The organism is Flavobacterium hercynium (genome assembly GCF_002217285.1).
Classification (GTDB): domain Bacteria; phylum Bacteroidota; class Bacteroidia; order Flavobacteriales; family Flavobacteriaceae; genus Flavobacterium; species Flavobacterium hercynium.
Genome location: NZ_MUGW01000008.1, coordinates 216,378 through 274,048, shown reverse-complemented (window position 1 = coordinate 274,048; position 57,671 = coordinate 216,378). Strand labels below are relative to the sequence as shown.

General features: G+C 34.4%; 41 protein-coding genes (2 of these 41 cut by a window edge). 6 read left to right on the top strand and 35 right to left on the bottom strand.

The genetic code is table 11. The features are described from left to right. The 17 genes from B0A66_RS04070 to B0A66_RS03985 all read right to left on the bottom strand — a co-directional run. On the bottom strand, window positions 1-807 hold the 5' portion of the coding sequence (locus B0A66_RS04070) for a VPS10 domain-containing protein (protein WP_244283384.1). Its footprint begins 276 nt before the window's first position; 807 of the gene's 1,083 nt are visible here — the first part of the coding sequence; the start codon lies at window positions 805-807; the stop codon falls past the left edge of the window. A 98-nt stretch (window positions 808-905) separates the two neighbouring features. Further along, the gene (locus tag B0A66_RS04065) at window positions 906-2,042 is read right to left on the bottom strand and encodes a WD40/YVTN/BNR-like repeat-containing protein (RefSeq protein ID WP_089048570.1); all 1,137 of its coding nucleotides are present in this window, start codon (window positions 2,040-2,042) and stop codon (window positions 906-908) included. An 11-nt stretch (window positions 2,043-2,053) separates the two neighbouring features. After that, window positions 2,054-2,755 carry a hypothetical protein gene (locus tag B0A66_RS04060; RefSeq protein ID WP_089048569.1) on the bottom strand — a complete coding sequence of 234 codons (702 nt, stop codon included), beginning with the start codon at window positions 2,753-2,755 and terminating at the stop codon, window positions 2,054-2,056. A 30-nt stretch (window positions 2,756-2,785) separates the two neighbouring features. After that, window positions 2,786-3,061 carry a hypothetical protein gene (locus B0A66_RS04055; protein WP_089048568.1) on the bottom strand — a complete coding sequence of 92 codons (276 nt, stop codon included), beginning with the start codon at window positions 3,059-3,061 and terminating at the stop codon, window positions 2,786-2,788. After that, window positions 3,042-3,512: a hypothetical protein gene (locus tag B0A66_RS04050; RefSeq protein ID WP_089048567.1), complete on the bottom strand. Its 471-nt coding sequence runs from the start codon at window positions 3,510-3,512 to the stop codon at window positions 3,042-3,044. The genes B0A66_RS04055 and B0A66_RS04050 overlap by 20 nt, the downstream gene beginning before the upstream one ends. A gap of 172 nt (window positions 3,513-3,684) precedes the next feature. Next, complete coding sequence (locus B0A66_RS04045) at window positions 3,685-4,158, bottom strand: hypothetical protein (protein WP_089048566.1); 474 nt, start codon at window positions 4,156-4,158, stop codon at window positions 3,685-3,687. A 466-nt stretch (window positions 4,159-4,624) separates the two neighbouring features. Next, window positions 4,625-5,035, bottom strand: coding sequence for a hypothetical protein (locus tag B0A66_RS04035; RefSeq protein WP_089048564.1), 411 nt, complete (start codon window positions 5,033-5,035; stop codon window positions 4,625-4,627). A 5-nt stretch (window positions 5,036-5,040) separates the two neighbouring features. Further along, window positions 5,041-6,327 carry a hypothetical protein gene (locus B0A66_RS04030; protein ID WP_089048563.1) on the bottom strand — a complete coding sequence of 429 codons (1,287 nt, stop codon included), beginning with the start codon at window positions 6,325-6,327 and terminating at the stop codon, window positions 5,041-5,043. A 34-nt stretch (window positions 6,328-6,361) separates the two neighbouring features. Further along, on the bottom strand, window positions 6,362-8,176 hold the full coding sequence (locus B0A66_RS04025) for a type VI secretion system Vgr family protein (protein WP_089048562.1): 1,815 nt from the start codon (window positions 8,174-8,176) through the stop codon (window positions 6,362-6,364). Window positions 8,177-8,219: 43 nt separating this feature from the next. After that, window positions 8,220-8,609, bottom strand: a complete 390-nt coding sequence (gene tssD, locus B0A66_RS04020; RefSeq protein ID WP_089048561.1) for a type VI secretion system tube protein TssD — start codon at window positions 8,607-8,609, stop codon at window positions 8,220-8,222. Between the two features lie 21 nt (window positions 8,610-8,630). Beyond that, complete coding sequence (locus B0A66_RS04015) at window positions 8,631-9,107, bottom strand: hypothetical protein (protein ID WP_089048560.1); 477 nt, start codon at window positions 9,105-9,107, stop codon at window positions 8,631-8,633. 266 nt (window positions 9,108-9,373) lie between these two features. Continuing rightward, window positions 9,374-9,850: a hypothetical protein gene (locus B0A66_RS04010; RefSeq protein ID WP_089048559.1), complete on the bottom strand. Its 477-nt coding sequence runs from the start codon at window positions 9,848-9,850 to the stop codon at window positions 9,374-9,376. A gap of 233 nt (window positions 9,851-10,083) precedes the next feature. Then, window positions 10,084-10,782, bottom strand: coding sequence for a response regulator (locus tag B0A66_RS04005; protein WP_089048558.1), 699 nt, complete (start codon window positions 10,780-10,782; stop codon window positions 10,084-10,086). Further along, entirely contained in the window at window positions 10,772-12,829 is a 2,058-nt protein-coding gene (locus B0A66_RS04000) for a tetratricopeptide repeat-containing sensor histidine kinase (protein ID WP_244283383.1), read from the bottom strand. The genes B0A66_RS04005 and B0A66_RS04000 overlap by 11 nt, the downstream gene beginning before the upstream one ends. Before the next feature lie 113 nt (window positions 12,830-12,942). Next, window positions 12,943-13,206, bottom strand: a complete 264-nt coding sequence (locus B0A66_RS23070; protein WP_089048557.1) for a hypothetical protein — start codon at window positions 13,204-13,206, stop codon at window positions 12,943-12,945. A 174-nt stretch (window positions 13,207-13,380) separates the two neighbouring features. Next, the gene (locus B0A66_RS03990) at window positions 13,381-14,178 is read right to left on the bottom strand and encodes a LytR/AlgR family response regulator transcription factor (protein ID WP_089048556.1); all 798 of its coding nucleotides are present in this window, start codon (window positions 14,176-14,178) and stop codon (window positions 13,381-13,383) included. 260 nt (window positions 14,179-14,438) lie between these two features. Beyond that, the gene (locus tag B0A66_RS03985) at window positions 14,439-15,980 is read right to left on the bottom strand and encodes a glycine--tRNA ligase (RefSeq protein ID WP_089048555.1); all 1,542 of its coding nucleotides are present in this window, start codon (window positions 15,978-15,980) and stop codon (window positions 14,439-14,441) included. A gap of 98 nt (window positions 15,981-16,078) precedes the next feature. Here B0A66_RS03985 and B0A66_RS03980 point away from each other — a divergent pair, with 98 nt between their 5' ends. Further along, window positions 16,079-16,762: a ComF family protein gene (locus B0A66_RS03980; protein WP_089048554.1), complete on the top strand. Its 684-nt coding sequence runs from the start codon at window positions 16,079-16,081 to the stop codon at window positions 16,760-16,762. A gap of 17 nt (window positions 16,763-16,779) precedes the next feature. Here the strand turns inward: B0A66_RS03980 and B0A66_RS03975 are convergent, their stop codons facing one another. The 5 genes from B0A66_RS03975 to B0A66_RS03950 all read right to left on the bottom strand — a co-directional run bounded on the left by B0A66_RS03975 (window position 16,780) and on the right by B0A66_RS03950 (window position 29,065). Continuing rightward, complete coding sequence (locus B0A66_RS03975) at window positions 16,780-19,452, bottom strand: zinc-dependent metalloprotease (RefSeq protein ID WP_089048553.1); 2,673 nt, start codon at window positions 19,450-19,452, stop codon at window positions 16,780-16,782. Between the two features lie 256 nt (window positions 19,453-19,708). Further along, entirely contained in the window at window positions 19,709-20,833 is a 1,125-nt protein-coding gene (locus tag B0A66_RS03970) for a phosphatidylinositol-specific phospholipase C (RefSeq protein WP_089048552.1), read from the bottom strand. 888 nt (window positions 20,834-21,721) lie between these two features. Further along, window positions 21,722-22,999, bottom strand: a complete 1,278-nt coding sequence (locus B0A66_RS03965) for a hypothetical protein (protein WP_089048551.1) — start codon at window positions 22,997-22,999, stop codon at window positions 21,722-21,724. 475 nt (window positions 23,000-23,474) lie between these two features. Beyond that, entirely contained in the window at window positions 23,475-26,150 is a 2,676-nt protein-coding gene (locus B0A66_RS03955) for a zinc-dependent metalloprotease (RefSeq protein ID WP_089048549.1), read from the bottom strand. A 245-nt stretch (window positions 26,151-26,395) separates the two neighbouring features. Then, entirely contained in the window at window positions 26,396-29,065 is a 2,670-nt protein-coding gene (locus B0A66_RS03950; RefSeq protein ID WP_089048548.1) for a zinc-dependent metalloprotease, read from the bottom strand. Window positions 29,066-29,266: 201 nt separating this feature from the next. On the opposite strand from B0A66_RS03950, the gene B0A66_RS03945 reads away from it, so the two are divergent. The 4 genes from B0A66_RS03945 to B0A66_RS03930 all read left to right on the top strand — a co-directional run bounded on the left by B0A66_RS03945 (window position 29,267) and on the right by B0A66_RS03930 (window position 32,949). Beyond that, the gene (locus tag B0A66_RS03945) at window positions 29,267-30,196 is read left to right on the top strand and encodes a bifunctional riboflavin kinase/FAD synthetase (protein ID WP_089048547.1); all 930 of its coding nucleotides are present in this window, start codon (window positions 29,267-29,269) and stop codon (window positions 30,194-30,196) included. A gap of 118 nt (window positions 30,197-30,314) precedes the next feature. Further along, window positions 30,315-30,752, top strand: coding sequence for a hypothetical protein (locus B0A66_RS03940; protein ID WP_089048546.1), 438 nt, complete (start codon window positions 30,315-30,317; stop codon window positions 30,750-30,752). A gap of 162 nt (window positions 30,753-30,914) precedes the next feature. Then, window positions 30,915-32,003, top strand: a complete 1,089-nt coding sequence (gene bioB / locus B0A66_RS03935; RefSeq protein ID WP_089048669.1) for a biotin synthase BioB — start codon at window positions 30,915-30,917, stop codon at window positions 32,001-32,003. A 79-nt stretch (window positions 32,004-32,082) separates the two neighbouring features. After that, window positions 32,083-32,949 carry a cupin-like domain-containing protein gene (locus B0A66_RS03930; RefSeq protein ID WP_208862566.1) on the top strand — a complete coding sequence of 289 codons (867 nt, stop codon included), beginning with the start codon at window positions 32,083-32,085 and terminating at the stop codon, window positions 32,947-32,949. Window positions 32,950-33,149: 200 nt separating this feature from the next. On the opposite strand, the gene B0A66_RS23065 is transcribed toward B0A66_RS03930, so the two are convergent. From B0A66_RS23065 to B0A66_RS03910, 4 genes are all read right to left on the bottom strand, one after another. Further along, window positions 33,150-36,611, bottom strand: coding sequence for a T9SS sorting signal type C domain-containing protein (locus B0A66_RS23065; RefSeq protein WP_123868201.1), 3,462 nt, complete (start codon window positions 36,609-36,611; stop codon window positions 33,150-33,152). Between the two features lie 550 nt (window positions 36,612-37,161). After that, the gene (locus tag B0A66_RS03920; protein WP_165766579.1) at window positions 37,162-40,218 is read right to left on the bottom strand and encodes a DUF7507 domain-containing protein; all 3,057 of its coding nucleotides are present in this window, start codon (window positions 40,216-40,218) and stop codon (window positions 37,162-37,164) included. A 210-nt stretch (window positions 40,219-40,428) separates the two neighbouring features. Then, a complete protein-coding gene (locus tag B0A66_RS03915) occupies window positions 40,429-44,670 on the bottom strand; it encodes an Ig-like domain-containing protein (protein ID WP_089048543.1) in 4,242 nt (1,413 codons plus the stop codon). 371 nt (window positions 44,671-45,041) lie between these two features. Further along, window positions 45,042-45,512, bottom strand: coding sequence for a regulatory protein RecX (locus tag B0A66_RS03910; RefSeq protein WP_089048542.1), 471 nt, complete (start codon window positions 45,510-45,512; stop codon window positions 45,042-45,044). 297 nt (window positions 45,513-45,809) lie between these two features. Between B0A66_RS03910 and B0A66_RS03905 the strand changes: the two genes are divergently transcribed. Beyond that, the gene (locus B0A66_RS03905) at window positions 45,810-50,315 is read left to right on the top strand and encodes a T9SS sorting signal type C domain-containing protein (RefSeq protein WP_089048541.1); all 4,506 of its coding nucleotides are present in this window, start codon (window positions 45,810-45,812) and stop codon (window positions 50,313-50,315) included. Window positions 50,316-50,396: 81 nt separating this feature from the next. Here the strand turns inward: B0A66_RS03905 and B0A66_RS03900 are convergent, their stop codons facing one another. The 9 genes from B0A66_RS03900 to atpD all read right to left on the bottom strand — a co-directional run. After that, complete coding sequence (locus B0A66_RS03900) at window positions 50,397-51,560, bottom strand: beta-ketoacyl synthase N-terminal-like domain-containing protein (protein WP_165766578.1); 1,164 nt, start codon at window positions 51,558-51,560, stop codon at window positions 50,397-50,399. A gap of 32 nt (window positions 51,561-51,592) precedes the next feature. After that, window positions 51,593-52,864 carry an adenosylmethionine--8-amino-7-oxononanoate transaminase gene (gene bioA, locus B0A66_RS03895; protein WP_089048539.1) on the bottom strand — a complete coding sequence of 424 codons (1,272 nt, stop codon included), beginning with the start codon at window positions 52,862-52,864 and terminating at the stop codon, window positions 51,593-51,595. A gap of 41 nt (window positions 52,865-52,905) precedes the next feature. Beyond that, on the bottom strand, window positions 52,906-53,523 hold the full coding sequence (gene bioD, locus B0A66_RS03890) for a dethiobiotin synthase (RefSeq protein ID WP_089048538.1): 618 nt from the start codon (window positions 53,521-53,523) through the stop codon (window positions 52,906-52,908). 88 nt (window positions 53,524-53,611) lie between these two features. Beyond that, entirely contained in the window at window positions 53,612-54,226 is a 615-nt protein-coding gene (locus tag B0A66_RS03885; RefSeq protein ID WP_089048537.1) for a hypothetical protein, read from the bottom strand. Further along, complete coding sequence (locus tag B0A66_RS03880) at window positions 54,216-54,719, bottom strand: RNA polymerase sigma factor (RefSeq protein WP_089048536.1); 504 nt, start codon at window positions 54,717-54,719, stop codon at window positions 54,216-54,218. The genes B0A66_RS03885 and B0A66_RS03880 overlap by 11 nt, the downstream gene beginning before the upstream one ends. Before the next feature lie 7 nt (window positions 54,720-54,726). Beyond that, window positions 54,727-55,590: a TraB/GumN family protein gene (locus tag B0A66_RS03875; RefSeq protein ID WP_089048535.1), complete on the bottom strand. Its 864-nt coding sequence runs from the start codon at window positions 55,588-55,590 to the stop codon at window positions 54,727-54,729. Window positions 55,591-55,724: 134 nt separating this feature from the next. Further along, complete coding sequence (locus B0A66_RS03870) at window positions 55,725-56,861, bottom strand: aminotransferase class I/II-fold pyridoxal phosphate-dependent enzyme (protein ID WP_089048534.1); 1,137 nt, start codon at window positions 56,859-56,861, stop codon at window positions 55,725-55,727. A gap of 153 nt (window positions 56,862-57,014) precedes the next feature. Beyond that, window positions 57,015-57,296: a F0F1 ATP synthase subunit epsilon gene (locus B0A66_RS03865; RefSeq protein WP_089048533.1), complete on the bottom strand. Its 282-nt coding sequence runs from the start codon at window positions 57,294-57,296 to the stop codon at window positions 57,015-57,017. Window positions 57,297-57,379: 83 nt separating this feature from the next. Continuing rightward, on the bottom strand, window positions 57,380-57,671 hold the end of the coding sequence (gene atpD / locus B0A66_RS03860; RefSeq protein ID WP_089048532.1) for a F0F1 ATP synthase subunit beta. It continues 1,220 nt past the right edge of the window; the window shows 292 of its 1,512 coding nt (coding positions 1,221-1,512); its start codon lies off the right edge, out of view; it ends in the stop codon at window positions 57,380-57,382.

The window sequence follows — 57,671 nt, the reverse complement described above, 5'->3', positions numbered from 1 at the left end:
TTTGTCTCTATCTTCAACCACAAAATATAACCTGTCATTATTATCCAACACTACTGAAAAAGGAGTTTTATCCATATTAGTAAATTTAATTTCTTCTGATTTCATAGTTGCAAAATCGATCTTTACATAACTGGTGCGCTCTTTTGTGAGATAGTATAAAATACCGTTTGTGGTGACGGCAAAATCCATTCTTTCATGCATTTTTGGAACATAAATTTCACGCCAATTTTTTCCCTTATCTTCTGTGTATAATATTGTAAATTTAAATTTTCGCCCCTTTAAGCCACAGACACCAATACCTTTTTGTGGTGTCCAAAAATGAATTTCATCTATTTGGTTTTCTTTATTTTGACTTACTTCCTCCCAAGTTGCGCCCTGATCTTTTGAAATGTGCAGGTGCGATATTATATCTTCTGCATCTCTACCATGATAACTTTTACGTAAAGCCAACAATGCATTACTCACTTTATTAAAATCAATGATCTCACCTTTCCCTAAAATACTTTCCTGCCAATTATAACCTCCATCTGAAGTGCGCAAAATAATGGCATCTTGATTTCGATTTATATTTACATAATTAGGTGCTCCAATCTTATCTCTACCTTGATAGGATCCCGAAAAAAACCCTATTCTAGTATTTATGAATTTGAATTTATTGAATTGATAATCAGTGCCAATAGTACCACTACTCTTATCTGCTCCAATTGTTTTAATGTCTCTCCAATGTTCATCTTGCGCGTAAAAGCAACTAATCAAATAAAGTATCAGACAAAAATTTACTATTCTTTTTATTATTTTTAAAAACATGATATTACTTCTTTTAATAGTTTGTCTTTTTCATTTCAATATACTCTTGTCAATCCTATCATAAACTATTACTTTAAATAAGTTTCTTAAGCCTTCTATCATAAAGGCGTACGCAAAATCATTTGCTCTGGAAATGTACGCATCCACACATGCTCTTTTCCGTAAAAGGCAACCATACTAATATAGGATGCACCAATTTGCTCTTTTGACCATGTTGCTCCCTGATCATCACTGCGATAATAACATTTATCGTCTGCTAAAATCGCTATAGTGTTATCATAAATCTGAACATCATAAATCATTTGATTCTTAAATGGAAAATCTATTTTTTTCAAACTATTACCTTCCATTTTTTTATACAGAATATTGCGTTTGTCTTTATCCTTTACCACAAAATACACCTTATCATTATTATCTAGCACTACTGAAAAAGGTGTAAAATCCATATTAGTAAATTTAATTTCTTCTGATTCCATAGCTGAAAAATCAGCCTTTACATAACTATTACGCTCTTTTGTCAGATAATATAAAACACCTTTTGAGGTAACAGCAAAATCCATCCCTTCATACATTTTAGAAAGTTCTATTTCACGCCAATTTTTCCCTGTATCTTCTGTATATAATATTTTAAACTTAGAACCCTTTTCAATTAATCCACAAATACCAATACCTTTTTGTGATGTCCAAAAATGAATTTCATCTATTGGCTTTTCTTTATTTTGACTTACTTCCTCCCAGGTTGCGCCCTGATCTTTTGAAATGTGCAGGTGCGATATTATATCTTTTGCATCTCTACCATTATAACTTTTACGTAAAGCCAACAATGCATTACTCACTTTATTAAAATCAATGATCTCACCTTTCCCTAAAATGTTTTCCTGCCAATTATACCCACCATCTAAAGTGCGCAGAATAATGGCATCTTGATTTTTGTTTATATTAACTCGAGTGTAGTCTCCTATTTTATTTTCGTCTTTATACAATCCTAAAAAAAATCCTGTTTTTGTATTTATAAACTTAAATTTATTGAATAGGTAATCAGTGCCAATAGTACCACTACTCTTATCTGCTCCAATTGTTTTAATGTCTCTCCAATGTTCATCTTGCGCGTAAAAGCAACTAATCAAATAAATTGTCAGAGCTACTGTTGCTATTATTTTTATTGTTTTTAAAACCACGATTCCACTTCTTTTAATAGTTTTTCTGTTTCTTGATCGGGTAAGATTTGCTTTCAAATAATTATTCTTTATTCCTCTATAACACGCTCATTTTTGAATTCCCCTTCTATACGGAAAGTTTTACCCCAAAAATTATGTTTAATAGGAGTTGCTGTCATATTAGGCTGATACACTAACTTAAAATTTGTTTTATAGGTTTTCGCTAACCACTTTTTCTTGTAACCAAATTTTTTAGTATTGTAATAAGCGGTAAGTGTTATGGTATCGTTTTGCATAATACCAACATCACATTGATTAAGTTCTCCATATCGTTGTACTTCATTACGGCTAATTTTAACAGTTCTATCATCTAATTCATAAAAACCGTAGAGCAACAAAGGAAAAGGCTTTTTTACTTTTATTTTTCCTTCAACAGGTACATTCACAAATGCACTCCCATCTCTATCAGTTTCAGCCGCATATACATAACCTATATCTGTAAAAACAAAATATCTTATAACATTATTTGTTTGATGCACATATACCTGATTAAACTTCAAAAATGGATTTTTCAACAAAAGTTCTTTTCTTTCGTAACGCATAAAATCAATATAATATTTGGAATAAAGGCTATTGTTAAGCTCTGTAAATTCTATTTTCCGCATAGTTAAATAGTTCATGAAAGCACGATCATAATCGCCTTCTTTATAACCTTTAGGAGGTCTGTGACAACTACTAAATAAAAACATCAGAACCAGTACTGAAACTATTTTATTTATTTGGTTTTTCATTTTTTGGTTCTTTTACATTCTGCTTCTCTTCTAATTTTTAGTGAAAAATTTTTTTTCCTCTATAACACGCTCATCTTTGAATTCTCCTTCTATACGAAATATTTCACCCCAAAAATTATGATTAATAAAAGTTGCTATCAAATCTGGCTGATACACTAACTTAAAATTTGTTTTATGTGTTTTGGCTAGCCACTTTTTTTTATATTTAAATTCTATTGATTTATAATAACCTGTTAGTCTAACAGTATCTTTACTTACTACACCTATATCATTAATAAACAACTCTTTATGACGTTTTTTTTTCACGAATTTTAATTTTAATGATTGTATCTTCTAATTTATAAAATCCATAAAACAACAAAGGAAAAGGTTTTTTAACTTTTATTATTCCTTCAACCGGTTCACTCACAAATTCACTCCCATGTCTATCTGTATCAACTGTATACACATAACCTATATCGGTAAAAACAAAATATCTTATAGTATTGTTTGTTCCCTGATATACATATACCTGATTAAACTTTAAAAATGGTGTTTTTGACAAAAGTTCTTTTGTCTCATAATCTAAAAAATCTGAATAATACTTGGAGTAAAGACTATTACTAAGCTCTGTAAATTCTATTTTACGCATAATTAAATAGTTTTTAAAAGCACGATCCCGTTCACCTTCTACAAAAGATTTTGGTACTTTATGACAACTACTCAATAAAAAAAACAAAATGACTACTGAAACTATTTTATTTATTTGGTTTTTCATAATTTGGTGTTGTTTAAATCCAACTCATAAAACTGTTTCAATACTTTACCTTTCTCCAATTGTCCGGCATATAAATATTGTTTTAACCTTTCTAAATCTTATACTACATACAAATGATGAAAAATAGGTTTGAACTGGAATATCAAATTAATTTTAGCAAGATCTGCTGAATTTACTTTAATATGATTGTATCATTTCTTTCTAATTTTATATCGTAAATATTATCTGGGTTATCATTGTTATAAATGACGCGGGTATATTTATAACGATTATGACTAATTTTAGAAAAAATAAATTGTGCAATCAAATTATCTCGATATTCACCAATACCTCCAAATTCATTTTCTTCAACTGCTTCTAAAGCATATTTTTTATAATTTGTAAAAAAAGATTTTTTATAAAAGAATAATTGAAATCTATCATACTCTTCATTTTCTTTTTTTAAACTTACTCCTTCTCTAAAAACTTCCAATTGATTCATCAAATGCTGATCAGATAAATCTTCAAAGTTAGATATTTGATAATATTGAATTCCTCTTTCAAATCTGTCGTTCAATTGCTTATCAATAGGTTCTACATCAACACTATTTCTATTGCATGAGATTAAAAAAAACAGTGTAGTGTAAATTATAATGTGATATTTCATTTTTAAAAATTTATTTTATCTTCCTAAGTAAAATTAACTTATGTTCTTTATAAACAATTCTTTAAACTACATTTCTTCTGATGATTTATACATTTTACTAACTAGATAAAAAGTTAAGAATAGCTCAACAATAAAATAAATTAAGATTATTATGATAGCTGATAAACTAAATGATTTTGTATCGTGAAATAAGTCATATTCAAAAAAAGAATCCAAAACAAAATGAAATAAACAATGAAATAATAATATACATAAAAGTGTATTTTTCAAATTTACTTCCATTACTTTTTCTATTAAAAGCAGCATGCAAACTATTACCAAAAACAAAATCGTTACAGCAATAGCTAAAAATACTGCAAAAGGATTTCCAGAAGTATTATTAGGCGTGTAAGAATCTAAAGAACTAAATAAACCCCTAAAAAAAAAGAAGTTAATAAATAATATCAAGAATCCGAAAACGAAAAATTTATTCATCAGATTTATACATTTTATTATTAACTATATAATAAGTTAAAAACAATTCAAAAATAAAATATAGCAAAATAAAAAAAATTGCTAAATGGTCAAATCGATCAGGTCTTTCAAATAACTGAAACTGAAGAGTTGAATTGAAATAAAACTCAAGTAAGCAATTTCCATATGCTAAAAATAAAACTATTGATTTATATTTAATATCCATTTGCTTTTCAATCCAAATAATTCCTAAAACAATAGAATATATTATTGTCGTAAATGCCATAGCTATTATAAAATATATACCTCTACCAGGAGTTCTATCATCTTCAGATATCAATGCATTCATTTTTGATAAAATCAAAAATAAAGATATTGAATGCACGAAAAACATTAAAAATGCTAAATGAATTATCTTTTTCATGAAAACTAAAAATTTAATTTATAAGCTTTTGTATAATGAAACAAATTACCAAAACGACTTACTTTTATATTTAATAAACTAGTAATTTCTTCTACTTCTGGTGATCCGGAATTATTAGCTTCTTCAATCATATATTTAATTGCAAAACTTCTTGCTTCTTTAGCATTTTTAAGATAGTTTGTAGAAAAAGATTCATCTGCGGATGCAGCAATTCTTATTGAGTTGCTATAAAAAACAGGAATGTAAAATTCTCTTTTACCTCTTTTTTTTGCAATTTCATAATCAATAATTCCCTTAAGAGAGCACTTATTTTCAGTCGCAAATCTTGTCATTTTTTCGAAGATACTTATATTAAATTTACCCAAATCTAAATTAAATTTTAATGATAATAGCCATGCTAAATTTTTCACATAATTTAGATACCAATCTGGGCGAATATATATACGATCTGGATATGAATCATCTGCTGTTAAGTGATCTGTAGTAAAAAAACCTCCTCCATACATTTTGAATTTATCTGTAGGTTGTAATAAATAAACATCTCGCAGTTTTTCTAATAATGTTTGACCTTTAAAAGCTTGTCTCTGATAATCTTGATTTGTCAAAAAATTATAACCATATTTTTTAGTATAAAAATTTATATATTGTATCCAAGGCTCTACATCTTCTGCTAAAGTTTTACCTCCTTGACCTCTCCAGCTATCAATCACAAGATTAAGATTTTTATCACTATGATATAAATCGAAAGCAACTAAATTATCAGGTTTAATATTGTCTAATTTAGAATGCGCATAAGTATCACCAAATCGATGTAGTAATTCCCCTAATTCGCTTATCGATTTCTCTCGGTTTCTATCATCAATTTTTAGCCATAAAAATTTAACCGCTGTTATAAACTCTTCGATGCCATGAAATCCCCCCGTCAAAGAATGTACGGGACCTTGATAATTTACATTTGACCAAGTATCATTTAATTCAAAATCTAGTTCACTATGAATTGTGGTATCTGGTGCTTCAGTTGCTATTGCTAATTCTTCAGCATCATCTTCATTCATTCCCAACATTAAACATACTAAATATACTGTACTATAATGTCCATCTGTTTCATATACTACAGCAGTGCTTTCTTCAAATTCTTTTACCGGTGGTTCTTCTGGTTCTCCATAAGTATACCTTTTAGCATAATAATTAATACGTCCTCCAGCATTAATGATTATTCTATTACCATACATACGCGATGTCCCACCCGTTATTTCGGTAATTTTTCCTTTTACAATTCGTGTTCTTGACATTTCTTTTTGTAATAAATTAAACTATTAGATTATCTTAATTTTGTGTAGTTCCCTCGTTACTATTATTCTGAATATCATTTTTTGAATGTAATTCGTTATTTTTTTTACTCTGTAAAGTAATATCAGAACCTCCTATTATATTCCTATCTTTCTTTACCTCAGAATGTACATCACCATCAATACTTTCAAATAGTTCTCCTTTAACCTTCATCAAAAGATCGCCTCCAACTTCTGTTCTGTTTTCTGCCCCTACAATACTGGATTTATTTACAGCTGCAATTTCCACAATATTCTGTCCTGCACTCGAACTAATATTCTCAGAAGCATTTATGACAAAGTTTTTACAATTAAACGTAATTGTCTCTGAACTTGTAAACGTCATACTCTTCGTTTCTTCATTCAAATGCACTTCGTTTCCACTTGGGTCAGAAAGCCAGATACCAACCTTTTCTATAAACTTGAATACTTGTCCAAATCTGAGTTTCCAACCTTTGGTGCTGTTGTTCGAATCAAAAAATTCAGGTTTTGCTTTGCCATTGTAATGCGAGCCTGAAACGTAAGGAGAATTGACATTCCTGTTTTCAAAACTCACTAGAACTTCATCGCCTATTTCGGGTCTGTTGTATTGTCCCCAACTTTTTCCTGAGTATTGTTGCATCACGCGCATCCAATCGCTGTTGGCATCGTAATTGGCCCAGTAGAATTTTACTTTTACGCGTCCCAATCCTTCGGGGTCGTTATTGTCAATTACTATTGCGGGTTGGGTATCGGCTTTTGCAGAAACTTCTATGTTCGTATAATGCGGCACTTCTACATCAGCCGGAATAGCTTTAAACTTGCATCGGTATTGTCCGTCGTATTCTCCAAAATGGGTGACTTTTATGGCTACGAGTTCGTGGTATACTTCTTTGTTTTGAACCGTAAAGATTTGTCCAACACCAATGGGTACATACGCCTTTCCGGTATAAATTGTACTGTTGGCATCGTGTGCTGCTACCTGGCGTTGGGCTAATTCTTCGATCTCGGTTGTATTTTTTGCCTGATTGGTATACGATGGAATCGATGTATTGGGCAAAGCTACCACTAACTGATCGCGGCGGGTCATAGCCGAAAAACCGTCTGCGCTTCCTGCTGCGGTAATGGCTTTTGCGCTTTTTATGCTCAATGCATTATTGGGATCGTAACCCGCAAGCGATGTTTTGTGTGATTTGAGTTTACTCTTGATAGTGAAATCATAAAGACTTACATAGTTTTTCAACTTTACTTTTGATGATTTCAGATTACCAAATTGCATGCGCATGCCATCAAAATAGAACCATTCGCCATGAAAAGCGGCAAGGCGTTTTAAGAAATCAAAACTGGTTTCGTTGTATTGGGTTATCGCGGGAAACATTTTTTTGTAGCGGGGCTGAATGGCTTCGGACTGATAAAATTCACCAGCTGTTTCGTCTTCAAAAATTTTCAGGGCAACTTCTTTGATATTCTTCTCTAAAAACACTCTCGACTTGGATTGTTCGCTTAAAAGAACAGTGTGACTAATTCCCTTTACATACAACCCACGCGGACTTCCTTTTTCATAAATCGAAATAAGCTCGTTGATGATACCCTTGCTCATGACTTTTATTTCGCCATTTCTGCTTTTGAAGGTAAAAATAACTTCGTTGGCGGTATACTTTCGAATTGCTTCTGCCTGCTCTTCGGGTGAAATGATCGTACTTCCGCTATACATCCAGGTGAAAGAAAAATCATGATGCTCCATCATGCGTTGAGCTAGCTTTAAATCGGAGAAAAGTACTCTTTTGGTGTAACCGCTTATGGTTACCTGAATCTGATCTTTAAATGATGACATAGTTTACTGGCTTTTAAATTAGTATCGTAGTTAAATTGTGGAATTAATCTGTCCAATCGTTTGAAAATTTAGCATCGCTAAACAGGATTTCTTTTGCGATAATCTCCATTTTAATCGTCATAGGCGAATCGCTTGTGCTCGAAAACTCCTCTTCATAATCAATACAGTGCGCCCTTTCGAATTTTAAATCTTTCATTTTCCCTAAAGCATCACGGCGGTAAAAAACAATCTTACCATCTTTGCCCAGATTATGGTTTAAAATCCAAGCCAAAAAATCAGTATGCTGATCTGCTTCGATAACTATTTTTATTGTCCCTCCTTTGACACCACCAAAAGGCTTACCTGAAGTGTCTTTTTTACTTTGAAATTGAATTTTGAAATCGAGAACATTAAATTCTCCTCCGTCGATCATTAATTTTGCTAGAAAACTCATATTTTATTTTTGTTTAATTATTTAATTAGACGAGATGTATCTGTCTATTCTTTCATACAAAGCAGATTTAAATCCCTTTTCCATTAATTTATAGGTAAAGGTTTTTCCATTAATTTTTTCCTGAAAAGTGTGCATATTGCGGCATAAATCGAAACCATAAAAAATGTCTATATGTTTCTCGAAATAATGAGTAGCCATACCCAAAATGGTTTCTTCGGTACTAAAAATGCATATTTCTCCATCCGGTCCTGTTATAGAATGTCCGACTTGAGGATGGTGTTTCTCATCATTAATAATTAAGCAATCCGGTACAGTCGACCACATATTGTCGTCTTCATCTTTAAAAGAAAACATGGCGTTTTCTACAGCCCAAAACATAGTACCGGAATTGGCATCAGCTATGATAATAACTTTTGGGCGTCCTTCATTTTCTTCAATAACTATATTAGCATTATAATTATGAGATAATAATTTCTTTAGTTTTTGAGTAGTTGGCATATAAATAACAGTTAATTATTATTACTGTAAATATAAGCGCACAAAAAGAACCCATAAAGTCTTATTAATATTAGATTAAGACATTTTTTTGAGTGGTGAGTGGTGAATTGTGAATTGTGAGTTGTGAGTTGTTGGATCGAGGAATATTGGATTTTGGAATATTGAATTGTGACTTTTTTAATTAAATGGTAATGTCAAACAAATTAAAACTCATAATTCATAACTAAAAGAAACAACTCATAATTTATAACTCATAACTAAAACAATTAATTAAAAGAGATATATCTCTTAATTCCTTTATAAACAGAGCATTTAAACTTTTTATAATTTAACTGATAGGTAAAATTTTCTCCGGCTTCTGAATCTTCAAAATAGCAGGTTGACATTTTAAACTGAAGCCCATACGTGATATCGATATGTTTTTCGAAATAGCTTACTGCTAAATCAACAACTGCTTCTTTGCTGGAAAAAAAACAGCTTTCCCCATCCGGGCCTTTGAGGTGATCTCCAATTTTTGGCTGATATTTTTCATCACCAACATTTACAGAATGCGGAGGAGTTACCCAAACATTGTCATTCTCATCTTTGAAACTATACATAGAAGCTTCGATAGTCCAAAACATCGTACCGGATTCGACATCTGTAATAACAACGACTTTTGGATTTTGATCATTTGTTGTAACTACAATATTTGTACGATATTTATGGGATAATAATTGCTCTATTTTTTGGCTAACTGGCATATAAAAAGTGGTGTATCGTTAATTATGTAAAGATAAGCCTACTTAAATAAATCGTTTAAATATTCAAAGCCTAATTTATACCAAAATAGGACATAATTTAAAATAAGAAATATCAGCACAAATGGCATTTTAAATACTGAAAATCAATTAAATAAATTTCACTTTTTCATTTCAAAAAAAGTATAAAAAAAAACCGACAAATTTTATGTGCCGATTTTTGTATGATTTTTTCGCTAGAATAGGCCTTTGCTTTTGGCTTCTTTTACTAAATCTTCGTCGTTATCTGACTTTATTTTGAGCAGCTCTTTCAAGTTCATTTTTCTCTTTTGAATTGCATTTAAAGAAATGGGAATATAATGTGGCATTTCATGCATTGGAGTTTGTTTTGACAAATGAAATAAAATTTGTTTATCAAATTCATCAATTTCTATTGAATTATGATGAGACTGGTTGAGCATTTTTTGAACCGACTGACTGTAATATTTATCATTTTTCATTACTTTATCGAATGCAAAAAGTAATTCATCAAAAGTGAGATCATTTTTTATTATCAATCCATTTGGATTTATAGTTCTTATAATGGTTTTTATTTTAAGTAATTCTGTATACATCGTAAGTAAAATAATGCTGCAATTGGGCATTTTACTTAGTACTAATTTTGCTAAATCTTCTCCGCTAAAAAGATCTTTTTCTTCATAAGCCGGCATGCTGATATCTAAAAAGGCAACATCAAAATCCGGCGTTTGTTTATCCGTAATTAAATCATAAGCTGATCTGCAATCATGTGCCTGAAAAATAGCAAATTCATACTTTTTAGGGCTATAACGTGTTATGGCATTTTTGTATCCTTCTATTATAAAAGGATGATCATCTACTATTAAGATATTATGCTTAATAAGAGGCGAAACTGGGGCGTTTAGTTCAGCTGTCATTATTTTGTAGGTTAATTTTTTGATCTATGGGTACTTTTATAACGAGCAAAGTTCCTTTTCCTTTTCCCGATTTTATGTTTACAGATCCTTTACACTCTTTTGCACGATATTCTATGTTGTGTAAACCTATTCCGTTCTTAGTTCTTTTGGTATCAAATCCTTTTCCGTTATCAAAAATGGATAAAATTAAATGATTGATCTCGCTCTTAAATTCAACCGTAATAAAATCTGCTTCTGAGTATTTATTACAATTTTGAAGTGCTTCCTGCACAATTCTGTACAAATTTATTTTGACTGCATTTTCTACCAATTCCCATTTAATCTGAGGGTCAAAAAAAGTAATTACTTTTGCATTGTATATATTTTGCTGATTCTCAAATAATTTATTTAATATCACCACAAAATTATTAATCAATTCTGATTTCTCCCTGCTTAAATCATGTGAAATTTCGCGAATATCTTCTTCAATGTTTTTTAGCTCCGTCAGGTACTTTTTTCTTTTTTCTGCCGCTTCTGCTTCATCAATCTTATCTAAACTGTCCAGACTGATTCTAACGCCAAACATTCTGCCCAACACACCATCATGAAGGTCCTGTGCTACTTTTTTCTTTTCTCTGATTCGCGTTAATTCTATATCGTTTTGTTGTGAAAGCATCAGATTATAAATATCTTCATTGGCTATTTGCTGCTGCTGTTTAAAAAGCAATTCTCTGTTTTTTGCCTGTTGGGTTTTATAAACATAAAAAAACAATCCAATTAAAGTACAAATACTAAAAACATAAACCAGTGTTTTATTCTTTTCCTGTAAACTAAAATTTTGATCTTTTATTTCATTGGTTTCATATTCAATACGAGAAAATTTCTCTCCCATACTTCTTTCTGCTTTTAGCATTCGTCCGTTAAGATGAATGTATTCTTTAGAATAAATTGCTGCATTTTGAGGATCAATAATGGCTATTTGACGTAATGCTGACAATGTATTGATTGTCTTGCCGGAAGATCTCGCCAATGTCAAGGCCTGTTTACAAAACTGAATGGCTTTAAAAGTATCTTTTTTGAAGGCAAAATATTCTGATAAATGAATTTTACTGGAAATGACAGCAGCTTTTAATCCCAAACTATCTCTGACCTTAAGCGATTGTTTAAACAATTCCGGTAACTGGTCTGATTCTTTTAGTTTAAACTTCGAATACGCTAAATTATCAAGCAAAGTAGCATACAGAGGTGCTTTGTCTTCAAAAAGATTTTTTTCTTTCAACGCTTTTACAAAATAATCTTTAGCCTGCTTATAATCGTTCATATTCATATAAACATATCCAACATTGTTCAGAGATGTTGCTCTGTATTGAAATTCAGCTGGAATAGTCTGATCTTCTAATACCTGTAATGCTTTTGTCTGAAACTCTAAGGCCTTAGCATATTCTTCTCTTTCATTGTATAATATTCCTAAAAGATTATAACTTTCATAAAAAAGCTCATTGACTTTTTTTTGCTTTTTCAGACTGCTTAACGCTTTAAAAACGGTTATCTCACTTTCAAAAAAATCACCTTCGTTATACTGCAGACTTGCTTTGTTTAGGAACGTTCTGGCAATATTATATTCGTCTTTAAGGCGCAGATACAATTTTTCTGCTTTGTAATAACTCAAAAAAGCACTATCAGGAATAGATTGCACAATGTAATAATCTCCTAAATAAGAATAGGCTTTGGCTGTAGTAGCTGAATCTTTATTTTTTTCAGAACGTTCAAGAATTAATTTTGTGGTTTTAAAATACGATTTCCAATCGCCCATATTGTAGTAACGATTGGCTACTTTAAAAAAATTGGCTTTGTTTACAGAATCATCCTGTTGTTCTAAAATAATGGCCAGGGCTTTCTGATTGTATTTTTGTTTGAATTTAAGTGGCAAATTATCCTCATTAGCCAATGAAAGATACGCAGGAAGACTATCTTTTACAGGACTTTTTTCATTATCTGTCTTTGCTTTTCTGGAACAAGCCCAGAAAGCACAACATAAAAGCACGATTATTACACCTGTTTTCTTCAATGGTATTTTTTGGTATTTTTTTTGGAAGTTGCTCAAAAATACTAAAACTATGAACATAAAAAAAGGTTGTCAATAATTTGACAACCTTTATGGTATTTAAATCTATTTAAAATTTAATCTTGTTTTTTGTTCAATCCTAAAGACTGATTGACATTTGCTTCTATATTTAAAGCACTGCTACGCACAAAAGTCTGTGCATTTGTATCATATAAATCAACCTTTTTAGTCTGACCTCCTGTTACGCTGCCAGTTCCATTACCTTCTCTTTCTCTTAACGCCGGCTGATTGTTATCAATAGACATTATTTCAGGAGTTGTAAATGAAGTTGCTACCATTACTAAAGAAAATAATCCGAATGTTAAAGCTGCTTTTTTCATAATCTTAGTGTTTTGTTTTTGATAAATTTGAGTTTGGGGTAGTGATTGCTTTGTGCTAATCACAGTGTAAAACTACATCGTCAATCAAAAAAAGTTACACAAAAAAAGCAGTTTATGGTAGATCATGCCCAATTGATAGTCAGTGAACGTCAAATCCATGTAAACGCCTAATTTTTAGACTTCTAAGTAATTTCCAGCATTAAAATCGCTAATTATTATATCAACATTTGGTTTGTAGGTTTTAGAAAATGGAATCTTTTTATGGGAGTTTTTGATGTAACATACTGAGTTCCCGTTATGAATCCTCGAAATATAATTTCGATTGATGATGTAACTGTTGTGAATTCGAATAAAAGGATAAGGCAATACACTCTCAAAATGCTTTAATGTTTTGAATGCAGTAATCATTTCACCGGACTTTAGATAAATATCGGTAGAGTTATTATCTGCCTGAAAATAGCAAATTTCAGCTGTGTTTATATATCGATAATCTCCGTATGATTTAATGCCTAAAACAAACGGTTTCTCCCCAATTTCAGCCGGTTGCTTTGCAGGGATTAATGAAGAAACAATTTCACTTCTGATTTCTGCCAATGTTGTCCTGTCCAGCTTCATAATGACTTTAAGCAAATCGACTTCTAAAACAGGTTTTAACAGATAATCAAAAACACCATACTGAATAGCATCAAAAGCCAAATCTTTGTTCAGGGTAGTAATTATAATTTTAGGAATAACAGCAAGATAGCGATATAATTCGCTTATAAGAGAAAGTGATAAATTACTTGAGGCATCCTTGGGCTTAATCTCCAGAAAAATAATAGAAGGTGCATGTTCCAATACCAGATTTATTCCCTGCTGAAAATCCACAGCCGATCCGACAAAAGTTAGTTCTGAATACCTTCCTGCAATCGTTTTGGTTTTCAGAATACTTTCAGCATCATCATCAATAATAATGTATGAATATTTTTTCAATATTATTTTCCTTGATTTTTCGTTAATTTCTTCCAGCTACTCCTTAGCTGTATTAATTGTTTTGAAAAATTATCTGCTGGTAAAAGCAATTAAATTTAATCATTTGAAATTACTCCAAAGTCACATTGTTGCAATTTTCCGACAAAATATTGACTAATAGGGACGAAATACAAATATCATCGACAAAATACATAATTTAGAATAAAAAAGTCCCAAACTCCTAATGGAATTTGGGACTTGAATTGTATTATTTCTAAAGGCTACATTTTCATCAACCAGTTTTTCATCGAAACTTCGTTTTCGATAATGTTTCTTAATTCAGAAATCTTAACGCGATCTTGTTTCATTGTATCTCTATGACGAATTGTTACTGTTTCATCTTCAATAGTTTGATGATCTACAGTGATACAAAACGGTGTTCCAAGTGCATCTTGTCTTCTGTAACGACGACCCACTGCATCTTTTTCATCATACGACACATTAAAATCCCATTTAAGATCTTCGATGATTTTTTTAGATATTTCAGGTAATCCGTCTTTCTTCACTAATGGCAGGACAGCCGCTTTTGTTGGCGCTAAAACAGCAGGCAATTTAAGTACTGTTCTTGTAGAACCGTCTTCTAATGTTTCTTCTTGTAATGAAGTTGCAAAAACAGCGAGGAACATACGATCTAAACCTACTGAAGTTTCTACTACATACGGCACGTAGTTTTGATTTAATTCAGCATCAAAATATTGTAATTTTCTTCCTGAGTATTCTTCGTGCGCTTTTAAATCGAAATCAGTACGCGAGTGAATTCCTTCTAATTCCTTAAATCCAAAAGGAAAATTGAACTCGATATCTGCAGCAGCATTGGCATAATGTGCTAATTTTTCGTGATCATGAAAACGGTAATTCTCTTTTCCTAACCCCAAAGATAAGTGCCAGTTCAAACGTGTTGTTTTCCAGTGTTCGTACCATTGCATTTCTTCTCCCGGACGTACAAAAAACTGCATTTCCATTTGTTCGAATTCACGCATACGGAAAATAAATTGTCTTGCTACAATTTCATTTCTAAACGCTTTTCCGGTTTGGGCAATTCCAAAAGGAACTTTCATTCTGCCTGACTTTTGTACATTGGCAAAATTCACAAAAATACCCTGAGCTGTTTCCGGACGTAAATATAAATCCATTGCAGAATCTGCAGAAGCTCCTAATTTTGTTCCGAACATTAAATTGAACTGACGTACTTCTGTCCAGTTTTTAGAACCTGTTTCAGGATCTGCAATTTCCAGCTCTTCGATTAACGCTTTTACATCGTCAAGATCTCCGGCGCCCAAAGAGCGTCCTAATCTTTCACGAATTTCTTTTTCTTTTGCAAGGTATTCTACAACACGCGCATTGGTTGTAATAAATTCCTGCTCATTAAAAGCATCTCCAAAACGTTCTTTTGCTTTTTCGATTTCTTTTTTGGCTTTCAGATTGATTTTTTCAGCAAAATCTTCTACCAAAACGTCTGCTCTATATCTTTTTTTAGAATCTTTGTTGTCAATTAACGGGTCATTGAAGGCATCAACGTGACCTGAAGCTTTCCAGGTTGTTGGGTGCATCAATATGGCAGCATCAAGGCCGACAATATTTTCATTCATCTGAACCATTGATTTCCACCAATATTCACGAATATTCTTTTTTAACTCGACACCATTTTGTGCATAATCATACACTGCACTCAATCCATCGTATACTTCGCTTGACGGAAAAATAAATCCGTACTCTTTTGCGTGCGAAACCACATTCTTAAATATATCTTCTTGTTTTGCCATAGTGATGCAAAAATATAAAAAGTCCCTTTAAAAAAAAGAAAAATAATAAAGTTTGCAAGATTGTTTTGGTTAGATTTGTAACTATATTCTTTCTGTTTGTGTTTAAATCAATTATTGACCTCTTTTTTCCTAAGGTTTGTGCCGGTTGTCACTCTCTTTTATTAACCAACGAAACTGTTTTGTGCACAGTTTGCCGTCATGAAATTCCACTTACTCAATATCATCTTGATGCTAACAATGAAGCTGTAAAAAAGTTTTATGGCAAAATTGACATTGAACACGCTTCTGCTTTTTTGTACTATAATAAAAAAGGGATTGTACAGGAACTTATTCATAATCTTAAATACAAAGGTCACCAGCAAATTGGAACTGTTTTGGGAGAATGGTATGTTGAAGATTTAAAAAACATACTTTTAAAAACACCTTTCGATGCCGTAATTCCGGTTCCCCTTCATCCAAAAAAGTATAAGAAACGCGGTTACAATCAGGTCACAACTTTTGGAAAAGCTTTATCTAGAGGTTTAGATATTCCATATCAAGATACCGTTTTGTACCGTAAAAAACACTCGAAAACACAATCTCAAAAAAGTTTACTTGGAAGGTCTGAGAATATTGAAGATATATTCGACGTAATCGATTCTGAAAAAAGCCAGAATAAGCATTTTCTATTAATCGACGATGTTCTCACCACTGGGGCAACTTTAGAAGCCTGCTGTCGTGCCTTGCTTAAAATTCCGGGAATCAAGATCAGTATCGCCTGTATGGCAATAGCACATTCGTAAAAATGACTACAGCAACGTTAGTATACTACTATTTTCTTTACTGTTCTGTGACCTCCATCTACAATTGTTAACAGATAAAGTCCGGCTGAAACATTCTTTAACTCAATTTTCTGGAAGAAATTAGAAACGTTTTGGAAAGTATCGGTATAGACACTTTTTCCTAAAATATCATGAAGGTATATTTTTATGTCTTCTTTAGACTGCGTTTTAAATTGTATGGTAAAAGCTCCTTTGTTGGGATTTGGAAAAATAGCAAAACTCAAATCTTCTTCTTTAGGATCTGATGTACCTAATTTAAAAGTCTGGTTACACAAATTCAAAGAAACCGCATTCATAACACCAAAACTACCCGCAACATTATCTCGTACTCTAAACGTCCATGCTCCTTCCGGATTTTCACCATTAAATGCGCTCAGCCAACCCACTGGCATTACCACTTGAGTTGTGGTTTTACTACAATCAAAATTTCCTCCTGCATCATCAAACTGTACGACTAAAGTACCATTTGTAGCGCAATCCTTATTATACAACGACACTGTTGTGCCACTTGGACTTACCATTTCCATTTCAAGATCAGATAATCTCGAGTGTGTTACATTTACTGATACGTTAACATCGGCTAAAGTTCCTGTTGATGCCGGTACAGTTACTGTTTTTTCGGTAAAGGTATTTCCAAAAGGTATGTTGTAAGAAGCTCCAAAACTATAGGTTTCACAAACAGTTGAAGATACATAACCAATCGCGAAAGGTTTTAGGTTAATAGCATAATAAATATTTCCAAAAGGTTCTACCAAAACTCTGCAATTGGTAGATGGTGTTATATCTTCCGGAACTTTAACAATTTCTGAACCATCATTGGGTGTATTGGCTGCTAAAATTATGGGGAATGTTATACCTCCGTCTGTAGAAAGTTTTATATTTACATTGGATGATCCTTGCAACATATTCGTGCTGTTAACGTTCCAGGTTACACTTTCGTTAGATCCTAAATCCCAGCTTAAATCGGAACTGTTTTGTGATGTTATCGAAAATGGTCCTGCTTGCGACGATACATTAACCATCATTTCGTCTGTATTCGTCTGAGCTGTTCCCAAAGCAGCATTGTCCCGCGCGGTTAAACTAAAATTCAACGTTCTTGCAATTGACGAAACGGATTCCCATCTTGTTGTTAGTCTGTTTTGTAATACTGAATTTAAGGCTGGCATATAGCGAACCGGAGATTTACCCGGATTAAAGGATCTGAACAATGGACCATCCGGCTTTGTAGCATAGGCAACACTATTACTCCCTGAAGTTGATGCTGCGCTATCATTCTGCTCCCACGTAAAACTCAATTGATCATTTTCAGGATCTGAACCTGTTCCGGTCAAAATAAATGGGGTACTTATTGGAATAGTAAAGTTGCCACCTGCGCTCACCACAGGAGGATTGTTGGTTAATGCTAAATTGGTAACACAGGGTTTATTCGCAAGATTTGTCTGAATTTGAAAAATACTTGCATACGCAAAATAATCATCAGAATCGGATTGAACATCAAAACCCTCTGTTATACCGGCATATCCCATGATCGTAGAACCACTTCCCGGCTCAACACTTGTTCCGGTTCCTTCGATATCGTGCGAAAAAGTATGTGTAGCTCCTAACTGATGCCCCATTTCATGCGCTACAAAGTTGATATCAAAATTATCTCCTTCCGGTTTGCCATCTGAAGGCGAAGTATAAGCACTGCCTTTTCCTAAAGGATCATTTGTTGTTGGGCTGATACAAACACAACCGATACATCCTGCATTTCCTCCACCGCCTGTAGCACCAAATAAATGTCCGATATCATAATTGGCTTCTCCAATTACATTTTTTATTGTATTCTGAACTTCTGTTGCCCATGCTCCATTAACTCCTACATTCGCATTGGAATAAGGATCTGTTGTTGCGTTGGTATAAATTAGGATATCATTATTAGCAATTAAAACTAACTCTACTGCTAAATCTTTATTAAAAACAGCATTTACCCTTGTCATTGTAGCATTCATAGCCGATAATGCCGCTACTTTGGTACCTCCAAAATATTGTGCATATTCACCTGTACAGGATAATGCCAATCGCATTTTTTTAAAGACCTTAGTATTCGAACTTGTTTTTGCTGTTTTCGAATTGGTAGTATTTTGACCTGATGCAACTGTACTGCATACCAATTTATTGGTATTTGTTTTATTTTTAGATGTAAACAAAACATATTCTGTTTTGTCTTCGGGATTTGTTTCTATAAATTCTGTTGGTTTATCGACACGAAAAACGATAGTCTGGATTCCGAGTGGAGATACACTAAAATGAATTTTAGCTCCTGAATCATCCAGACCATTTCCCTGATAGGATCTTATTTCCGGATATTTTGCTTGTAGTTCCGGATCAAAATTAGAAGATTCCCAAACTGCATATCGCTCTAAAACACCGTCAGCATTTGGAATTGTAACTTCTGTAATATTGCTTTTGGCATATTTACTAGTAGTAGAGGCCAATTTTATTTGCAGAAAATCAGTATTCAATTTATAATACAATTTTTCTGCAGCTCCTGAATTAACTCTGCTCGTCAGGTCTGATTTTGAAAAAGATTGTTTCCATAATGCATCACTTTGTGCATTGATTTTGACACAACAAAAAATAATCAATAAAAAAAGTAGTTGTCTTTTCATAATCAGAGTCCATTTAATAAATCAAAAATAAACTAATTAAATTAATTTTTTAAGTTAAGAATCATTTAATAGATTAATTCTGAAAAAAAATGGGTATTGATGACGCTTTGACCGCTTCAATTATATAATTTATTTTTTTTATATGATTATCAATTTGATAATACAGCCGCTACAAGGATAAACAAAAGCAGCAGCAAAAAAAGTTTTTGCTGCTGCTTTGTATTTAACACTATCTTTTTTCTGTAGTTACTCAATTTTAAAATTCATCGCATTCTACAAAATCAACAGGATCACCTTGAAAAATATTTTTGTTAACAATAGTCTTACTTAATGACTCATCAATAAAATCTAAAATACAAACACCGAAACCAGATTGTGGACTTTTAGTTTTAGCCACATAAGAATTAAGTTTTGGGTTTACATAAGTGCTTACACTTCTTACATTAGGAATCCTGCCAAACATTTTTTTATATCCACTGTAAAAATTAAGAAATAATTCGTTTTTGTTCGTTGAGTTTCCTGCCCGAGCCATTTGTTTTTTACTATTATTCACTTTATCATCTGTGTAAGTAACAATATATGCATCTTGAACATTAAATGAATAATTGTTATTTCTAATTATGAAATTTTCACTATCATCCATCCATCCATAAGCAGCACTGTAACCTGCTTCATCAAATCCGCCAAATCTTTTAATCAATACTATCTTTCCCCTAACATCCTTTAAATAAGGAAATCCATTATTGTTTTTGTATACTCTGTCCCAAAATTTATTATTAGAAAAGTAGGATCTCAAAAGTCTTTGAAATTCGGCCAAACTGTCTTTATCATCTTCTTTTTTTATAGATAAAAAAATGAACTCAGATGGATTTTCGCTTAAAAATTTCTCGACTACAGTTAAAACATCATACAATGTTTGCTTTTGATCTGCGATGCCATGATAAATAACTAACTTGTTTTTTACAATTTTACAACGTATATCCAAAAATCTAACCCCCATATTAAGTTGCGCTGTAATATTATAGTTTTGTGTTTTACCTGCATTTTGAAGTCCAATCGGTCCTGCTTTATAATCAAATAGAGCACCTGAGTTATGTGTACCCGGAATGGTCATTTTTGTTATATCAGTGTAGTTAGGTATTCTTTCCATCCATTTTTTTAAAGAATAGTAGTTAGTAAATTTTTTTCCTGTATTCGATTTTTCTTCTGCCGGTACTTCTTCTTTTGGTTTTTCGACTGAGGTATTAACTGATTCCACCTCATCATTAGAGCAGGAAACCATGCTAATACTTAAAGCAATTATCATTAAAGATTTCATGCCTTTACTTTGACCAATTAAATTCCAACACCTTCCGGCAAGATTCTGTACTGTTTTCTTCATAAAAAATTTTATTTAAAATAGTGCCTACTCTTTTTCGGGTTTTCGGCTTAGCCCCATAAAAAATTCATTACCACAAAAGCATGTTCTTTTCATGCAGTGTTGAAACAATACTTTTCATACAAATAAACTATAGTTTAATACACAAACAACAAACTGCTATACAACACTATAACAAAATCAGTATAGTTCAAACTACCTTTTGAATCAGAACCTAACGTACTTAAAGTACCCGAAAGATTATAAGTAACAAACTGAAGTTTCCAATGATTAAGAGTAAAGCAAACATTAAAAACAATTCTATTTTTATCTTAGGAAAAATAAAAAATCCTTTTTTTTAATCTTCATCTGTTATTTCATTTGGTACCGCTTCGTGGCAAAATTCCTCAGACAGAATTGAGTCTTCTGCCACGAACCATGTACCTCTCAAAAAAATAGTCATTAATGGAAATAACATTTTTAAAGTATTTATTTTTTCATGCGTTTGTTAACTTTATCGAAAAGCAAACATAATTGAAAACAGAGAAAAAATATTTTTTTCACCTAGCAAGATCGGACTTATTTTTATTGCTATTTTTCAGTTAAAAAATTTCAGAACAGAGCAAAAAATTACACAATAAAAATTGATTTTTTAAATAAAAAAAACAATAAACAAAGGCTTTACACTGTTTTTTCACTTAACCGCTTTATGATAAATATTTACCTTTTAAAAGAATTGAATACATTACAAAATGCACTGCAAAAAACAGTACGCAGGTAAAGGAATTCAGCTGTAAACAAAATTGATAAAACCCATTGATTATGGCACTTTATTTTGGCATCCTGCATAATGAGTTGGTTTCTAATTTTTTAAGTAAAATCGAGATCTTACTCTTAATTTTCACTTTAACATTACATCACTTTGTCTAAAGCATAAGCCATAAGATTATGTAAAAACTTTTCTTGATCTGTATCAATAGTAGTCCCACTAATAGTTGAATGAAGATGAACATCTTCATCCCAAAAAAATATAACGCTATTATGTATTCCTGTAATAAGAACTCTCGGATTACTTCCATTAGATGCAAGCAAAGTAACATTAGCTGGTAACTGACTAGCTCTTAAAAGTGCTGAATTATCATGACCCGTTTGCACTGTAATGTTAGTACTATTGCCAAATAGGCCATTGTTGATGCTATTAGTATTGGTCGTAGCCGCTCTCGATACACCGTATGAAAAAGTTCCAGTAAAACCAAATGCAGTAAGTAAATTATTTGAATCTGTACCTTCTAAGTGTACAAACACTACTCCGCCTGCATCTGCATAAGCTTTAACTTTCGCAACATTAGCAGCACTCCTTACCGCTTTTCCTACACTAATCACATCATAATTAGCTAATAACTGTGCTACAGTAAGATTGGATAAGATACTTGAAATATTTGTGAATGTAAATCCTTTTACTTTATTGTACGTTCCTCTAAGACCGTAATTTGCAGTGGCATTAAGTTGTGAATTAAATGTGGTAAAACTAGACCCACCCATAACATAACTTCCATAATAGCCTAAACGTACATTACCAGGATTTACAGTAATCGTATTAGCACAATTTAAACCCAGATTATCCCAAGTACCGGTAAGGGTTCCTTTATCAGTTGGGGTTCCCGTAAAACCATAAGCAATGGTAAGTGATTGACCAGCGTTTATAGTCGCAGCAGTCGGCGAAACTGATGCAACGCTTATACCGCTTACGCCACTCAAAGCTAAATCACTGGTCTGAAAGGTTAGAGGCTTAGAAGTGACTGCTCCATTATTGGTAATCGTAATACTAAATGTTGCTCCGGAAAGTGCTTTTCCTTTTTCAAAAGTTCCTGCAAAACCAGGGATACTGCAATCAACAGCTAAATAATTAATTGGCGCTTCTACAGCTACACAATTTGACCATAAGGTACCATCAAAAAATTTAATACATTTGTCTGTAGAGTCATACATCACGGTTCCCTCTGCAATGGTTCCTCCCTGAGGATTTATCATATTGGCGGTATCTGCGTTTGTGGGTAAAACTAGTCCAAAAGTATTTGTTAAAGGTCGGTTTATATCGAGGGCTCCTCTGGGTGTTGGTGTCCCCATACCGGTTTGCGCCAGGATGAAAGTGCTAAGTAACGGCATTAGTAAAGTGTAAAGTTTTTTCATGTAGTTTCGTTTTTTGTTTAAACAATACTGTTTCAAACCTTTACTCTTTCAAAATTAAGTAATGGTGCAAAAAAGTATTATTCTCCCTGTTAATATTAAATTTACAGAGACAAAACTAATTTTTAGAAAAAACTCAAAACGTCGTATTAATATCAGATCAAGACATTTTTATCTTTATTTAATGAAGTTAAAATTGTACGATTTTCAATATCAAAGTGTTGTTCTTTTTAAGAACCTATTTTTGCAATACAAAAGGAATAAAATTAATAACATTGCTTTTTTTATAAAATTAGACTAGCCCAAATTTAATTGGAAAGACGGGCTTAATATTTTTTTACTAATATGAAAAGGCTTTTTTTAGTACCTCTTCTCTACAATACAATTAAAAACCCATTCGTGAGAACACTTCATTGGACATTCTGACAAATACGTTCACTAAATTCATTTAATTGTCGAGTATTGTGTTGCGAAAGCATTAATACACTACAATTTTTTTTACCATTTTCTGACTACCGTCAATTACCGTTACCAAATAAACTCCTGCTGAAAGTCCCGGTAAGTTAATTTTTTGAGAAAAATAGAAACTGCTTTCGAAAGTATCTGCATATACATTTTTACCAAAAGCATCATGCACATAAACTTTGACTCCATGTAAAGACTGGGTATATAATTCAACCGTAAAACTGCCTTTATTAGGATTTGGATACACCGCAAAAGCAGTATTCTCCAACTCTGGCTTAGTTTCTTCTATTGGTATCTCTGATGTACAAATTACTAAAGAAGCAGTATTTACCCTTCCGCTGTAACCAAGATACCTGTCAACAATTCTAAATGTCCACACTCCCTCCGGGTTCTCAGCCTTAAATATTTCTAAAACATCAACAGGCAAAACAACCTGTCTTGTACTATCATAACAATCTAAATCAATACCGAAATCATCAAAAACCAGCTCCAGAATATCATTTTTAGCATCACAATTTTCTTGAAACAGTTTCACTTTTGTACCCTGAGGACTTACTATTTCTATTTCAAGATCTGAAGATCTTTGATGTTTTAAACTAACAGCAACACTTATATTTTCTATTTTTCCTTTTAAAGGCGGTACAGCAACGGTACGCTCCGTAAAACGATTGTTGATAGGAATAGTAAAAGAATCAAAAGTATAGGAATTGCAAATTACCGGTGCTTTGTAACCAATTGAAAATGATCTGCTGTTAACTGCATAATAAATGTTTCCGCTTGGTTCTACTAAAATCCTGCATTTTAGAGAAGTAGGTATATTAGTAGGAGTTACAATGAGTCTTGAACCGTCATTTGGTGTATTTGATGCTAAAATAATTGGATAAGTAAGTCCTCCATCTATAGATAATTTAATATTTACTGCGGAAGAACCTTGGAGCTTATCTGTATTATTAACGTCCCAAGTTACCAGCTGACTCGAACCTTTCTCCCAATTTATATCATCCCTATTTTGAGACGTTACTACAAATGGTCCTGCCTCAGCACTAACATTTACGATCATCTCATCTGCACTTGTCTGAGCCATTCCTAACGCGGCATTATTTCTTGCAGTTATACTAAAATGCAATGTTCTTGAAACAGATGAAACGGATTCCCAGTTGGTACTCAATTTGTTTTGAAGAACTGCCCTTAAAGCTGGCATGTATCGAACAGGAGATACACCAGGATATACTGATCTGAATAGCGGACCATCCGGTTTAGCAGGGTATGCAAAACTATCATCAGCATCTGTAGTAATTGCAGGATCATTTTGTTCCCAGGTATAGGTAAGTTGACTTCCTGCAGAAGAAGAACCTGTTCCTTTTAAAACAAATGGTGTATTTATCGGAATGGTATAATCAGTACCTGCATCTACTAGTGGAGGAGCATCTGTTAAATTTATATTTTGAGAACATGTTTTGCCTGCAAGTTTATTTTGAATCTGCAGTATACTGGCATGAGAAAAATAATCATCTGGTTCTTCTTGCAAATCATATTTCCTGGTTACTCCTGCATAACTCATTATAGTAGAACCGCTAGCAGGTTCATTAGACGTACTAGTTCCATTAATTTGATAAGAGTAAGCATGAGACGCACCTAATTGATGGCCTATTTCATGCGTTACCATAAGATCAAAAGAATCACCTTTTGGCGCTCTCTTCCCTGCTGTTGATGAACAGGCAGCAGCTTTTCCAAAAGAACCACCCGGCGCCGGGCTATTACACACTGCTCCTACAGTGGCAAGTCCTCCACCTCCAGAAAGTCCAAATAAATGTCCGATATCATAATTAGCCTCACCTATTTCAGCTGTCATAGTTTGCTGAACTTCATTCACCCAAACCCGTCGAATCCTCCAACTTGTAGCGTCAGAATAAGGATCTGTCATTGGATCGGTGTAAATTACTGCATCGGTATTGGCAATTAAAACCAACTCCATAGATAAATCTTTGTTCAGAATAGCATTTACTCTTGTCAGGGTAGCATTCATTCCTGCCAAAGCCCCCTCTTTTGTACCTCCAAAATACTGAGCATATTCTCCGGTACAGGATAATGCCAGTCTGAATTTTTTAAAAACTCCCGTATCTACTGATCCCTTCGCTGTCGTAACTAAATTATCTATATTCGTATCTGCATCAAGTGTTTCACAAGTTATGCCATCAGAACTATCATTGTTTTCAGCACTAAATAAAACGTACTCGTTTTTACTTTTAGCATGCACCTCAACATACTCGTTGGGTTTATCCTCACGAGATACCATGACTTGCATTCCGATTGGCGCAAAGCTAAAATGAATTTTAGCTGTTTTATCATCTACACCACGTCCTTGATAGGATTTAATATCCGGATATTTTGCCTGCAGTTCCGGTTCAAAATTGGAAGATTCCCAAACTGTAAATTTTTCAAAAGCTCCGTCTAGATCTGGAATTGTAATTTCATAAGATCCACTGCCAGATTTTTTAGCTGTTACCGAAGAAAGCTTTTTCTTTAATAAATCTACATCTAAATTATAATAGAACTTACCTGATGTTTTATCGCTTGCATTTTTATCTGAAACAGTACTTCCAGTTACTTTTTGCCACAAATCAGTATGTTGAGCCTGTATTTGGAGACAATAAAACGTAAGTACTAAAAAAAGTAACTTCTTTTTCATATTTGGAAATTTAGGATCTCCAAAATTAAAACGAATTACTATCAAATTACCTTTCAATACTATTAGTAGAGGACATATCAATGAGTTATATCCTATAATCAATCTAAAAAAATCAATTTTGGTTAGTCTAAAATTAAAAACCCGTTGATCAGAAAACCGTATTTAGGCATTCCGATCAATGGGTTATAAAACATTTGTTTCAACAGTAAAATGCTTTTGACTTGAACTATATTATTATAAAGATGCTAATTCACTATAATCTTTTTGACCATTTTTTGACTTCCATCAACTACCGTTACTAAATAAACTCCAGCTGCAATACCTGGTAAGTTGATTTTTTGAGAAAAGTCGGCACTGCTTTCAAAAGTATCAGCATAGACATTTTTACCAAAAACATCATGTACATACACTTTTACGCCAAGTAAAGACTTACTTTGAAACTGAACGGTAAAACTTCCTTTATTTGGATTTGGAAAGACTGCAAAAGCATCTTCTTTCAACTCCGGATTGGTTGTCCCTAAACTAGGATCTCCGGTACAAATTTCTAAAGAAGCTGCATTTATTCTTCCAGTGACATTTACATATCTGTCACGAATTCTAAAAGTCCATACTCCCTGCGGATCCTCACCCAAAAATGTTTTTAAATAATTAACTGGTAAAACAATCTGCCTTGATGTATTACTGCAGTCCAGATCAAAACCAGCATCATCAAAAAGCAAGTCAAGTTTATTACTGTTACAGTTTCTGTTAAACAGTTGAACTGTTGTGCCACGAGGACTTACGATTTCAATTTCAAGATCTGAAGATCTTTGGTGCTCTACATTTAGCGCTACACTAATATTTAACAACTTATCATTTAAAGCCGGTACTCTTACAGTTCGTTCTGTAAAACGAGCACTTTCCGGAATATCAAAACCCGAACCAAAACTATACGAATTGCAAGATGCTGCTGCTCCATAACCTATTGAAAACGGCTTACTGTTAACGGCATAATAAATATTTCCGGTTGGTTCTACTAAAATTCTGCAATTTATGGATGCTTTTACATTCGTAGGAGCTACCACAACCTCTGATCCGTCATTTGGTGTATTCGATGCTAAAATAAATGGAAATGTAAGTCCGCCGTCTATGGACATTTTAATATTTACTGTCGAAGAACCCGTTAGTTTATCGGTATTATTTACATCCCAGGTTATTTTTTGACTTGAACTTCTGTCCCAATATACATTATCGGTACTTTGAGATGTTACCACAAATGGTCCTGCAAGCGAAGTAACATCTACAAACATTGCATCTGTATTGGTTTGAGCCATTCCTAAGCCGGCATTGTCTCTTCCTGTCAAAGTAAAATTCAGTTTTCTTGAAATTGACGAAACAGATTCCCAACTTGTACTTAATCTGTTTTGAAGAACTAAATTCAAATCAGGCATGTAGCGAATTGGTGACGTACCCGGTTTTACAGATCTAAACAGGGGGCCGTCAGGTTTTGTAGGATATGCGATACTATTAGCTTTAGAAGTTGTAGTTGCAGCATCATTCTCTTCCCAGTTGTAAGTAACCTGATCGCCTTCAGGATCTGAACCTGTACCTTTTAAAACAAATGCTGTACTTATAGGAATTTCATAATCAGCTCCGGCATTAATAATTGGAGGATTATTTGCTATCTGTATATTTACAGGGCATCTTTTAAAATCAAGATTTTGCATGATTTGCAAAATACTCGAATACGCAAAATAATCATCCGGAGTATTTTGAACATCATACCCTCCTGATACTCCAGCGTATCCCATTATTGTAGAACCACTACCCGGCTCAACGTTAACATTTCTCCATAGATTTCCTTCAAGTGCATAAGAAAATGTATGATTAGCACCTAACTGATGCCCCATTTCATGAGCTACAACAAGATCAAAATAACCTAAGTCTGGTTTTCTAATATTACTAACGGAAGAATAAGCGCCTCCTTTTTCTATAGAATTTTGTGATGCCGGACTACTACAAACACAACCTATACAACCTGCATTTCCTCCTCCGCCTGTAAAACTAAATAAATGTCCAATATCGTAATTAGCATCTCCAATTTCATTTGTCAAAGTAAGCTGAACTTGTCTATTCCAACCACTTTGAGATCCGTATGGATCTGTTGCCGGGTCTGTATAAATTACTGCATCAGTATTTGCAACTAATATCAATTGTAAAGCTAAATCTTTATTAAAAATTCCGTTGATCCTTGTCATTGTTGCATTCATTCCTGCCAAAGCCCCTGCTTTTGTACCGCCAAAATATTGGGCATAATCACCCGTACAGGATAATGCCAATCGCATTTTTTTAAACACTTTTTTATTCGAAGATATCTTAGCAGTCTTACCAGTCGTACTTTCACTAAAAGCTGAAGTATCAGTAGTACATATAAATTCATACGGATTTTCACTATTTTCAAATGTAAACAAAGCGTACTCTGTCTCATCTTCAGTATTTTTTTCTATTAATTCCGTTGCTTTATCAGCGCGAAAGACCATTGTTTGTAACCCTAAAGGAGAAACACTAAAATGAATCTTAGCCGATTTGTCATCTATTCCATGCCCCTGATACGATCTTATTTCGGGATATTTTGCCTGCAACTCCGGTTCGAAATTAGAATATTCTGAAACCGCAAATTTCTCGAATTTTCCATCTAAGTTTGGAATTGTAATTTCATACGATTTACTGCCCGATGTTTTTGATGTCGCTGCAGAAAGTTTTTTCTTTAATAAATCTACATTTAGTTTGTAATACAACTTACCAGATGAAGATTCATCGTTTATCTTTTTATTTAGAGCAGAACTTAAAGTTGACTTTTGCCATAAATCATTGCTCTGAGCATTAATTTCGAAACAACTAAAAATAATTAATAAAAAAAGTAATATTTTTTTCATATTTATATATTTTAAAAGTTCAAAATTAAAACGAATGAAAAATAAAATACCTTTTATTACTGTCAACATAAGACATTTCTTTGAGTAAGCTCTCACAGTCAACTTAGAAAAGAAATATGCACTGCCTGCAAAAAATCAATTCGGCTTAGCATAAAATTCAAAATAGATAGTATAAATTTGCAACATCTTAAATAATTTGTTTTGAAGCTTTTTCATTCTATAAACGATTTCCAGTCTGCCAAGAAAACTATTCTGACTCTTGGTACTTTTGATGGTGTGCATATTGGTCACAAAAAAATTCTGGAACGAATTACTCAAAATACTGAAAACGGTAAATACGAAAGTCTGGTGCTTACTTTTTTTCCGCATCCCAGAATGGTTTTACAGGAGAAATCAGAAATAAAACTTTTGAACACGATTGCCGAAAAGTCAAAACTTTTAGATCAAACAGGAATAGAAAACCTTGTTATTCATCCTTTTAACGAAAGTTTTTCGAGATTAACCGCTGAAGAATTTGTAAGTTCTATTTTGGTAAATCAATTTCAGATTCAAAAAATTATCATAGGTCACGATCATCGATTTGGCAGAAACAGAACGGCCAATATTGATCATTTAATTGCTTTTGGAGCCCAATATGGTTTTGAAGTAGAGCAAATCTCAGCTCAGGAAATTCAGGATGTATCTGTTAGTTCTACAAAAATCAGAAAAGCGCTAGATGAAGGCAATATTACTTTAGCTAACGAATATCTGGGCTATTCTTATTTTTTAATTGGTGAAGTTGTAAAAGGAAAACAGTTAGGCAGAACTATTGGTTTTCCAACAGCCAATATCAACATCGAAGAGGATTATAAAAAAATTCCAAAAACGGGTGTCTATGTTGCTAAAGCGATTGTTAGCGGAAAAGAAGTTTTTGGAATGATGAATATCGGCTTTAATCCGACTGTAAATGGAGAGAAGCAAAGTATTGAAGTGCATCTTTTTGACTTCGATGCCGATATTTACGGACAACAAATAGAAGTTTCGTTACTGCAATATCTTCGCGAGGAGCAAAAATTTGGTTCTGTTGAACTACTTACCGCCCAGCTGCATCAGGATAAAAAAGATGCCATTGCCTTTATAAACCAATTGTAACCCAAAACGCTGTAATAGTTTTTGGCTTTTTATAATCATCGTAGTTATTTTTTTAGTAAATTTAATATAGAATACTGTATTTCAAATATTTAGTATTAATTTTCTAAAAAGAACCACTATGAAACTACCTAAAGAATTAACAAACGGTTTTTTAATATTCCTCGGAATTGGTATTTATTTTTTACTAATGAATGTCTTAGGACTTTCTCATTTGTTTTATCTGCGTACGTTAAATGTATTTTTTATATTTTATGGTGTTAACAGAACTATGCAAATGAATCTTCGCGAGGGTGACACGGATTTTGTATCCAATGCTGTTTCTGCTATTACCACTTCTGTAGTTGGAATATCATTTAGTGTATTGGGATTATTAATTTACAGCTATGCCCGCGGAGGTGATGCTTATGTAGCCACTTTATCTGAAACTTTTATGTTTGGCGGAAATCCTTCTGTACCAACTTATTGCATTTGCCTTCTGTTTGAAGGACTTGCTTCGTCTGTAATCGTAACTTTACTAATGATGCTCTACTGGAATAATAAGTATGTCGCTGATTAATTTTTTGTAAATCTTAAAAAGAAAAACGTCAAAATCATGATACTACTATTGTGATTTTGACGTTCTTTTTTAGGAACAACTTTGCACAATCTTCAATTAAAACAGACAACATTTGCTGATTACAAGAATTTAACTACTTTTGATCAGCCAAAATTAACAGCAATGAGTACTACAAAACACAATTGGACCAAAGAAGAAATCATTTCTATATACAATAAACCTATGATGGATTTGCTTTACGAAGCAGCTACAATTCATAGACAAAAACACGACCCTAACGTCGTTCAGGTATCTACTTTACTTTCTATAAAAACGGGAGGCTGTCCTGAAGATTGTGGTTATTGTCCGCAAGCGGCACGCTACAATACGGGAGTTGAGGGTAATGACTTAATGAGCGTTAGCCAGGTGAAAGCTCAGGCTTTGCGTGCAAAATCAAGCGGATCATCACGTGTTTGCATGGGAGCTGCCTGGAGAAACGTAAAAGATGGTGAAGAATTTGATCAGGTTTTAGAAATGGTTCGTACTATTAATAAACTTGATATGGAGGTTTGCTGTACTTTGGGTATGATAACCGAAAATCAGGCACAGCGTTTAGCCGAAGCAGGTTTATACGCTTACAATCACAATTTAGACACTTCTGAAGAATATTATAAAGATGTCATTTCTACCCGTGGTTTTCAAGACCGTTTGCAAACGATAGAAAATGTCCGTAAAACGAATGTAACGGTGTGCAGTGGAGGAATTATTGGTATGGGAGAAAGCATAGAAGACAGAGCCGGAATGCTGGTAGCACTTTCTACTTTAAATCCACAACCGGAATCGGTGCCAATTAATGCATTGGTTGCTGTTGAAGGAACACCAATGGAAGAAGAAAAACCAGTAGAAATCTGGGAAATGATCCGTATGGTTGCTACTACGAGAATTGTAATGCCGGATACTCAAGTTCGTTTGTCTGCGGGTAGAACTAATATGAGCCGCGAAGGACAGGCCATGTGCTTTTTTGCCGGAGCCAATTCTATTTTTGCAGGTGATAAATTGCTTACTACTCCAAATCCTGATGTTCAGGAGGATATGAAAATGTTTGATTTACTTGGTCTTATTCCGCAAAAACCGTTTACAAAAGTGTCTCAGCCACAAACTGTTGAAGCTGAAGATTCACAATTTGCACCACTGGGAGAAAAACCAAAATGGTCAAGACCAGGTCATACTATAGAGAGAAATCTTGAAGCATCGATAAAGTCAAAAGTTTAACCGAATGGGTTAATTGCTCTCGGATACAATTTTTAAATTGCTTATAACACAAGTTATAAGCAATTTTTTTTTGATTAAGATGAAACTAGAGCAAATCGAAAGGGTAAAAAAAATCTCAAAATCAGATTTTATCTCCCAATATGTAAAAAAACAAATTCCCGTTGTTATTGAGGAGCTGACAGAAGACTGGCCAGCTTTTCATAAATGGAAATTATCTTATATTAAAGAAGTAGCAGGTGAAACTGTCGTTCCTTTGTACGACAATAGACCTGTGAATCATGAAGAAGGTTTTAATGAAGCGCACAGGACTATGAAAATGAGCGACTATATTAATCTATTGGAAGAAAAACCAACCAACTACCGCATTTTTCTTTATAATCTGATGAAGCAGGTTCCTTCTTTAAAAAATGACTTTTTATGGCCTGAAATTGGCCTGAAATTAGTTAAACAATTACCCATGCTGTTTTTTGGCGGAGAAAACTCGAAAGTTTTTATGCATTATGATATTGACTATTCTAATATTTTGCATTTCCATTTTCATGGAGAAAAACAATGTATGCTGTTTGCTCCGGATCAGTCCAAATACATGTACAAAGTTCCTCACGCTTTGATTTCCAGAGAAGATATCGATTTTGATGATCCTGATTATGAAAAATGGCCTGCTCTTAAAAATGCGAAAGGGTATATCACCAATTTAAAACATGGTGAAATGCTGTATATGCCCGAAGGTTATTGGCACTACATGAAATATCTGACTCCGGGATTTTCTATGAGTTTACGCTCTTTTCCGCAAAATATTGTAAATCTGTCTAAAGCAGCGTATAATGTTTTGATCATGCGTTATTTTGATATTGTAATGCGCAAGTTTAAAGGGCAGAAATGGATTGATTATAAGAATGAAAAAGCTATTGAAAATACAAATCAGTATTTACGGAAAGCGTCTTAGGTAATTGGCTGATGATCGTTGATGGCTGATCGTTGATGGTTGTTGGTTTCTTAGTGTTTAGTAATAATACGTAAAATCCGGTAATTTATTCTTTTCAAATCATGATCGTAATACGAACTTACCGTGATACTTCAATTATTTTGAGCAAAAAAAAATCCATTCGCTGTGACGGAATGGATTTTAAGATTGGTTATTTTTATTTATTGGTATCTAACTTTGATTGTACTTGTTTCTGCATTTTTCAAAATTACTTTTACCAACAAAATCTGACTGTTAGATGCCGCATTGGTGATCTCTACTGTTGTATCCTCAACTTTCTTTTTATTGAAAAGTAACTTTCCTGAAATATCAAAAACGGCAACTTCACTAATCGTTTCGGGAGCAGCAATTTTGATTACTTTGTCTTTTACTGAAACGAGAACATTATCTACAAGATTATTTTCGAAATCAGGATTGCCTAATGTTGATCTGTTCGCATATAATACAGCAAAACGATCTGCAAATGTTCCTATTGCCGTAGTAAAGGTATAATTGGCGGCTTTTAAATCATGGATTGTACCATTTAATTTATCTTCTAAATAAATAGCTTGTGTATTAAAAATTCCATCTGTACGGTCTATCGAAATGCTAAATTCACCGGCAATCGTTGATTTGTAGCCTAACGGAATTACATCAGTATCTGTAAAGGGCAATGCACGTCCCTGAATCGTTAATTTTTTAGTTTCATTAATACTGTAAAAATCGACATATTCGTTTCCGTTAAAACTAGTTCCATCATAATTGTCATCCCATCCATTTGTTGCTCCTGTAACGTAACCTATTAAGGCTTGTTTGAAAGCACCATCTACATTACTTAAATTTAGCCAAATGCGATTTTTTTCTATTTCAGCTGTATTGGTTTCATTAGTATTGTTTGTGGTTTTAAAAAACTGTGCGTTATTTGCTGCAACGCGCATGATGTTTGTAAAATTAGCAGTTCCAGCTGCTTTTGATTTTACAAAAAATCCCTGACCAGCTGCTATGTATCCCAAAGGCGGATTCTGATTTCCGGGATTTACGGCACCAGTTCCGCTTCCTGTACCCACACTTCCTGTCAAATTGTATGAAGCATAGTCATTACTATCAAAGTACAATCTGTTAGGTGCGTTAGGGTCTGTATTTGCCGGAGCAGAATTATGTGTCCAGAAATATAATGTTCCGTATAAAGTAGCTGAGTTATTAAAGATGAACTGATCTGCATATACTGCAGAAGGATAAGGATTCCCCAGCAGGTTCCATTTTTCAGCTGTCGTGATGGTAACTGGAATTGTACCATTGTTAGGAATACCCACAAAAGTTGCTGGATAATTAGTTGGAACGTCCTGATCAAAACTCTCCGGAACCGCTACTATATAGCCAATACCGGGAAGCATTTCTGTTAGTCCCTGATTAATAGCAATCCATCCGTTATTAGGATCGTATCTGTAATAATCTGTCGCCGACGTGTTTGGTGACAAATCATTTAAGGTAAAAGCCGGCGTTCTTTTTACAGGAGAAGACCAATAGGTATAATCATAAAGTCTTACCGGAGCTGAACTGCGCTTGTATGTAATGTTTCCTGTATTGGTAACATTATTGGTTTGCAATAAACTCGCATTATTTTCGAATGTAAATACACCGCCACTATTGGTAACAGCATTCATAATCGAAAGTGTATGTCCTGAATTTACAGTGACATTTACACCTGTATTTACCACACACGAGCATCCGTTTAAATTTCCTGAAGTGGAAAAATCTCCTGCAAAAACAAGATTCTGATCCATTGTTGGTGTTCCATTAGACCAGGAAGTTGTATACGTATTGGTAACTAATCCCGGTACAACTGCATTAGAAGAAACTAATGATGTACAGGTTCCGTTATTCACTGTAAATGTATAGGTATTGGCTGCAAGACCGGAAACTGTAGCTGTTGTTCCTGTGTAAGGTCTTGTTACTGCGCCTGGATAACTAATTAATGTTCCTCCTGCCGGTAAACCGCTCAAAGCTACACTTCCTGTTGGAACTGCACAAGTTGGTAACGTTATGGTACCAATTGTTGGTGTAGCAGGCAAAGGATTGACTACCAAATTAAAACTCTGACCCGGACTACTCACACAGCCATTTGCATTACGTACCGTGAAAGTCCCGGTATAGGTTCCGGCAGCAGTTCCTGAAGGAATTGCAATGGTAATTGGACTTGCGGGTAATGCAACATTGGTAACTGCTGCAAAAGTATTTGCCGGAGAAGCATTCCAAACAATACTGTATGTCGTAGGTGTTTGAGTCGCTCCACTGTAACTCAATGTTGTGGTTTGTGCTCCTGTTGTAATACAAACCGGAACGGCGGCTGCGCTTAGTACGACACTTGGCAATGGATTAACTGTTACGGTTGTTGCCACAGAAAATTCAGGACCACAATTTCCGTTTTGCACCACAGCTCTAAATTGCGTTGTTTGTGTAAGTGTCCCTGAAGTATAAGTTGCTATGTTGTTTGTAATATCTGTCCAGGTCGAAAATGGACTTACTGATGATTGCCATCTTAAAACCGCACCATTATGAGTAGATAATGTTAATCCCGCACTTGTAAAACCACTACAAATTGTTGTTCCGCCTGCAACCGCCCCCCCAAGTGTAGCAGATGATACTACAATATTTGCAGTAATACCACTTATCGTACTTGAACATGCAGCAGATTCTAATTTTGTTATAGTTATACCACTTGTTCCTGCTGTTGTTAAACCTGTTACCGGAAAAGTTCCTGTACCTGCAGTTAATACTGTCAGGGTAGAAGTTAATGCTGTTCCCGCAGGTAAACTGCGATTAAAGGTGACCGTATAAGTACCGAAAGGTAAATTTACTGCCGGTGCTGTTACCGTAACTGTAGAAGTTCCTGTTGTAACACAAGCTCCAATATTTGAAGTTCCTGTAATATTATAAGTAGGACAAGTATAGGATATTATAATCTGACCCGCAGCTCCTGGACCACCATTCTGGCCAGCCGCTACATTTGTCATACCACCACTACCTCCTCCTCCCGGAGGTCCTCCGGCATTTCCAGGAGTACTGGAACCTCCAATAACACTACCGATTGCAGCCCCTCCAACACCACCTGCAGGAGCAGCTCCGGCTCCTCCCGCTCCAGAAGAAAACAAAAGACCTAGCAGCGATGTTGCTCCATTTCCGCCATTTCCTCCGGCTGTTCGGGTTGTTCCAGCTGAACCTGCAATAGTTCCTCCCGGTCCTCCCGCTGGCGTATTACCAGTTGTATTACCACCTCCACCGGTACCTCCGGCAGCATAGATAGTACTTTCAAAACCTGTTATTGTTGAAAAATTACCATTTGTTCCTGCTGCTGCTGCTGGAGTTGTTGCAGCACCTACAACAGCACTTATAGTATTGCCGTGTTGTACATTAATTTCGGCAGTTGCATAGGCACCACCTCCACCTCCGGCTCCAGATCGGCCAAATCCGCCACCGCCGCCGCTGGCACCTCCACCGCCGCCACCGCCGCCCCACGCCTGGATCGTCATTTTATCAACACCTGCGGGAACAATTATGGAATTATTGGATGTGAATGTATGTGGTGGCTGAGCCCACAAGGAAGCATAAATAAAAAGCAGTACAAAAGATAGTTTTAGCTTCATAACAGTAAGATTTTGAATTAGATTACGTGAGAGCGAGTACGGCTTTATTTGCAAATCTTACTTTACCAATAAAAAGTAAATTTTATGGTAAACTAAAACCAATATTACGCGCGTATCTAAATTACTGAAATAAAGACTATTATAAAACACAAATCAGCCTTTACCTACAAAAATTGCATTTTCTAACGTTTTAAGCTTTTGTTATTTAAAATCTTTGCACAATATGTTGTAAATTCTTACTTATGGCTAAAAAAAAACAAAAATTTAAGATTTGTAAATAAAATTGAAAGAAATTACCCCTAAGAGGTCAATTTGTATATTTTTTTTTAAAAGCAAAGCATGTTAAAAAGTGTGTTATCCCCAATAAAATAAAGCATAATCGTTTTGTAATTATATTCTTAAAATTTAACATTTCAAATTAAAAATTAATCCCTTTCAAAATATAAGGCTAGTCTGAATTTTGCTTCACTTTTAACATTAATGCATAAAAAAAATCCATTCATTGTTGTGAATGGATTTTTTTTATGTGACAAATGAAACCTTTTTATCTTTATTGAATTATAATTTTTCTGGTTTCAGTCTGATCATTTTCTAATGTTACTTTAACTAATAGAAGCTGATTTGTTACTTGCAAATTTTGAATTTGCAATTCAGCGGCACTTACCTTGTTTTTAGTGTAGATTAATCTTCCGGTAGTATCATATATGTATACTTCTTTGATCAATTCTGCAGTTGATGTTATTTTTACCACTTTATTTTTTACCGCTACAAACAATCCTTTTTGAGTATTCTCTACATCATCCGTTCCTAAGGTTGTTTTATTAGCTGCACGATAGCGTAATTCAAAACGTTCAGCAAAAGTTCCTGCTTCGGTTTTAAAGGTATAATCTGCTGTACTTAAATCATGAACAATATCTTTTACTTTGTCTTCTAAATAAACCTTTTGTTCTCCGGAAAAGATTCCTTCGGCATGATCTATCGCAATGGTGAATTCTCCCGCAATTGTCGATTTATACGCTAACGGAACTACATCTGACTTTTCAAATGGTAATGCACGTCCCTGAATGCTCAGTTTTTTAGTTCCGTTTACACTATAAAAATCAATGTATTCGTTGGCATTAAAACTCGCAGCATCATATCTGATATCAACACCATTGGTTGCTTCTTCAATATAACCTACTAAGATTTGTTTGAAAGCACCTTGCGGATTTGTAAAGTTCAGCCAAACACGATCTTGCACTGCTGTTTCTTTTCCTGTTTTAAAAAATTGCGTATTTATTGTACCCAATCTCATATTGTTTTTAAACTTAATAGGATTATTGGTTAATGCTTTCAAAAAGAAACCTTGTCCTGAAGCAATGTTGCCTGATGGCGCATTCGCTCCCGGTGTCGCTTCTGACGTTGCCGATTTGCTAGTTACAACACTACCTGTTAAATTGTACACCGCGTAATCATCGCTAGTGTAGAAATATCGGGTATTTTGTGCAGGATCGATATTATCCGGTAATGTATTGTGTGTCCAGAAATACAATGATCCTTCTATGGTTTCTGATCCCGGAACGGTATTCGCAATGATAAATTCTCGGGCATCAAGTGAAGAAGGATACGGATTTCCTACCAGATTCCATTTTGTAGCCGTCGGCGTTACATTTACATCACCATTATTAGGCACACCAATAAAGTTAGCATTGTATATTGTTGAATACGAATTAGAATAGGTTTGAGGCGCACTCAAAATATAACCCACTCCAGACGTCATTGTTGCTGCTCCATTACTAATGGATGACCAGCCACTTGTTGGATTGTAGCTGTAATATTCGTTCGAAACTGTATCTGGAGATAAACTGTATAAGGTAAAACCAGACACTGGCGATGACCAATACGTATAATCGTAAAGTCGCATTGCGGTTGTATTTCGTTTATAAGTTATATTTCCTGAGTTGGTATTCGCGGTAACATTAGGTCCCTGAACTAAACTTGCATTATTTTCGAATACCAATGATCCTGTTGCAGAAACGGTTACAGCATTGGTAACATTTAAGGTACGTCCTGATGGAACATTGATTCCCACACCTGAATTAATAGTACAAGAGCAGGCATACAAATCAGCCGTAATTGGAAATGATCCAGCAAAAGTTACATTTTTTGAGGCTATTGGTAATCCGTTAGACCAAGTTGCTCCGTCCCATGTTGTTGCGGATTGATCTGTGATTGCAATCGTTGAAGTAGCAACAGATTTACAACCTTCACTATTAGTAACTCTATACGTATAGTTTCCTACTGCTAAACCGGTAATTGTGTAGGATGAACCTGTACCTGTAAAAGTACTAAGCCCTGGACTTCTTTCTAATGTCCAGGTTCCTGTTGCAGGCAAATTATTTAAAACTACCGTTCCTAAAGTGTTGCAAGTTCTGTTTGTGATTGTTCCAACAGTTGGGGCATTTAATAAAATTGTTACTGTCGCAATATTATCTGTATTGGTTTGTCCTGAAATATCTTCTATGGTATTCAAAGAAGGATCTACTCCGGTTACTTTAGCTGAGTTAACAATTCTTCCTGCTGCTACGTCTGCTGCTGTAATGGTATAAGTTCCTGTTAAAGTTGCTGTTGCTCCAGGCGCTAAACTCGCAATTGGATTACCTGTAATTACCAATCCCGGCATTGGGTCTGTGACACGAATATCTGTAATAGGAACTTCTCCTGTATTGGTCACTTCAAAAGTATATGTAACAACATCATTCAGTTTTCCACAAGATGATAATGTTGCTTTTTTCACCAAGCCTAATTCGGCAATTTTTAGTGATTTTGTATTAAAAGCGATAAAAGCACAATCTGAACTTCCTGAAAAACTAACTACAAAACGGTCTACCTGAGCAGCATTGCCCGAATTGATTCCAAATGAACTGGCTTCTATTCCCAGCATTCGAATATCTCTTGTTGCTGCGGGAGTAAAAGCAACAGCTCCGTTATCGGCTCTAAACAAATCGAGACTGTAAGTACCAACAGCAGGGACAGAACCGAAATTTACGGTGATCTGATTCCCTACTATGTTTCCTGCTGCATCTACAAATTTAAAAATATCGGCATCTCCACCCGGTTCTGCAACCTGCGTTACAATAATATCCGGAATACCATCACCAATACCGGGAACATTTAGATTGTTTGTACCAATTTTAAATTCGGATACACCTGTTCTGATATTGGCAATACCAGTTCCTAATGTTAAGCCATTCGTACCGTCAGTAAGTCTGGAGGCTAATTCAGCTCCTGTAGAAGTCGAACCTGTTAAGGCAGGAACAAGAGTTGCTGTACTTGCTGATCCGTCGATCATCGAACCCTGCAAAAAGTACATACTGGTGTTTAACCCTAATGTCTGAATTTTTAAGGCTCTGAACTTTTGAGGATCGAACGGAACACCTCTCGTTCTAAGATTAAAATCATCTACACCGGTTGAATATGTGGTACCGTTCCATGCAAAGGCTAATAAATTATTTTCGGTATCCGGTCTGTTATTTAAACCGGTTGTACCATTAGATGTCCAATATCCATTCCAATCCGTGTGGATTCTGGTGATTGTATTTTGGGACATCATATTAAGAGAAATCATAAAAAATAAGATTTTTATATTTTTTATGAATAAAGAACGTGTTAACAAAATTATTTTAGTGAACATACAATTGGGGGTTGTAATTTGGTTTGTTAGTAATTTGTTTTTATGCTGTTTTAATGATTAAATTCTTGTTTTTCGATCTGTTTGTATACTTAAAAATCCGGCAGCTTTCGCTGTCGGATTTTTCATTCTTTATTTAATTGCTGCTTAATTCAAAATTATTTTTTTAGTTGATACACTGTCATCCTCTAAAATAACTTTTACTATCAGTATTTGATTAACGGACTGAATATTTGAAATCTGCAATTCAGCCGCATCTACTTTCCTTTTATTATAAATCAGTTTTCCTGTAATATCATAAACCAAAACTTCTTTAATATTTTCCGGTGCCGAATTTATTTTGATCACCTTGTTTTTTACAGAGACAAACAAACCTTTTTCTGCACTCTCAAAATCTCCTGTTCCTAATGTAGCTTTGTTCGTTGTCCTGTAACGTAATACAAAACGATCTGCAAAAGTTCCTACTGCTGTTTTAAAGGTATAATCACCTGCACGTAAATCGTTTATTGTTCCGGTTACTTTATCTTCTACATAAATAGCCTGATCTGTCAGTAATCCATCAACGTGATCTATCGAAATAGTAAATGCACCTTCAATAGTTGTTTTGTAAGCTAATGGAATTTCATCAGTAGTGGTGAATGGTAATGCACGACCTTGAATAGTTAACTTTTTGCTTTCGTTTACACTGTAAAAATCGATATACGCATTTCCGTTAAAACTAGTAGCATCATAATTATTATCATATCCGTTTGTTGCATCTTCGATATAACCAACTAACATTTGTTTGAAAGCTCCCTGATCATTTGTAAGGTTTAACCATACTCGACCGTTTTCTCCATTTGAAGTGCTTGCTGTTTTGAAGAACTGTGTATTATTAGCTCCAACACGCATATCATTAGTATACTTAATAGGATTGTTCGTTAATGCTTTTACAAAGAACCCTTGTCCTGAAGCAATGTTTCCTGATGGAGCATTTGCACCTGGTGTTTTTTCCGTTGTTGCTGATTTACTTGTAACAACGCTTCCTGATAAATTGAAAACAGCGTAGTCATTACTTGTGTAATAATATCTGTTCATCATTGCCGAATTTGTGTTTTCCGGAAGTGTATTATGTGTCCAGAAATACAATGATCCAACAATTGTTTCATTACCAGCCTGTGTATTCGCTTTTATAAATTCAACAGCACTTAAAGTAGATGGATATGGATTTCCAATTAAATTAAATTTTGTTGCTACCGGAGTAATATTAATATCACCATTATTTGGTGCTCCTGTAAATGAAGCCGAATAATTTTGTGGTGCAGAATTGTAATACGTTGCTGGTGCACTAACGATATAACCCGCTCCCGGAGTCATTGTTAAAGCTCCGTTGTTTACTGAAATCCATCCGTTTACCGGATCGTATCTGTAATACTCATTTGATGCTGTGTTTGGAGATAATTTGTTCAAAGTATATCCTGAAGCTGCAGTTACAGGCGATGACCAATAAACATAATCATCACGACGAATTGGATTTGTAATTCTCTGCAATTCAAATGAAGTATTATTTCCTGTGTAAACTGCATCTTTATTTGTCTGCATCAATGAACCTCCATTTGCTATCAAAAGTTTTCCTCCTGTTGCAATAGTAACATTCTCATTTACTGTAAGTACTTTTCCTGTTGGAACAGTAAGTGTTTTATTTGCAGCAACTGTACAAGAACAAACCGTTACATTATTCCCCAATGAAACATCGTTATTTACAATCATGGAGTAACCTGCCGGTGGTGCTGTAGTTCCATCATAAACAACCGGATTGTCGATAAATTTGATTGCTAAATTAGCATCTCCTGCATCTTCTCTCAATCGAACTTCAATTCTTGAATTTTTATTTAATGGATATAAAGTACCGTTGTTAATTAATGAAGCTGTATTTGTATAACCGTTTTGTGTAAATATTAAATTTCCATCTAAATAAATCTGAGCAACATCATCACAGTTTACTAATTGGATCTGATAATATCCACATGGAAAACCTTGACGTTTGTACGTAATTGTAAATTGATCAACACCTATTGGTGCACCTTGCCATCCTGAATAAGAAGATGGTGATACTGTTCTTCCCCAATACGATTGTGTGTTGATATCTACTTTATTATCAACATACGTACCTGCATAAGCTACTGCCGGTAAAGTAATATCTGCTAATGTAAAACCATAAACATTCCATTGATTGATTCCAAAAGGCAATGTTTTATCTCCTTGTACCATACCATAAGAGAAAGATACTTTTGATGATTGTGCGTTTTCGTAATATTCAAGTATAAAACTATGTGATCCTGCAGTAAGATTTACCTGTGCAGCATACGTAATATAACTATGATCACCCCATGAATTTGTTGGTGAAACGGTAACTAAAGACCCGTCGATATATAATCTAACACCATCATCTGCACCTATTGTGAAATTATACACTCCTGCTGCTGTTGTAGTATTCATTAAGTAACGAACAAAAAATTTATCACTTGGCTGTGTACCACAAAATGAATCTGCTTCTACACTTGAATCTCCTATAATTACACCCGTATTTATATCTCTGGTAAAAATTGGTTTCTCAGCCACTGTTCCTACGAATGTAGTAGGTGCAGGTGTATTTCCTGTGTATGTGTATACATATCCTTTCCAGTAATTAGTTCCAGGAGTTAAGGAAGCCGCACAAAGTGGAGCCGTTCCTGCTACACCAACTGTCGCTGATGAATATTTTGAATTCGCATTACGAAGCGTATATGTAAATGAAGTTGTTCCTGTAAAAGAGCTTGACGGCGTAAAAGTTACACTTGTTGTTCCGTTTACTGTTACAGTTCCGTTTGTTGGCTGTGTTACGGTGATTGCCTGTATAGCAGAATTCCCAATAATATCATTATCTAAAATAGGAATTGTAATAGGCTGATTAACTGGCGTAGAGAAACTATCGTCATTTGCTGTTAGTGTGCTAATGTCTTTTGCTGTTCCTGTAATAACCGGACCAACACTGTTTCCGTTTCCATTTAAAATATCAAAGTTGTTATAACTGCTATATACATAGAATCTGATATAAACCGTTTCATTTCCTTTTACGGGATTAGTGTCTGTATCAAAATTTGCACTTACTGCTGTAAATGAACCAGTACCATTTCTTTCTGCTACTAAAGTTTTTACACCCGTTGCGAAAGTTGCACTTTTAGAATATCTAACCTGAAACTTTTGATTTGTTGCTCCTCTAAAAGTGAAATTAAATTGTTTTAAAGTCAATTCAGCATTTGTATTTGCCGGATTTATTTTGAATTGAATGTATTTGTTTGGATCAAAACTACCTCCGTTTTGAGATGGATCTGGCCAGTTTCCTGTTTGAAAAAAAGCACTAGTTGTATTTTCGTAAACATAATTTAACGAAGCTCCCGTCGCTGTTAATGGCGAATTAGAATTTACTAAACTATTGGTAACCGGATTATATCCAGATGATGCACCGTTCCAAAGAGAAAGTCCTAAGTCTGGATTATCAGCAACTCTAACGGTTACAGTAGCTGTAGATGTTCCTGTTGGGCCCGTAATTGTATAGTTAAAAGTTGACGTTCCAACAAAGTTTTTCGCTGGGTTAAATGTTATTGTTCTGTCCGGATTGATTAATGCTGTTCCTGTTGAAGTTGAAGGCGGAGTAGAAATTGTTAATGAAGTAACTGTATTTCCCTGCACATCATTAGCAACTGGGTCAATGTTAACACCAGCTTCTTTTTTAGTATCTACATAATCGTTGATTGCTAAAATTTTAGAAGAGTCAAAAGTTGTTACTGTACCACGAACAACCGGTACAACATTACTTGCATCTGTACCTGTTTTTATTTCGAAAGTATTGTAAGTGCTATACACATAAACTCTGATGTAAACCATTTGATTGTCTAAAACAGGGTTTAATTCTGTAGAAAAACTTGGATTATATGTTGTCCATGAACCAGGACATGCTGTTTCTGCAATTAAATCTTTTACTCCAGTTGCAAAAGAAGCATCTTTAGAGTACATCACTTTAAATTTTCCTGAACCACATCTAACCTGAAAGATAAAATTACTTAGATCTGCTTTATAGCCAGAATTTGGCTTAATTGTAAACTGAACATACTTCGACGGATTGTACTCTCCACCATTTTGAGCTGGATTCTGCCAGTTTCCTGTTTGAAAAAATACACTTGTTGCATTTTCGAAAATGTAGTTTAAACTTATTCCGCCATTAGTTGCGACACTCTGTGAAGTTACATTTGTATTAACATAAGCTGGTGCATATCGATTGCCACCGTTTACAGCATTCCATTTTACTAAGTCACCTTGACCAATTGCTAAAAATGGAAGCAGTAAAAATAAAAGTAAAGTTGTTTTCATCTTAAATGTTTTCTATCAGGTTGTTATGCCGGGATAAATGAATTTTTACCCGACAAAGATATAGACATCTACGGCTTTGCATTAATTAAGGATTTGAGAAAGGCTATAAAAACGATGAAATGTTAAAAAAGTCGACAAACTACATCATTTTAAAAGTCTTTTTATGGAATTTCTTATAAAATTTTAATTTTTATTATAAGAAAATTAGCAAGTTTTAACAAAAAATGGCACTATTTTGCAAAATCAGGTCTAAAAAAAGCGAGCACTTTGCAAAATACGCAAGAAAATTAAAATTTTAACAAAGTAATCAAAATATTAAAAAGTAAGAAAATTTATGATTTCCAGATAATTAGGTTTAAGAATTTTAGGAATCAAGATTCTTTCTCTAAAGTTGTAACTTTATCATAAACCAAATGACTCTCATAACCTCTTCGAAGCATATAGTCACAAAATTTTTTTCTCTTTTTTAAAGTATTTTTTTCCAGAATACTATTCCAGGCTTTTTCTGCCAGTTGATCAAAAGTGGTTTCATATTCTTCGGCAATTTCTTTTAAAGCCAAAGTAATATTAGTTGAAGAAATTTGTCTTGCTTTGAGTTCATTTGTAATTCGAATTCTGCCCCAACTTTTAATTCTGTGCTTTCCTCTGGCAAAACTGCAGGCAAAACGGGTTTCATTCAGGAAGTTATTTTCAATTAACTGAACCACAATTGTATCGATCTCATCAGGGCTCATTTTTAAGCTATAAAGTTTAGTAACAACTTCTGCGTGACAACGTTCCTGATAGGCACAAAAGTGTTCTAATTTTTGTAAAGCCTCTTTTTGGGTAAAAAACTGATTCATGCGTTTTTTCTTTCTTTTTAACTATAAATGCTAAAAATAATCATTTTTATATACTGTTATAGGTAGATTTTTTTACTTTTATCAAAAATTGCTTTAACAAAACATTGCAAATGTAAGAAATTGTAATATTTTTGAGCCGGAATTTAACAGTTTAAAAAATGCCTATTTATGCGCTTTTAGCTTTAGATTCTTAAGTTAAGATTTACAAAACAGGAGGTACAAAAATGTAATCCTGATTCCTGTTTTGTGATTTGATACTAGCAAACAAATTTAAAACATAAAATACCACTAACATCTATGATTAGAAAACTACTTTCTTTAAAACCTACGCATGCCCTTTTTCGATCTTTAAAAAACGGAAAAAATGTAACCTCAAAATTGTTTATTTTTGGATTATTATTTTTCGCTCAAATCGGATTTAGCCAAATTGCAGTGCGTGGAAATTCTACAAATGAATCGACGAACGGTTTTATAACTATTGATAAACCTGTCGGTGTCGTTGCAGGTGATATTATGATTGTCAACCTAGCTTGGAATGCACCAGGTGGTTCCTACATTCCTACACTTACAGGTTGGACTAATATTAATTCGTCCTATCTATCCGGTACAACAAAAGTTGGCGGTGTTTTGTATAAAATTGCTGGTGCATCTGAACCTGCTAGTTATACATTTCCAGTTGCAAATTCAAATGGTTCAGTAGGTGCAATAGTCGCTTTTTCCGGTGTGGACGAAGTAGATCCATTCGATACAGCACCCACAGGAATAACCGTAAATTCTGGAAATAATGCTTCAGCTCAGTCTATTACTACGGTTATGAATAATGCAGCTGTTGTAATGTTTTCGCAAGCAGTTGGAACTGCAAGAACGTATACCAATTGGCGAGCAACATCTCCAAATAGCTTAAATGAAATTTATGATGAAAACAAAAATACTGGAAACAGAGCTTCAGTCGGAGCTGCGTGGGCACTTAAGCCAACTGCTGGCGCTACAGGAACAGCTAATGTTACTTTGTCCGGAAATGAAAATAACGGGGGTCTCTTATTAGCACTAAAACCAAAAGTAGATTATAAAAGTCAGATAATTTCTGTAGATGCTGGTTCGTCAACCTGGTGTGCAGGTGAAACACGAACAGTAAGTGCCGTTATAAAAAATGTTGGTAAACTTGCCTGGGCAGATGCCGGAGGCAGAGATTTTAATATTGGTATTAAATGGAACGGAGAAAGCGCCACGATATGGAATGATTATCATGTTCGAGTAGATGCCCAAAATTTAGCGCCGGGTGAAACGAGAACTTTTAACTTTACCATCACTGCATCCCGAAAAACAGCTACTGGCCCTTATACTACTCCACTTGCTGTCGGAGCAAATAATTTAACTTTTGATATCGTTTATGAAGGAGTTTCTTGGTTTAAAGACAACAACGGCGTTGTAGGTCCAGGAAACGTAGCTTTTGTATCTCCTCAGCAAAATATCGTTGCCTCTCCGGATGATAAAGTTGTTACCGCTGCTGATCCAACTATTTGTATCGGAACGGGAACAAATATTACTGTTGCTGCTTCGCAAACTGGTGTTTCTTATCAGCTCAGAAATGGCACAACTGCTGTTGGAAGCCCCGTAAACGGTAATGGAGGTACTATAAATTTACCTACAGGAGTATTAAATGCGACTACAACATTTAATGTTTTGGCGACTTTTACTTCTACATCATGTCCATTACAAATGACAAATACGCCTACGGTAACGGTTAACTCACTAAGTGGAACAACTGTAGGAACCTATACTTTTTGTATTGACAATTCAAATACAATTGCAACGGCTAGTGTAAATTCAGGTCGTTATGTGGTATTGAATGTGATACAAGGATTGCAATATACATTTTCAGTTGCCAATGTTTTTGCAAGCGCAAATGAGTACTTGTCTGTTTATAATGCCGCTACAAATGCACTTCTCACTACAAACAACGCAGCAACCGGTACGTCTATTACGAATTGGATTTCTCCTCTTTCAGGACAAGTAAAAATACTTTTGACTGCTGGTGCAAATTGTGCCAATGCCGGCGCAACAGGCGGACCACTTTCTCTTAATTTAACTGGTGGTAGTAACACATTTGAAACTCAAAACGAATTTGGCACTAATACCTGGGTAGGACATATCTATAATGCAGGCGGTGCTACACCGGAACCATTTTCAGCTAATTACGCAGGATACTATAATGTACCTACTGAAACTATAAACGAAAACTTTGGCGGAGATGCTAATTGCTTTCCTGTTTATTCTAACGGAACGCAAAGAGCCAGTATTTATACCGAAGGATTCGCAGTACGATACAAAATGAAAACAACCAAATCAGGATGCTATATAATTAGCATAACTGGTGATGATGGTGTACGTCTATTTCTTAACGGAACTAAAATTTTAGACAGATGGATAGAACAAGGCTCAACGACTTACAGTAATGTATTGGTTCGATTTGATGGAGATGATGATTTGGTGTTTGAATATTATGAAAATGCAGGTGCCAACATTGCTGGTTTTTCAATGGTACCATTTGATGGTAACGTAAATACTATTACCGCTCCAACTACTGTTACTTTTTGCAGCAATGGTAATCCTGATATAATAAACGGATCATTGCAATACAGTTCTACCAGTACTACATTGCAAAATCCGCAGCTTAATTTTCAATGGCAACTTGCTACAGATACAGGTGGATACGCCAACATACCGGGTGCAACTGACAGAACTTACGATCCGCCGGCAATAGCAAATAATACAGCAGTCGACATTGTTCGTAGATTTAGAAGACAAGTTACTTTAAATACAGCGAATATTCCGGACATCAATGGAGTACGCACCAATTGTACTTACACACTTAATAGTAACGTTGTGACGATGACAACAGTTCCAACAGTGGCAACACCAACAGTAGGAACAATCACCAATATCAATTGTACTACTTCAACAGGAAGTGTTGCTCTTAGCGGTTTACCCTCAGGATTGTGGACAATTGAGAGAACTCCTGATTTAGTAACTGTAAACGGTTCTGGTGCTACAACTACACTTACTGGTCTTTCAGCAGGAACATATACTTTTAATGTAACAAATAATACGACTGGCTGTAAATCAGCAGCAACAGCAAATGTTGTGATCAGCGATCAATCAACTACAACATGGAACGGTAGTGTATGGTCTAACGGATTACCAACAGCTACTAAAAATGTAATTTTTGCAGGATCGTTCCCGATTACTGCTGACTTGAATGCTTGTTCTTGTACTATTAATTCAGGCATTGGAATCAATGTACCTTCTGGTCGTACTTTAAACATTACCAATGCGGTGACGGTTTCAGGAACGGGATCTTTGGTATTTGAGAACAATTCAAGTTTGGTTCAGGGATTAGCTACAACAATAAACGCTAACTCCGGAAACATAACGTACAAACGAAATACTACTGCTATGCGTCTTTATGATTACACGTATTGGTCATCACCTGTATCCGACTTTTCACTTTACAGCTTATCACCGAATACGGTTCCTAATGAGTATTATAGCTATAACCCAACATTAGGCTGGTCATCCATCAATAACGGAGCTGCAAATATGACAGCGGGAGTTGGTTACATTTTGAGTGCACCTCGAACCTTTTCTAATACATATTCAGCAGTTTACAATGCTAACTTTATCGGAACACCAAACAATGGAGATGTAAATGTAACCCCAATAGCTGCAAAATGGAATCTGGTTGGAAATCCGTATCCGTCTTCGCTTGATGCGAGACAATTTATTATCGCCAACACGGTTCCGGGATCTGAAACGATTGAAGGATCCTTGTATTTCTGGACGCATAATACATTGCCTGATAACATAGATCCGGGACAAAACAACAGGTATTTTTATACTAGCGATGATTACGCTGTTTACAACTTAACAGGTAGTCTTGTTACCAGTAAATCAGCAACAACAGAAGCAACCGCAGGTGCAAACGCCCCATCAGGTAATATTGCTTCAGGCCAAGGTTTCTTTGTAAAAGCATTGACAAATAACCCAATTCAGTTTAAAAACAACATGAGACTGGGTGCCATAAACACACAATTCTTTAAGACAGCTAAAGAAACAGAAGTGCAAGATCGTGTTTGGTTAAACTTTACTAACACTCAAGGTGCTTTCAAACAGATATTATTGGGTTATATTGAGGAAGCTACTAATGGTGTTGATGTCAGATATGATGCAACAAGTTTTAACGCTAATGCGTACATTGATTTTTACAGTGTAAACGGAGCTAAAAAACTAAGCATTCAGGGACGTGCTTTACCATTTGAAAAATCGGATGTAGTGCCATTAGGTTATAAATCGACTATTGCAGGAGAATTTACTATCGCTATAGATCACGCTGAAGGAATCTTTTCAGGACAACAAAAAGTTTACCTTCAAGACAAATTAAAAGATGTAATCTATGATTTAAGTACTGGTGATTATACTTTTAAAACTGAGGCGGGAACTTTTGCTGATCGTTTTGAAATACGTTATGCCAGTAAAACAACATTAGGTACTGGTGATTTTGATACTGCTGAAAACACTCTTTTTGTTTCTGTAAAAAACAAAGAAGTAAAAGTAACTTCGACTACAGAAAATATCAAAGAAGTAACGGTTTATGATATTACAGGAAAACTGCTTTATGACAAGAAAAAAGTAAATTCAGCTGAGTTACAAATTCAGAATTTACCGGTAGCGCATCAAGTTATTTTGGTTAAAGTAACGCTTGAAAACAATAGCATTCAAACCAAAAAAATCATAATACAATAAAAACAAATACCTACTTCCATTTTATGAAAAATCCATTCGTTGCGGCGAATGGATTTTTTTTATGGTTTAATTTAATGCTTGTTATGGTTTTTCGATCAAGATACTAACGGCGTTTCCACCAAAGCCAACGGCATTTACGAGAACTTTTTTGATAGGTTTTGTTTGATTCTGAGCTTCTGAAAAAGGAACTCCAATAAAGGTATTATTTTGAATCATTAACAATGCTAATTCTAAACTAAGTAATCCCGAAGCTCCAAAAGTGTGCCCAATTTTCCATTTGTTTGTTGTAAGCAATGGCAAGTTATTGCCAAAAATCTTTTCAATGGCACGTAATTCGGTTAGATCCCCTTTTATTGTTCCGGGAGCATGCATGACGATGACATCAATATCTTCTAGCTTTTCATTCTTTAAAGCCATTTTCATTGATTTTTGAAAACAATCTGCTTCAGCTGAAATCGAAATATTATGTTCTAAAACTTCTGTGGCATATCCATAACCTGTAATATAAGCAATAGCATTCTTCTGCTCACCTGCTTCTAAACAACAGACTGCGGCTCCTTCCCCCAAGATCATGGTATTCTGGTTTTTCTCAAAATCAAAAGCTAAATTAGGCCAAGGTTCTTTTGTCTGATCGACACGCGAATAAATCTTTAATGCTCTCATTTGGGCAATCGTAAAATCGGTCAGGGGCGCTTCGCTTCCTCCCGCCAAAAACTTATCTGCCATTCCTGCTTTTAGCCATGCCAGACCATTTAATACGGCATGAAGCGCCGTAGAACAGGTAATAGAATGCGAAATCTCAGGTCCCACACTTTGCAAATCGTGCGCTACCCAGGAAGAGATATTCCCTAAAGTTGTGGTTGGCGAAGCCAAGGTTTGAGATTTTCCTGTTTCGATATATTCCTTATAATGTTTTTCGAATAAACTTGTTGCCCCGCGTGAAGACCCAATATTGATTCCGAAAACATCATTCTTATTCCAACCTGCTTGTGCGACTGCTTTTCTCGATGCTGCCAAAGCAAACAAAACAGAATCATCAAGTAATTTATATTTAGAATCTGATTCGCGTATGGCAGTAACAAGTTCTTTTGAATCCTGATCTAAGACCGCGACAGACGTATTTTGCTGATCTAAAAACTGAGTAGAAAAACAATGTTCATTATCCAGATACTTTTTCCAAACAACAGCGGCATTATTTCCCAAAGGAGAAATAGATGAAAAAGCAGTAATCGCAATTTTTGACATATTCAAAATAAATAAATTAAATACAGATGTTATTACACCATTTCTATAGCTTCTTCTATAACGGTATAAACATATTGAAGTTGTTCCTTCGTAATAATATAAGGAGGCAAAACATAAACAATATTACCAACCGGCCTTAGAATTACACCTTTATCAATAAAAAATTCATAGAGTTTGTTTCTCATTGTACCGTAATAACTTTCTTCTGAATCTGATCGTATCTCAACAGCAAAAATAACGCCCAACGTTCTTGCCGTAATTACTTTAGCATGACTTTTAATTTTTTCCTCAAACTCTAAATGACTTGCATTGATTCTCCTTATATTGGCTTGCATTTCTTCTGTTTGTAACAAATTCATACTTGCCAAAGCAGCTGCACAACCTGTTGGATTTGCCGTGAAAGTATGTCCGTGAAACAAAGCTTTGTTGATATCATCATCGTAAAAAGCATCAAAAACATCTTGTGTAAAGGTGGTAATCGCCATTGGAATTGTTCCTCCTGTCAGCGCCTTAGACAAACAAATCATATCCGGATTTTCCGAGACATAATCCATAGCAAAGGTTCTTCCCGTTTTTCCGAAACCAGTCATTACCTCGTCTGCAATTATTAGCACTTTGTTTTCTCTACAAATCCTAATGAGTTTTGCCAATTCTTCAGGTTCATACATAACCATTCCGGCTGCGCCTTGTACTAAAGGTTCAAAAATAAAACCTGCACAATTGTACTTGGCAATTGCATTTTGCAATGCGGTACAACTTTCCTCTTCTTTCCCTTTTACTGGAACCGGAATTCGCACCACATCTATAAACATTCCTTGAAAAGCTTGTGTATAAAATGAGATTCCACTTGCTGCCATTGCCGCAAAAGTATCTCCATGAAAGGCATTTTCGAATGCAATTATCGTAGTTCGCTTTTCATTTTTATTAAAGAAATATTGCAATGCTACTTTTATCGCTACTTCTACTGCAGTCGAACCATTGTCTGAGAAAAAGATTTTCTGTTGATTGTCCGGTAAAATCTCCAATAGTTTTTCGGCAACTTTTACAGCGGGTTCGTGTGTAAATCCTCCAAACAAAACATGCTCTAAAGTGGTTAACTGTTTGTAAATCGCATCGGCAATAAAAGTATTACTATGTCCAAACGGATTCACCCACCAAGAGGCAATCGCATCTATATATTCTTTCCCCTTTTCATCCCAAAGCAATGCGCCATGTCCTTTGGTTATTGCAATTGGCGTTTGTGCCGTTTTGTGCTGTGTATACGGATGCCAAAGGTATTGGCTGTCTTTTTCTGTTAAAGTCATTTGGTAAAAATTGTAGATTTCTGATTTTAGATTTTAAATTCTTACAGTTCGAGAAGGCTATCTCTAAACAAAACGGCGTATTCTCGAATCACATTCTGATCAAAATAAGGTTCTTCATCGATTCTTCCAATCCGTTTTACTTTGGTTTTCTTCAAAATCAAATCTTCGGTTGCTTTGTTTTCGCTTCCGCTAAAGATAATGCCCGCAACCTCTAAATTCCGATTTCGAATTGCTTCAATAGTTAGCAAGGTATGATTGATACTGCCTAAAAAATGTCTGGAAACTACAATAACTTTATAATCCGGCTGTATTAAGTCAATAATACAATCTTCATCATTTAAAGGAACCAAAATTCCACCAGCACCTTCAATTACCAAATGATTTGCAGTTTCGGGTTCTTTAATTTGTTTCAAATCGATTACAATTCCATCTATTTGCGCTGCCCAATGCGGACTTGCAGGCGTATTTAATTGGTAGCTGTTTTCAAAAATCTTAGATTTTGTATTGGTAATTTTAGCTTTAATTTTAGCACTATCAGAGTTTTCCAAATCACCCGCCTGAATTGGTTTCCAATAATCTGCTTCTAAAGCTTCTGTTACAATTGCCGAAGCTATCGTTTTACCAACATCTGTAGAAATTCCTGTTACAAATATTTTCATAATCTATTTTTGTATACCATTATAAAATCTTTCATAGAGTAAATGTACTACTAAACAACAAACCCATCGTAATGATGGGTTCTGTTTATTATTCTTCTTTTAATTCATCAAGCACATTCCTGATTTGTTCTGCAAATTTTCCATAAAATTTGTGTACCCACCAATCCAAAGTTACTGCCATAATAAGCATACTAAAAACTACTATAAAAAACAATCCAAATAAATGAATATTAGTAAACTCTGTCAAAATTATACCGGGCACAAAATAAAATGCATAATAAGAAAAACCAATTAAGTATAAGATTAAAAACGGTGTCAACGCAAATCCGAAAGTCTTATACAACTCCATATTGAGTCTTATTTCGTAATAGGTTTCGTATAAATTATCTTTTGTTTGAAGCGATATGATATCTATTTTTTTATACCAAAAATAAAATTTTCGAAAATAATACACGCAAACTGCCACATAGAGACTAAAAAGCAAATAGTAGAGAATAAGCATCTTTTCCGGAAATTTATAAAATGAAGGCACGAATCCAAGAAAACAAAGTGAGAATATTTGATACTTAAACTCTCCTCTTACATTTCTTTTTATTTTGTCCAAAGGTGTATGCACCGATTTAATTTTTTCTATGGTATTGGGCAAAACAACATCATTATTCTTTTCGTTATTCCACGCGTTTTGTATATCGTTAAAATCCATATCCCTGATTTTTAATAATTTCTTTTAATTTTTCCTTTGCTCTGTTTAATTTCACTCTGGCATTTCCTTCTGAGATTCCAAGATTTTCTCCAATTTCCTTATGTGAAAAACCTTCAAGCTGATAAAAAATAATGGCCTTGTCGATTTTTTCCAATTTTTGAACTGCTTTGTAAAAATGTTCTAACTGATTTTCTTTTAAAGGCGAATCGTTTTCATCTTCTTTAATATTCTCTGATGGAATTTCATACTTATCAACCTTACGCTTTTCTTTTCTCAAAAAGACGATTGCCGTATTGATGGCGACACGATACATCCAGGTCGAAAACTGACTTTCGTTCCGAAACGAATCATACGATTTCCAAAGCTGGCAAATGATTTCCTGAAACAAATCCTGCTGATCGTCAAGATTGTCCATGTACATTTTAGAAACTTTATATAAAATTCCTTTATGACTTTCTATCCGTTTTAAAAATTCTTGTTCTTTTGCTTTCAAGACGATACTAATTCATAATTGGCTTAACGGTATAGCCAGACTTTCTTAATAAATTAATCACACCTTGTTCTCCAGCTAAGTGCGCTGAACCTACCGCAATAAATGACGTTTTACTTTTGATCATTGCCGGTAAAATCTTGATCCAATTCTGATTTCTTTCGTCTAGCATATATCTCTTTGCCTTCGCATTCATCACTCTTTCTTCTGTAGCCTTTTCAAACAAAGAACTTAACTTCTCCTGTTTGTATTCTGCAACCATTTCTTTTGTTTCTTCTGTATCAGATTCTTCCAGAGCGCTAATGATTTCAGCATCAGAATAAGCAGCTGAAAGCGTATTAAATTGAGATTTTACGGTTTCTAAACCCACAACTTCTAAATTTTTTTCTTTCGCTTTTTCAATAAAATCCATTTCATAAAATTTCAAATCATCACACCCAAATGTTTTCATCGAAATTAAACTCATTATCGTAATCAAACTAAAGCTATCTACTTGCTGAACGCTCATTCCGGTAGTTTTTTTGAGTATAATGTCTAATTTAGACAATTGTTCTGCATTCAGTTTTTTACTCAATGGTTCACTTCCCATCGCTAGTTTTTGCATTTCTATTAATTCCTCCGGATCTGCAAAATTAATTTCTAATAGTAATTGTTCAGAAGCATCAAATGCTTTCTTTACTTTCTCAGACAGAAAATAATCTGCAGAACAAATCATATGGATCGTTCCGTATAAATAAGATGGTTTTGATAATCCGTTTCCGGAGACTTCCCATAAAAGAGAATTTTCAAGTGGCGTAGATTTGGTCTGTGCATTGGCTCCATATTGAAACAACAGCACAATGAATACTAATAATGATTGAAATACATTTTTCATTTACTGACTAATTAAGTTGATGATTAAAAACTAGTAATATGCCACGTAAGTACATCAATCTGTAAAACGTTACAGGAAATATCATTTTTCTCAAAGAAATAAAAATGATAAACCAAAAAGAAGCGGCAAAGCGTTTAGAAAATAAAATCTCTCAGCAATTCAAGTACCTCGTTAATTTCTTCTGTAGTATTATAACTGTGCACACAAAAGCGTAAACGTTCCTGACCTTCCGGAACAGTTGGCGAAAGTATAGGCTTGATATCGAAACCCTTATCCTGAAGTTGTTGCGCCAGCTGTTTTACCTGCTCGTTCCCAGGAACAATAGCAGATTGTATCGCCGATTTGCTTCGCACAAACATCGGTTTCAATCCTAATAAATTCTTTTGCTGATTAAAATAAACAATGTTCTGACGCAACTTTTCGATGGTTTCTTTTTCGATTTCCAATTGCTGATAAGCTGCCAGAATAGTAGACACCGCGTGAGGAGACAATCCGGTGGTGTAAATAAAACTTCTGGCAAAGTTCACCAGATATTCTTTGAGGTCGGCGCTGCCTAAAATTACCGCACCATGACAGCCTAAACCTTTTCCGAAAGTCATGATTCTGGCAAAAATTCTGTTATGCAAATCCAGATATTGCAGTAAGCCTTCTCCTTTATCTCCAAACACACCTAGCGTATGTGCTTCATCAATTACGAGATAACAATTGTATTTTTCTGAAAGTGCTACTAATTCTTCCAGATTTGGACTATCCCCATCCATAGAAAAAACGCTTTCTGTAACGATGTAGACATTGGTATCCTGAAATTTGAGAATCAGCTCTTCTAAATCTTCAAAATCATTATGATTGAATTTGTATGATTTGGCATTCGACATTCTAATTCCGTCACGAATTGAAGCATGACTTAATTCATCGTAAAAAATAACATCATTTCGTTGCGGTACAGCGCCAAAAAAACCAAGATTAGCATCGTAACCCGAATTAAAAATTAAAGCCGTTTCTACGTCGTGAAATTCAGCTATAAAAGATTCTGCATTTTGATACAGCGAATGATTACCGGAAAGCAATCGTGATCCGGTTGCTCCATTCTGAATAAGATCATTTTCGATTAAATAATGATGCGCTAGTTTGAAAATAGTTTCTGATTTTGCAAATCCAATATAATCGTTAGAAGAGAAATCAATTAGATTATTAAAACTTGGTAATTGTCTTAGCGAATTATTCCGTTTTCTAACTTCTAATTTCTGATTAAGGTTTTCTGGTAAATTCATAAGATTATATTATTGAATGATTTAATTATTGAAAGATTAAAAGATTTAATAATCAATTCAACTTACTAGTTTATTAGATTCTTTCCATTTTATAAAAATAAAAAAAAGCCAAACATTAACTGTTTGGCTTTTTGAACTTATTTCGAAATTATTTTAGTCTACTAAAACAATTACTTTATTGTCTTTCATTTCGATAGTACCTGATGCTATTTCTAAAGTATAGGTTTGCTCATTTACTTTCGTGAATTTACCCGCTACTTCTTTAGAAAAATCGAAACTTGGTGCAGCGATTTTAATAGTTCCTTTTTCAAGAATAGAAACAATAGGAGCGTGATTATTCAATATTTGAAAGCTTCCATCAACTCCAGGTAATGTAACAGAAGTTACTTGCCCTGAAAATAATTTTGCTTCTGGTGATACTATTTCTAAAATCATCTTTTTTTTGTTATGAGTTATAAGTCATGAGCTATAAGCAAGAGTAGAAACTCATAACTTATAACTCATAATTCATAATTATATTAAGCTTCAGCCAACATTTTTTCTCCAGCCTCGATAGCGTCCTGAATAGAACCTTTCAAGTTGAAAGCTGATTCCGGAAGGTGATCTAATTCACCATCGATAATCATGTTGAATCCTTTGATAGTATCTTTAATGTCAACCAAAACTCCAGGAATACCTGTAAATTGCTCCGCTACGTGGAAAGGCTGAGATAAGAAACGTTGAACACGACGTGCTCTTGATACTGATAATTTATCGTCTTCTGATAATTCTTCCATACCTAAAATCGCAATAATATCTTGCAATTGTTTG

Coding starts and splice junctions, on each gene's coding strand:
- B0A66_RS04060 (WP_089048569.1), bottom strand. CDS start 2,755: ATGAAAAACCAAATAAATAAAATAGTTTCAGTACTGGTTCTGATGTTT.
- B0A66_RS04050 (WP_089048567.1), bottom strand. CDS start 3,512: ATGAAAAACCAAATAAATAAAATAGTTTCAGTAGTCATTTTGTTTTTT.
- B0A66_RS04045 (WP_089048566.1), bottom strand. CDS start 4,158: ATGAAATATCACATTATAATTTACACTACACTGTTTTTTTTAATCTCA.
- B0A66_RS04035 (WP_089048564.1), bottom strand. CDS start 5,035: ATGAAAAAGATAATTCATTTAGCATTTTTAATGTTTTTCGTGCATTCA.
- B0A66_RS04030 (WP_089048563.1), bottom strand. CDS start 6,327: ATGTCAAGAACACGAATTGTAAAAGGAAAAATTACCGAAATAACGGGT.
- B0A66_RS04025 (WP_089048562.1), bottom strand. CDS start 8,176: ATGTCATCATTTAAAGATCAGATTCAGGTAACCATAAGCGGTTACACC.
- tssD (WP_089048561.1), bottom strand. CDS start 8,609: ATGAGTTTTCTAGCAAAATTAATGATCGACGGAGGAGAATTTAATGTT.
- B0A66_RS04015 (WP_089048560.1), bottom strand. CDS start 9,107: ATGCCAACTACTCAAAAACTAAAGAAATTATTATCTCATAATTATAAT.
- B0A66_RS04010 (WP_089048559.1), bottom strand. CDS start 9,850: ATGCCAGTTAGCCAAAAAATAGAGCAATTATTATCCCATAAATATCGT.
- B0A66_RS04005 (WP_089048558.1), bottom strand. CDS start 10,782: ATGACAGCTGAACTAAACGCCCCAGTTTCGCCTCTTATTAAGCATAAT.
- B0A66_RS23070 (WP_089048557.1), bottom strand. CDS start 13,206: ATGAAAAAAGCAGCTTTAACATTCGGATTATTTTCTTTAGTAATGGTA.
- B0A66_RS03985 (WP_089048555.1), bottom strand. CDS start 15,980: ATGGCAAAACAAGAAGATATATTTAAGAATGTGGTTTCGCACGCAAAA.
- B0A66_RS03975 (WP_089048553.1), bottom strand. CDS start 19,452: ATGAAAAGACAACTACTTTTTTTATTGATTATTTTTTGTTGTGTCAAA.
- B0A66_RS03970 (WP_089048552.1), bottom strand. CDS start 20,833: ATGAAGAAAACAGTACAGAATCTTGCCGGAAGGTGTTGGAATTTAATT.
- B0A66_RS03965 (WP_089048551.1), bottom strand. CDS start 22,999: ATGAAAAAACTTTACACTTTACTAATGCCGTTACTTAGCACTTTCATC.
- B0A66_RS03955 (WP_089048549.1), bottom strand. CDS start 26,150: ATGAAAAAGAAGTTACTTTTTTTAGTACTTACGTTTTATTGTCTCCAA.
- B0A66_RS03950 (WP_089048548.1), bottom strand. CDS start 29,065: ATGAAAAAAATATTACTTTTTTTATTAATTATTTTTAGTTGTTTCGAA.
- B0A66_RS03940 (WP_089048546.1), top strand. CDS start 30,315: ATGAAACTACCTAAAGAATTAACAAACGGTTTTTTAATATTCCTCGGA.
- bioB (WP_089048669.1), top strand. CDS start 30,915: ATGAGTACTACAAAACACAATTGGACCAAAGAAGAAATCATTTCTATA.
- B0A66_RS03930 (WP_208862566.1), top strand. CDS start 32,083: ATGAAACTAGAGCAAATCGAAAGGGTAAAAAAAATCTCAAAATCAGAT.
- B0A66_RS23065 (WP_123868201.1), bottom strand. CDS start 36,611: ATGAAGCTAAAACTATCTTTTGTACTGCTTTTTATTTATGCTTCCTTG.
- B0A66_RS03920 (WP_165766579.1), bottom strand. CDS start 40,218: ATGATTTCTCTTAATATGATGTCCCAAAATACAATCACCAGAATCCAC.
- B0A66_RS03915 (WP_089048543.1), bottom strand. CDS start 44,670: ATGAAAACAACTTTACTTTTATTTTTACTGCTTCCATTTTTAGCAATT.
- B0A66_RS03910 (WP_089048542.1), bottom strand. CDS start 45,512: ATGAATCAGTTTTTTACCCAAAAAGAGGCTTTACAAAAATTAGAACAC.
- B0A66_RS03905 (WP_089048541.1), top strand. CDS start 45,810: ATGATTAGAAAACTACTTTCTTTAAAACCTACGCATGCCCTTTTTCGA.
- B0A66_RS03900 (WP_165766578.1), bottom strand. CDS start 51,560: ATGTCAAAAATTGCGATTACTGCTTTTTCATCTATTTCTCCTTTGGGA.
- bioA (WP_089048539.1), bottom strand. CDS start 52,864: ATGACTTTAACAGAAAAAGACAGCCAATACCTTTGGCATCCGTATACA.
- bioD (WP_089048538.1), bottom strand. CDS start 53,523: ATGAAAATATTTGTAACAGGAATTTCTACAGATGTTGGTAAAACGATA.
- B0A66_RS03885 (WP_089048537.1), bottom strand. CDS start 54,226: ATGGATTTTAACGATATACAAAACGCGTGGAATAACGAAAAGAATAAT.
- B0A66_RS03875 (WP_089048535.1), bottom strand. CDS start 55,590: ATGAAAAATGTATTTCAATCATTATTAGTATTCATTGTGCTGTTGTTT.
- B0A66_RS03870 (WP_089048534.1), bottom strand. CDS start 56,861: ATGAATTTACCAGAAAACCTTAATCAGAAATTAGAAGTTAGAAAACGG.
- B0A66_RS03865 (WP_089048533.1), bottom strand. CDS start 57,296: ATGATTTTAGAAATAGTATCACCAGAAGCAAAATTATTTTCAGGGCAA.